This window comes from Actinomycetota bacterium (genome assembly GCA_019347575.1).
Lineage (GTDB): Bacteria > Actinomycetota > Nitriliruptoria > Nitriliruptorales > Nitriliruptoraceae > JAHWKY01.
Genome location: JAHWKY010000033.1, coordinates 1 through 48716, shown reverse-complemented (window position 1 = coordinate 48716; position 48716 = coordinate 1). Strand labels below are relative to the sequence as shown.

At 71.0% G+C, this 48716-nt stretch carries 43 protein-coding genes and 1 pseudogene; 21 read left to right on the top strand and 23 right to left on the bottom strand.

Annotation, left to right across the window (positions count from 1 at the left end; translation table 11 throughout):
- From KY469_18235 to KY469_18205, 7 genes are all read left to right on the top strand, one after another.
- A partial coding sequence (locus KY469_18235; protein ID MBW3665038.1) for an SDR family NAD(P)-dependent oxidoreductase occupies positions 1–1637 on the top strand: 1637 nt, incomplete at its 5' end.
- Between the two features lie 124 nt (positions 1638–1761).
- On the top strand, positions 1762–2715 hold the full coding sequence (locus KY469_18230) for a LysM peptidoglycan-binding domain-containing M23 family metallopeptidase (GenBank protein MBW3665037.1): 954 nt from the start codon (positions 1762–1764) through the stop codon (positions 2713–2715).
- Positions 2716–2838: 123 nt separating this feature from the next.
- On the top strand, positions 2839–3264 hold the full coding sequence (locus KY469_18225) for a YccF domain-containing protein (GenBank protein MBW3665036.1): 426 nt from the start codon (positions 2839–2841) through the stop codon (positions 3262–3264).
- A 123-nt stretch (positions 3265–3387) separates the two neighbouring features.
- On the top strand, positions 3388–3777 hold the full coding sequence (locus KY469_18220) for a nuclear transport factor 2 family protein (GenBank protein MBW3665035.1): 390 nt from the start codon (positions 3388–3390) through the stop codon (positions 3775–3777).
- A 79-nt stretch (positions 3778–3856) separates the two neighbouring features.
- Complete coding sequence (locus tag KY469_18215) at positions 3857–4066, top strand: hypothetical protein (GenBank protein MBW3665034.1); 210 nt, start codon at positions 3857–3859, stop codon at positions 4064–4066.
- On the top strand, positions 4063–4962 hold the full coding sequence (locus KY469_18210; protein MBW3665033.1) for a hypothetical protein: 900 nt from the start codon (positions 4063–4065) through the stop codon (positions 4960–4962). The genes KY469_18215 and KY469_18210 overlap by 4 nt, the downstream gene beginning before the upstream one ends.
- 297 nt (positions 4963–5259) lie before the next feature.
- Positions 5260–6444, top strand: a complete 1185-nt coding sequence (locus tag KY469_18205) for a peptidoglycan DD-metalloendopeptidase family protein (protein MBW3665032.1) — start codon at positions 5260–5262, stop codon at positions 6442–6444.
- A gap of 76 nt (positions 6445–6520) precedes the next feature.
- Here the strand turns inward: KY469_18205 and KY469_18200 are convergent, their stop codons facing one another.
- Entirely contained in the window at positions 6521–6925 is a 405-nt protein-coding gene (locus KY469_18200; protein ID MBW3665031.1) for a DUF3052 domain-containing protein, read from the bottom strand.
- Between the two features lie 150 nt (positions 6926–7075).
- Between KY469_18200 and KY469_18195 the strand changes: the two genes are divergently transcribed.
- Together KY469_18195 and KY469_18190 are read left to right on the top strand one after the other, a co-directional pair.
- Positions 7076–7873, top strand: coding sequence for a hypothetical protein (locus KY469_18195; GenBank protein MBW3665030.1), 798 nt, complete (start codon positions 7076–7078; stop codon positions 7871–7873).
- Positions 7874–7988: 115 nt separating this feature from the next.
- Positions 7989–10814 carry a penicillin acylase family protein gene (locus KY469_18190; GenBank protein MBW3665029.1) on the top strand — a complete coding sequence of 942 codons (2826 nt, stop codon included), beginning with the start codon at positions 7989–7991 and terminating at the stop codon, positions 10812–10814.
- Here the strand turns inward: KY469_18190 and KY469_18185 are convergent.
- The gene (locus KY469_18185; protein ID MBW3665028.1) at positions 10799–11449 is read right to left on the bottom strand and encodes an adenylate kinase; all 651 of its coding nucleotides are present in this window, start codon (positions 11447–11449) and stop codon (positions 10799–10801) included. The two genes, KY469_18190 and KY469_18185, sit on opposite strands and share 16 nt — an antisense overlap.
- Positions 11450–11530: 81 nt before the next feature.
- On the bottom strand, positions 11531–12301 hold the full coding sequence (locus KY469_18180; protein ID MBW3665027.1) for a DUF72 domain-containing protein: 771 nt from the start codon (positions 12299–12301) through the stop codon (positions 11531–11533).
- Positions 12302–12421: 120 nt separating this feature from the next.
- Here KY469_18180 and KY469_18175 point away from each other — a divergent pair, with 120 nt between their 5' ends.
- Together KY469_18175 and KY469_18170 are read left to right on the top strand one after the other, a co-directional pair.
- The gene (locus tag KY469_18175) at positions 12422–14848 is read left to right on the top strand and encodes a PQQ-binding-like beta-propeller repeat protein (protein MBW3665026.1); all 2427 of its coding nucleotides are present in this window, start codon (positions 12422–12424) and stop codon (positions 14846–14848) included.
- Between the two features lie 57 nt (positions 14849–14905).
- Positions 14906–16009 carry a DUF2207 domain-containing protein gene (locus KY469_18170; GenBank protein ID MBW3665025.1) on the top strand — a complete coding sequence of 368 codons (1104 nt, stop codon included), beginning with the start codon at positions 14906–14908 and terminating at the stop codon, positions 16007–16009.
- Between the two features lie 58 nt (positions 16010–16067).
- On the opposite strand, the gene KY469_18165 is transcribed toward KY469_18170, so the two are convergent.
- Together KY469_18165 and KY469_18160 are read right to left on the bottom strand one after the other, a co-directional pair.
- On the bottom strand, positions 16068–16529 hold the full coding sequence (locus tag KY469_18165) for a hypothetical protein (GenBank protein ID MBW3665024.1): 462 nt from the start codon (positions 16527–16529) through the stop codon (positions 16068–16070).
- Between the two features lie 105 nt (positions 16530–16634).
- Positions 16635–16850 carry an Rdx family protein gene (locus KY469_18160; protein ID MBW3665023.1) on the bottom strand — a complete coding sequence of 72 codons (216 nt, stop codon included), beginning with the start codon at positions 16848–16850 and terminating at the stop codon, positions 16635–16637.
- Between the two features lie 174 nt (positions 16851–17024).
- Between KY469_18160 and KY469_18155 the strand changes: the two genes are divergently transcribed.
- From KY469_18155 to KY469_18140, 4 genes are all read left to right on the top strand, one after another.
- Positions 17025–17966 (top strand): ADP-ribosylglycohydrolase family protein, encoded by a 942-nt coding sequence (locus KY469_18155; GenBank protein ID MBW3665022.1) that lies wholly within the window; start codon positions 17025–17027, stop codon positions 17964–17966.
- 15 nt (positions 17967–17981) lie between these two features.
- Positions 17982–18308 carry a hypothetical protein gene (locus KY469_18150; protein ID MBW3665021.1) on the top strand — a complete coding sequence of 109 codons (327 nt, stop codon included), beginning with the start codon at positions 17982–17984 and terminating at the stop codon, positions 18306–18308.
- An 83-nt stretch (positions 18309–18391) separates the two neighbouring features.
- Positions 18392–20350 carry a hypothetical protein gene (locus KY469_18145; GenBank protein ID MBW3665020.1) on the top strand — a complete coding sequence of 653 codons (1959 nt, stop codon included), beginning with the start codon at positions 18392–18394 and terminating at the stop codon, positions 20348–20350.
- Positions 20351–20370: 20 nt separating this feature from the next.
- Positions 20371–21921 carry an esterase family protein gene (locus KY469_18140; GenBank protein ID MBW3665019.1) on the top strand — a complete coding sequence of 517 codons (1551 nt, stop codon included), beginning with the start codon at positions 20371–20373 and terminating at the stop codon, positions 21919–21921.
- Here KY469_18140 and KY469_18135 read toward each other — a convergent pair.
- From KY469_18135 to KY469_18115, 5 genes are all read right to left on the bottom strand, one after another.
- Complete coding sequence (locus tag KY469_18135) at positions 21911–23071, bottom strand: hypothetical protein (protein MBW3665018.1); 1161 nt, start codon at positions 23069–23071, stop codon at positions 21911–21913. The genes KY469_18140 and KY469_18135 overlap by 11 nt on opposite strands.
- An 82-nt stretch (positions 23072–23153) precedes the next feature.
- Positions 23154–24050 carry a carbohydrate ABC transporter permease gene (locus KY469_18130; GenBank protein MBW3665017.1) on the bottom strand — a complete coding sequence of 299 codons (897 nt, stop codon included), beginning with the start codon at positions 24048–24050 and terminating at the stop codon, positions 23154–23156.
- Position 24051: 1 nt separating this feature from the next.
- Complete coding sequence (locus tag KY469_18125; protein ID MBW3665016.1) at positions 24052–24894, bottom strand: sugar ABC transporter permease; 843 nt, start codon at positions 24892–24894, stop codon at positions 24052–24054.
- 116 nt (positions 24895–25010) lie between these two features.
- Positions 25011–26063, bottom strand: coding sequence for an ABC transporter ATP-binding protein (locus KY469_18120; GenBank protein ID MBW3665015.1), 1053 nt, complete (start codon positions 26061–26063; stop codon positions 25011–25013).
- Positions 26064–27512 (bottom strand): extracellular solute-binding protein, encoded by a 1449-nt coding sequence (locus KY469_18115; protein MBW3665014.1) that lies wholly within the window; start codon positions 27510–27512, stop codon positions 26064–26066.
- Between the two features lie 135 nt (positions 27513–27647).
- Here KY469_18115 and KY469_18110 point away from each other — a divergent pair, with 135 nt between their 5' ends.
- A complete protein-coding gene (locus tag KY469_18110) occupies positions 27648–28616 on the top strand; it encodes a quinone oxidoreductase (protein ID MBW3665013.1) in 969 nt (322 codons plus the stop codon).
- A 264-nt stretch (positions 28617–28880) separates the two neighbouring features.
- On the opposite strand, the pseudogene KY469_18105 reads toward KY469_18110, so the two are convergent.
- The 5 genes and pseudogenes from KY469_18105 to KY469_18085 form a co-directional block, all read right to left on the bottom strand.
- Positions 28881–30197: pseudogene (locus KY469_18105) on the bottom strand (DUF839 domain-containing protein).
- Positions 30198–30353: 156 nt separating this feature from the next.
- Positions 30354–32150: an alkaline phosphatase D family protein gene (locus KY469_18100; protein MBW3665012.1), complete on the bottom strand. Its 1797-nt coding sequence runs from the start codon at positions 32148–32150 to the stop codon at positions 30354–30356.
- 88 nt (positions 32151–32238) lie between these two features.
- On the bottom strand, positions 32239–35757 hold the full coding sequence (locus tag KY469_18095; GenBank protein ID MBW3665011.1) for a DUF4157 domain-containing protein: 3519 nt from the start codon (positions 35755–35757) through the stop codon (positions 32239–32241).
- A gap of 211 nt (positions 35758–35968) precedes the next feature.
- Positions 35969–36385 carry a GNAT family N-acetyltransferase gene (locus KY469_18090; GenBank protein MBW3665010.1) on the bottom strand — a complete coding sequence of 139 codons (417 nt, stop codon included), beginning with the start codon at positions 36383–36385 and terminating at the stop codon, positions 35969–35971.
- 13 nt (positions 36386–36398) lie between these two features.
- Positions 36399–36977: a methyltransferase domain-containing protein gene (locus KY469_18085; GenBank protein MBW3665009.1), complete on the bottom strand. Its 579-nt coding sequence runs from the start codon at positions 36975–36977 to the stop codon at positions 36399–36401.
- 310 nt (positions 36978–37287) lie between these two features.
- Between KY469_18085 and KY469_18080 the strand changes: the two genes are divergently transcribed.
- Entirely contained in the window at positions 37288–37554 is a 267-nt protein-coding gene (locus KY469_18080; protein ID MBW3665008.1) for a hypothetical protein, read from the top strand.
- On the opposite strand, the gene KY469_18075 is transcribed toward KY469_18080, so the two are convergent.
- Positions 37523–40483 (bottom strand): AAA family ATPase, encoded by a 2961-nt coding sequence (locus tag KY469_18075; GenBank protein MBW3665007.1) that lies wholly within the window; start codon positions 40481–40483, stop codon positions 37523–37525. The two genes, KY469_18080 and KY469_18075, sit on opposite strands and share 32 nt — an antisense overlap.
- Positions 40484–40646: 163 nt before the next feature.
- Between KY469_18075 and KY469_18070 the strand changes: the two genes are divergently transcribed.
- Positions 40647–41132, top strand: coding sequence for a hypothetical protein (locus KY469_18070; protein MBW3665006.1), 486 nt, complete (start codon positions 40647–40649; stop codon positions 41130–41132).
- A gap of 53 nt (positions 41133–41185) precedes the next feature.
- Here the strand turns inward: KY469_18070 and KY469_18065 are convergent, their stop codons facing one another.
- On the bottom strand, positions 41186–41554 hold the full coding sequence (locus KY469_18065; GenBank protein ID MBW3665005.1) for an ACT domain-containing protein: 369 nt from the start codon (positions 41552–41554) through the stop codon (positions 41186–41188).
- Positions 41555–41586: 32 nt separating this feature from the next.
- A complete protein-coding gene (locus tag KY469_18060) occupies positions 41587–42330 on the bottom strand; it encodes a thermonuclease family protein (protein ID MBW3665004.1) in 744 nt (247 codons plus the stop codon).
- Between the two features lie 278 nt (positions 42331–42608).
- On the opposite strand from KY469_18060, the gene KY469_18055 reads away from it, so the two are divergent.
- A complete protein-coding gene (locus tag KY469_18055; protein ID MBW3665003.1) occupies positions 42609–43970 on the top strand; it encodes a DUF3604 domain-containing protein in 1362 nt (453 codons plus the stop codon).
- A gap of 5 nt (positions 43971–43975) precedes the next feature.
- On the opposite strand, the gene KY469_18050 is transcribed toward KY469_18055, so the two are convergent.
- Entirely contained in the window at positions 43976–45319 is a 1344-nt protein-coding gene (locus tag KY469_18050; protein ID MBW3665002.1) for a hypothetical protein, read from the bottom strand.
- 108 nt (positions 45320–45427) lie between these two features.
- Between KY469_18050 and KY469_18045 the strand changes: the two genes are divergently transcribed.
- Both KY469_18045 and KY469_18040 read left to right on the top strand, forming a co-directional pair.
- Positions 45428–45841, top strand: a complete 414-nt coding sequence (locus KY469_18045; protein ID MBW3665001.1) for a hypothetical protein — start codon at positions 45428–45430, stop codon at positions 45839–45841.
- A 72-nt stretch (positions 45842–45913) separates the two neighbouring features.
- Positions 45914–46129 carry a hypothetical protein gene (locus tag KY469_18040; protein ID MBW3665000.1) on the top strand — a complete coding sequence of 72 codons (216 nt, stop codon included), beginning with the start codon at positions 45914–45916 and terminating at the stop codon, positions 46127–46129.
- Positions 46130–46263: 134 nt separating this feature from the next.
- On the opposite strand, the gene KY469_18035 is transcribed toward KY469_18040, so the two are convergent.
- From KY469_18035 to KY469_18020, 4 genes are all read right to left on the bottom strand, one after another.
- Positions 46264–46794, bottom strand: coding sequence for a GNAT family N-acetyltransferase (locus tag KY469_18035; GenBank protein ID MBW3664999.1), 531 nt, complete (start codon positions 46792–46794; stop codon positions 46264–46266).
- A gap of 163 nt (positions 46795–46957) precedes the next feature.
- Positions 46958–47611, bottom strand: coding sequence for a DUF4287 domain-containing protein (locus tag KY469_18030; protein ID MBW3664998.1), 654 nt, complete (start codon positions 47609–47611; stop codon positions 46958–46960).
- A 287-nt stretch (positions 47612–47898) separates the two neighbouring features.
- On the bottom strand, positions 47899–48468 hold the full coding sequence (locus tag KY469_18025; GenBank protein MBW3664997.1) for a GNAT family N-acetyltransferase: 570 nt from the start codon (positions 48466–48468) through the stop codon (positions 47899–47901).
- 14 nt (positions 48469–48482) lie between these two features.
- Positions 48483–48716: aspartate aminotransferase family protein (locus KY469_18020; GenBank protein MBW3664996.1), on the bottom strand; the 234-nt coding region annotated here is incomplete at its 5' end.

Genomic DNA, 48716 nt, shown 5'->3' with positions numbered 1-48716 from the left:
CGTGCGACCCGCGGCTCAACACCAGCCAGTCGCTCGAGCTCGCGTTCCTCGTCGCCGCGCGGCGCGGTGCGCTCGGCAGATCGGTCGCAGCCGGTGTCGCGGTCGCGACGATCGGGCTCGCCGGGGCGTGGGCGTGGTCGCACGTGTGGGGCTGGCACCCGTGGCAGGCCGAGCTGCTGCCGATGGTGCTCGCCGCCGGCGCGCTCGCGGCGGTCGGGGCGGCGCTGCTGGGCTACGGCTTCGGCCGGGTCGTCTCCCACCACGCCAGCGGGCTGCGCGCCCGGCACGTGATCGCCGGGTTCGCCATGGTGCTGGTCGCGCTCGCGCTGCCGTTCCCGCGCAACGTCCCCGACGGCTCGGCGGTCGTGCGCACCGCCCCGGCGGGCGACGGGCTCGTCGAGGTCACGGTCGAGGTGAGCCCCCCCAACCTCGTCGCCGGCGCCAGCCGCTGGGAGGTCATGGCGTGGCAGAACGACGGCCACGTCAACGCCCCGCTGGTCGAGGTCGCCCCGGGTCGCTACACGACCGCGGAGCCGGTCCCCGTCGGGGCGTCGTGGAAGACGGTCGCGCGCCTCGCGGCGGAAGACCAGCTCGGCGGCATCCCGATCTACATGCCCGAGGACCCCGCGATCGACGCCAGCGAGGTGCCCGTCGCCCCGACGCGCGACCAGGCCTTCACCAGCGAGGCCGAGTACCTGCTGCGTGAGGCGCACGGCGGGCCGGCCTGGCCCGGCATCGTCGCCTACACCGCGGTGTTCACCGGCATCATCGCCATCCTCGGCCTGATCGTGGCCGGGGCGGTGCGGCTCGAACGGCGTCGGCGCGCACTCGGCTGGACGCGTGACGACGCCCCGCTCGCGGGCAAGCGCGTGGTGATCAGCGGCGCCAGCGGCGGCATCGGCGTCGCGACGCGCACCGCGCTCGAAGCCCAGGGCGCCCGCGTGATCGGACTCGACCTGATCGTCGACCGCCCCGACACCCTCGTGGTCGACGTGACCGACACCGAGGCGGTCGTCGCCGCGGTCGACGAGGCCGCAGCGCGGCTGGGCGGCATCGACGCGGTCATCGCGAACGCCGGCATCGGTGATGCCGACGACAGCACCCGACCGCCGTCGGAGCGAGCGCGCGACGTGCTCGAGGTGAACCTGCTCGGGGCGTGGAACACGATCGCCGCCGCGCTGCCCCACCTCGGTGACGGCGGGGTCGTGGTCGGCATCACGTCGGGCCTGGCATCCGCGGCCGTGCCCTACGCCGCGGCCTACACCGCGAGCAAGCGCGGTCTGTCGGGCTACCTCGACGTGCTCCGGCTCGAGCTCGAAGGCCGCATCGACGTCGTCGAGGTGCAGCCCGCCTACATCCGCACGGCGATCCACGACGGTCCGGCGCAGCGGGGCGCGAGCCTCGACGGTCTCGTCCGCGCCGAGGACGTCACCGACGCCGCGGCCGCCGTCGTGACCGCCCTGGAGGCGCCCCGGCGCCGTCTCGGCAGCTCGCCACTCGCGACGTTCGAGCTCGCCCTCGCCCGCCGCGCCCCGCGGCTCGTCGAGCGTCTCGTCCGCCGCCAGCTCCGCCGCGTCGAGGCCGCACACGGCCGCCCCGAGTTCACCTCCCCCGAAGTCCGCACTCCGGCGCGCTGACCACCCCGCTGCGGGTCGGGTTGTGGCCACGGACGGCCAGACGTCGACCCAGAGCGGGGTGGCGTGTTGCAGATGTTACCGTTGAGGTTTACCGTTACTCGTGTTGTAACGGGAGGTGACCGTGGTGACCGATCCGCGCGTGCTGCGGGGCGTGCTCGCGCTGCTGGCGTTGAGCTTGATCACGTCGGCGTCCCGCTCGTACACGATCCAGCCGGGCGACACGCTGTGGGAGCTGGCGCGCCACCTCGGGGTCGGCGTGACCGAGCTCGCCGCGCTCAACGGCATCACCGAGCCCGACCGCATCATCGTCGGTGACGTCCTCGAGGTGCCCGGCGCGACGACCGGCCCCGGCGCCCCACCGAACTCGACCCACGTCATCGCCCCCGGCGAGACCTTGAGCCAGATCGCGGCGCGCGCGGGAGTGTCCGTTGCCGAGCTGGCCGAGGCCAACGGGATCACCGACCCCAACCGGATCCTGGCGGGCACCGAGCTGCGCGTCGGCGACCTCCCCGCCGTGCCCGAGACCGACCACCTCGTCGCGAGCGCCGGCAGCACCCACACCGTCGCTGCGGGCGAGACGCTCAGCCAGATCGCCTCAAGGTACGACACGACGGTCGCCGATCTGGTGGTCGCCAACGACCTCGCCGACGCCAACCGCATCTGGGTCGGGCAGGTCCTCACTGTCACGGGCGGAGGCTGGCGCTGCCCGGTCAGCGAGCTCGCCACCTTCATCAACGACTACGGCGTGATCAAGCCCGACGGCCGGGTCCACGAAGGTGTCGATGTGTTCGCGCCCCGCGGCACCCCGGTCGTCGCACCCATCGCCGGCGTCGCCGAGCAGGTGGACGGCACGCTGGGCGGCCTGCAGGTGTGGCTGCACGGCGACGACGGGTCGCTGTACATCGCCACCCACCTGGACAGCTTCGGGGCGGCGGGGCGCGTGGCTGCAGGGGAGGTCATCGGCGCCGTGGGCACCAGCGGCAACGCCGCCCACACCTCACCGCACGTGCACTTCGAGGTCCTCCTGGACGGCACCAACGTCAACCCCTACCCGCTCCTCGAAGCCGCCTGCGTCTGAGCCCTACGGGGACCGTGATCGGCTGACCGAACTGCCGCCGAGTCCGACCGGTCGAGCGTCGCACCGGGCGCCGTGTCGTGCTACCGCTTCGCTACTTGAGCACTCGCAGGTACCGTCGGCGCGATGCTGCGACTGATCCTCAACATCCTCTGGTTCGTCCTCGCCGGGGTCGAACTGGCCCTCGCGTACGCACTCGCAGGGCTGGTGTCGATCGTGTTCATCATCACGATCCCCCTCGCGCTTCCCGCCTTCCGTCTGGCGTGGTACTCGCTGTGGCCCTTCGGCCGCGTCGTCGTCGAGAAGCCGGACGCCGGGGCCGGGTCGCTGCTCGCGAACATCGTGTGGTTGGTGGTCGTCGGTTGGTGGCTGGCAGTGGCGCACCTCGCCGTCGCGTTGCTGTTGGCGATCACGATCATCGGGATCCCGTTCGCGGTCGCCGTGCTCAAGCTCGCCGGCCTCGCCCTCGCCCCGTACGGCAAGGAAGTCGTCACCGTGGAAGAGGCGCATCATCGTGACCTCACCGTCGTGCACCGGACCGAGCGCGCCTGAACCGGCCGCTGCTGCCGGGACCGAACGCGCCTGAGCCGGTCGTATCCGAGAGGACGGTGGACACCCGCGCTCGCCCCCGGCACGTTGTGCGCGTACCGATCCGGCGACCGACAGGGAGCGCACATGGCACACCCCAACGAGGACATCATCCGTCAGGCGTACGCGGCCTTCAGCTCCGGTGATATGGACGCCCTGAGCGGTTCCATGGCGGACGACGTGACCTGGCACGTACCGGGCGACAGCCCGATCGCCGGTGACTACGAGGGCAAGGAGGCGGTCTTCGGGTTCTTCGGCAAGCTCGCGGAGCTGTCCGGCGGCACGCTCAACCTCGGCGTCCACGACATCCTCGCCAACGACGAGCACGCGGTCGCACTCGTGCGCACGACCGCCTCACGGGAGGGTCGCGAGCTGGACCAGAACGCCGTCCACGTCATGCACGTCCGCGACGGCCAGGTGACCGAGTTCTGGTCCACGCAGGACGACCAGGCTGAGGCCGACGCGTTCTGGTCGTAGCCGACGTACGGCCCTTCGAACGGGCGCGGCGTCCCACCTATGACGTACGGTGGAGAACGCGCCACCTGAGGAGGTCGCCGTGAGACTGGGTCAGTTCGTCCGTTCGGGCGTCGCTCATCCCCTGCGGGGCGAGGCGAGGGCCGACATCACGACCGAACCGATCGATGCCATCGCCGACGAGGCCGACGATGTCGCGACCGACGAGGCCGACGGCGTCGGGACCGACGAGGCCGACGCGGGAACGCCTGCGGCGGTCCGACAGGACCTGTTGGGCGAGCACGCGGGGTGAACCGCGATGGGGCCTTCGACGACCACGTCGACGGCGAGCTGACCGGCTTCAAGGTCGCACGGCTGGGAAGCGACGGGTTGCTCCACGGCGTGACCACCGGTTCGTACGCCGTCATCGACCGCGCCACGTGCCGCCGCCTGACGGCGCACCGCGCCCCGCACTTGCACTGCCGCTGCGGGTTCCACGCCTACAAGTCGCGGCGCGACGCCGCGACGCTCCTTCGGGGTGTCGCCGACTTCCTGCTGCTCGAGGTGGGCCTGTCCGGGCGCTTCCTTGAGTTCGAGCTGGGCTACCGCGCCGAGTACCAGCGCGTCCGCCGCATCGAGATCGACAACGTCTGCGGGACGTGCGGGGCGGCGGCCTCCGGCGTCGGCGTACTCGGCGCCCCACCCTCCGATCTGATCGCGGCTGCGCGGCTACTGCTCTGGGGCAACCCCGCCCGTCTTCGCACACTCGTTCCCGCCTGCCAAGAACACGCCGCGGCCTGGATCGATATGGCCGAACTCGCGCAGCTGCTGCGCCTGTCGGTGGACGCCCTTGTCCTGACGAAGCCGATCGCCGCGCCGAGCGTCACCCTCGAGGCCGTGCTCGACCCGGCCGTGAGCACGGCCACCCTCTTCGAGCTGGCACGGTCGACGGGTGACCTGCGACGGGCGTGTCGCGAGCTCCCCCTCACCGAGCTACACCGCACCCTGTTCAAGGCCTGCGACATCGACCCATCGGGGTGGCGCGCCCTGCTCGTGCGCCAACTCGCGGACGGCAACGCCCCGACCGCTCTGGACCTACCGCGCCGCTGGTGGCGTCAGCCGGTCGATGCGCACCAGCTCGTCCCGGCCGCGCAGCGCGACGCGTCCCCTCCCCCACCGGCGACCTGGCCCGTCGACGAGCCACGTTGAGCCACGTCGATCCCGGCCACGGGCGCGGGGGCGACCGGGCTTGCCCGACGGCCTCCTGTCAGCGGCCTGCATCCTGAGGGAGAACCGGGGGCGAGCACGCCGGGACACGGAACGCGGGAGACACCGCCACGCGGAGGACCGCGAACCCGCCGCGAACGGCACGGTGGAGAAACTCAAGCGCATGGCCGGACCGCCCACCGACTAGGGCGCAGCACGTCACGGCCGGCGGCCACTTCGTTACCATCCGTCTCTCCTGTGCCAGACCACCCGACCGCGACGCGAGGGGTGAGAGGGTCCGTGCATGCACCGACGCGATCGCTCATCGCCGCCGTCGTGGTGGCGGCGCTCGTCGGCGGTGCGCTGCCGCTCGGGGCACAGCAGGCGGAGCAGAGCCGTCTGAAGCAAGCCCAGGCCAAGCTCGAGCAGGTCGAGGCGGCGCTGGCCGAGGCGGGCGGGGCGCGTGACGCGGCGAGGATGCAGCTCGCCGAGGCCGACGAGCAGCTGCGCACCCTCGAGGACGCGGTCAACCTGGCCGCGATCGCGGTGGAGCAGCAGGTGGCCGTGGTCGCCGGGGCGCAGGCGCGGCTCGACCGGGCGCAAGCCGATGCTGACGCCGTCGGCGACCTCATCGCGGTGCGCGTTTCGGAGATGTACAAGCGCGGGTCGGTCGACGTGATCGAGTTGCTTGCGACCGCCTCGTCCCCGTCGGATGCGCTCGACCGCGCGAGCTTCGTCTCGGCGCTGGTCGGCAACGACCGTGCCCGACTCGAACAGCTCGACTCGCTGCAGATCGCGGTCACGGCGGAGCGCGAACGCCTGGAGGCGGAGCTCGGACGCCTCAGCACGATCGAGGCGGAGCAGCGCCAGCTGGCGGCGCGTGCGCAGGAGCTACGCGACCACCGTGCCCTGCAAGCGGCGGCGGCCGAGGAGGAGGTCCGCGAGCTCGCGCAGCACAAGGAGGTCCTCGCCGAGGAGTCCGCCGAGCTCGAGCGGGTCATCCGCGAGAAGCAGCGTCGGGCTGCCGAAGCCGCCGCCGCCGCAGCCCGCGCCGCAGCTGCCCGCGCCGCCGCCGCACAGGCACCCGCCCCGCCCACGTCCGTGTCGGGGGGCGGCTACATCTGGCCGCTGTGCGGGGCCGTGACCTCGGGGTACGGGCGCCGCTGGGGGCGGATGCACGCCGGCCTCGACATCGACGGCGACACCGGTGACCCGATCGTGGCATCCCGGCCCGGCCTGGTGATCCTCGCTGGCTGGCAGAACGGCTACGGCCAGCTCGTCGTCGTCGACCACGGCGACGGCGTCAGCACCGCGTACGCGCACCAGAGCCGCATCCGCGTGAGTGAGGGCCAGGCCGTCGACCGCGGCCAGCGGCTCGGCGACGTGGGGAGCACGGGGCGCTCCACCGGCCCGCACCTGCACTTCGAGGTCCGCGTCAACGGCAGCCCCATCGACCCCCGCCGCGTCCTCCCCGCCTCGTGCTGAGAACCCACCTGAGCGTGTGCATCCGGACCCGGTAGGCGGGTCTGGTTGCACCCGCTCGGAGGTCCGGGGGCCGGTGTCAGCGGTGCTCGCGGCGCCAGACCAGCTTCAGCCCCGACCAGGTATCGTCGATCGCGGCGACCTTGACGTCGACGAGACCACGGGGCAGCGCGACCTCGCGGACCACGTCCTCGGTGAGGTCGGTCTCGACCCCGCTCGACCGCTTCGGCCACGACACCCACAGCGTCCCGGCCGGGTGGATGGCGCGTCCGAGGGCGTCGATGCGGCGCGCCAGCTCCGCCCGAGATGTCGTGAACAGGTGGATCAGCTCGACCCGGCCACGGATGTCGGTGCGCACGGTGACGTCCACTGGGTGCACGACCGTGGCCCGCAGGTAGCCGGGCGGGGCGTTGAGCACGGCGATGGTCGCGCCCTCGGCGATGCCGAGTTTCCGCGCCAGCGGCGTCCCCGAGTAGCCCGCCACGTCCGCTCCCGTCGACACGCGCGAGCCTACGCCTCGCGGTCGGCCGATGACACCGAGCAGGAGTCGTTAACGGCCGCGTCGAAGCATCCACTTCCCAGTACCGATCCGAACGTCCCGAGGGGGGTCAACCCGATGCGACCGAACATCCGCTTGAGCGCAGCGATCACCGCGCTCCTCCTGGCGAGCGCGCCGGCCGGCGCGCTCGTGCACTCCGCCAGCTCGTCCAGTGCGAGCGGCGCCAGCTCCACCGCAGCCGCGAGCGCCGAGCCGATCACCGCCAGCGTCGCGAGCGCGGCGGTCACCGACTCCGCGGTTGCTTCCACCGCCGTCGCCGCTGCCGAGGCCGTCTCCGCCGACACCGTCGTCGCGGACCAGAGCGCCGACAGCAACGCGGCAGCGGACCCCATCAAGGACGCCGACCAGGCGGGCTCCACGGAGGTCAAGACCGAAGCGCGAAGCTGTGGCGCCGAGCACGACACCCACTACGAGCCGCCGAGCGGTCAGGGTCTCCAGGAGTGCAAGGACCCGGAGACGGGCGAGCACGACGACAGCCGGACCTACACCGCCAAGCACTTCACCAACGAGCTGACCTGCGGGACTCAGAACGAGATCCCACCCATGAGCACCCCGCTGCTGACGATCAGCGGTGACGGGACTGGTGGCGCTGGTGGCGGTGGTGGCTACATCCAGGTCTGCTCCGACGACGAGCTGCCGGTCCACGGTCGTATCACCCTCGCTGGTGACGTGAGCACCGGCGGTAGCGGCCAGGGATCGCTCACTGCTGACGGCGACAACACGAACAGCCCCGACCAGGCGAGAGGCTGGGCGCAGGTCAACTTCGGCAGCGGCGGGACCCCGAGCGTTCGCTGCGGCAAGGCGTACGCGGATGGCGGCCGTGCGGACTCGACGAACCCGACCACCGAGGACAACCAGGAACAGTGCGGGTGACGTTGCGGTAGCCACATCACCCCACCACGGAGGGGCCCCGACCGGGGCCCCTCTGCCCGTTCGGTCGCGCCGCGCGGCGCCACTAGCGTGCGCCTCACCGAGGGGAAGGGAGCCGATGCGTTGGCTGTTCACCCGCGTCTGCACCCTGGGCGCGGTCGCGCTGCTCACGCTCACCCTGGCGCCGGCGGCGTCCGCGCAGTCCGGGGTCGAGGTCCGCATCGTCCGCGACGGCTTCGGCGTGCCGCACGTCTACAGCGACACCCTCGAAGGCGTGTCGTACGGGGCGGGCTACGCCATCGCGCAGGACCGGCTGTGGCAGCTGGAGGTGCTGCGCGCACTGGGCAAGGGCGAGTTCCAGCGCGTGTTCGGACCCATCCCGGGCTTCGACGAAATGGATCGCAGCGCGCGGCTGCTGTTCTACACCGACGAGGAGCGGCGGGCCAAGTTCGAGCGCCTGCCGGCGGAGCTGCGCGGCATGTACCTCGCCTTCGTCGACGGCATCAACGCGTGGATGGACGAGGCGCGCACCGACCCGAGCAAGCTCCCGATGGAGTTCACCGAGTTCGGGCTCGGGCCGCCGGAACCGTGGGACATCACCGACTCCATCGCGATCGCGGACACGCTCGTCGAGACCTTCGGGGCCGGAGGAGGCAGCGAGCTCGACCAGGCCGAACTGCTCGACTACCTCACCGACACGTTCGGCGAGGCCGAGGGCGAGGCGGCGTTCGACGACGTCCGCTGGCTCAACGACCCGGCCGCACCGGTGTCGATCCCACGGGATTACGAGTGGGAGAGCCAGCGGAGCGCCGCACACGACCTTCCCGCGAAGGACTGGCGCCGGGACGCCCGTCTCGGACTGTCGGAGGGAGAGCGAGCCCCGCTGGGACCGGCCGCCGCAGCCCGTCCGTCGGCGGTCGGAACCCGTGCGCAGGCCTCGCTGCTCCCCGAGGACCCCTCGTCCGAGAGCGTCGCGGCCTACGAGGCGTTCCAGCGCGGGAAGGAGCAGCTGCTGACGTTCCTGCACTTCGGATCCAACGCCTACATCGGCGGGCCCCAGGTCACCGAGGCCAGCGGCACGCTGCAGCTCGGCGGCCCCCAGGTCGGCCAGTTCGCCCCCCAGATCATCGCCGAGTTCGGCCTGCACTCCCCCGAGAACGGCCTCGACATGGTCGGGCTCACCTTCGCCGGAGCCGGCCCGATCGTGCTCATCGGCCGCGGCCCTGACTTCGCCTTCACGACGACGACCGGCAACTCCGACGGCGCCGACATCTACGTCGAGCAGCTCGGCGACCCCGCCGACGACGGCACGCCCACCTACGTCTACGACGGTCAGCTCGAGCGGATGGACTGCCGCGAGGAGACCATCCCGCAGAAGTCGGGACTGCCCGGCGAGACCATCGAGGTGTGCCGCACCCGTCACGGGCCGGTCATCTCGACGGACGAGGACAACGGCGTCGCCTACAGCATCCGCCGCTCGTGGTTCGACATGGAGACGGGGACCTTCAACGGCTTCACGGGCTACAACTTCGTCGACTCGGTCGAGGACTTCGCCACCGCCGCGAACCTGCTGCAGTCGAACCACAACATGTTCTACGTCGACGCGAGCGGCGATTACGGCTACTGGCACCCGGGAGCGCTGCCGATCCGCGCGCCCGGCACCGACGTGCGGTTGCCGCAGGACGGCACCACAACCGACACCGAGTGGGTGCGGCTGCGTAGCGCCGAGGAGGTGCCGCACGCGGTCAACTTCCCCCGCGGCTGGCTCACGAACTGGAACAACAAGCCGGCGGTGAGCTGGGACAACGGCGACGGGGCGAACTACGGGGCGGTGTTCCGCAGCCAGCTCTGGAACGATCTCTCCGCGTCGGACCTCGAGATGACCATCCCCGACCTCGAGGGCTTCAACCGCATCAACGGCACCACCGAACTCGAGTTCCGCTTCTTCCGCGACCACATCGTGCGGGCGGGGCGCGCCTCGGACGACGAGCAGGTGCGCGCGGCCGCCGAGATCCTCGCGGACTGGGGCGCTCGTCGCGAGGACACGGACGGGGACGGTCTGGTCGACAGCGAGCCGGGCTACACGATCTGGGACGACTGGCGCTCGGTGGCTCGTGATCTCGCGTTCGACGACGACCTCGGCGAGTTCAGCGGCCGCTCGAGCGACTCGATGTTGCTGCACGTCATCGAGGGCGATGACGCCTCTCTGGTCAAGAGCCGCGACTGGCTCAACGGCGAGGACGTCGACACCTTCCTGAACCGGGTCATGCGCGCCAACCTCGATGCCATCGCCGCCGACCAGGAGACCGACGACATGAGCCAGTGGGCGTCGGCCATGCGGACGCAGCACTATACCCGGCTCAACGTGGCCTTCTACACCTGCGAGGTCGCCCGCGCCGTGGCGTCGGACGCGGGGTGCGACGACTCGCTGCCCGGCAACGTGCGCACGCTGGACTACATGAACCGGGGCACCTACAACCACATCGTCGAGTTCCGCCCCGACGCCCCGACCACCCCGACCGTCGTCGACGACCCCGCCCCGCCCCCCGCACCCGCCCCCGCGCCCCTGCCGACTACCGGCGGAGGCGCGATCGCGATCGGCGCGATCCTGCTCGGAGCGGCGGTGGCGGTCGCGGGGCGCCGACGCCGTCGGACGATCACGCTCATCGGCACGACGATCGCGCTCGGGACGCTGGTCACCTCGATCGGGGTCGGGGCGGAGACGTTCGTCGAGGACCGTGACGGCTACACCGTCGAGGCCGAGTCGATCATCTCCCCCGGTCAGTCCGGGTTCATCGACCACACCGGCCAGCAGTCACCGCACTACGAGGACCAGCACGAGCTGTACGCCAACTGGGTCTACAAGCCGATGCCGCTGCGCCAGGCCGACGTCGAGCAGCTCGGGGACGGCACCGTGACCACCCTCACCTACGCCCCGTCCTGAGCGGGCGGGGCGGCGGCGCGCACGCGCGGGTAGACCTCGTCCGGTTCCCCTGAGCCGTCGACGCGGCGCAGCAGGCCCCGCGCCTCGTAGCGCTCGATCAAGGGAGCGGTCTCGCGCTCGTAGACCTCGAGGCGGTCGCGCACGACCGTGGGCGTGTCGTCGGGGCGGGTACGCAGCTCCAACCCGTCATGGTCGCAGATCCCCGGCTGCCGGGGTGGATCGAACTCCACGTGGTAGACGTGGCCCTCGGGGCACACGCGGCGGCCCAGGATCCGCGCGATGACCTCACCCTCGTCGACCTCGAGCAGCAGCACGGCGTCAGGTACGAACCCCAGCTCCGACTCGAGGCGCTCCGCCTGCGGCGGGGTCCTCGGCGCGCCGTCGAGGACGATGCCGCGGTTGTCGTCGAACGACCCGAGCTGACGCCGTAGCACCTCGACGACCAGAGCGTCCGGGACCAGCCCTCCAGCATCCATCGCGCCCCGGACGCGCTGGCCGAGCTCGTCGCCTCTGGCGATGTGCTCCCGAAGGACGTCGCCGATCGCGATGTGCTCGAGGTCGAGGTCGTCCGCGAGCCGTGACGCGTGCGTGCCCTTGCCCGAGGCGGGCGGCCCCATGATGATGATGCGGTCCACGCTGCTCCTGCGACGACGCCGCAGCCTAGGAGCAGTCCGCATCGACGTAGGCGGTTCTGTACCCCACAGGTCAAGGACGACCTACCTCGATGTGGCATCGCCCCAGGGCTCGGCGGCGTCTCCGAGCAGTTCGATGAGGGTGAGCGCGTTGCGCGGGGCGTTGGCCTGGTAGTCGTTGTTGAAGAACACCCAGCCGTCCCGGCCGTCGCGTGCCTGCCCGACGAGCCGCTCGGCGAGGGGCTCGAGCTCGTCCCGAGCGTAGTCGTAGTGGTAGCGCTCGTCGGGGTCACCGCTGAGGCCGTGGAGGCGGACGTAGACGAAGTCGGCGGTCAGCGGGAACACATCCGGCATCTGCTTGTCCGAGATCCAGACGCACGCGGCATCGTGACGCTTCAGGACGTCGTAGACGTCGTCGTCGAACCAGGACCGGTGGCGGAACTCGACCGCGTGATAGCCGCTCGGCAACGCCGTCAGGAAATCGTCGAGGCGGTCCACGTCGCGGTGCAGGTTCGGTGGCAGCTGCCACAACCACACCCCGAGGTAGCTCTTGAGTGCGGCCATCCGTCGCTCGGCGTTGCCGATGGCCTCAGGGGTGCCCTCGCCGAGCTTGAGGTTGTGGGTGATGTACCGGCTGCCCTTGACGGCGTAGCGGAAGCCCGGCGGGGCCGCGTCGTGCCACTTCTCGACGGTGGTCTCCTTGGGGAGCCGGTAGAAGGTGGCGTTGACCTCGACGGTGGAGAAGACCGTGCGGTAGTGCTCGAACCAGCGCTTCTTCGCCACGTCCTCGGGGTAGAACGCGCCCTTCCAGTCGTCGTACTGCCACCCTGAGGTCCCGACGCGGATCGTGCCCACAGGTCAGCTCCGGCGGTTGGGTCCGACGTCGACCGTACGGGACAGCTCGCAGGTGCAGCGGGACAGGAGGACAGGGACACGCCGTCGAACACCTCCACGGGCGAACCGAGGGGAGCGGACATGCAGCGGACGCTGACGATCGTGGCGACGATGGCGCTGGCGGCCCTGCCGGCCGCGACCTACGAGACCGGGACGACGCCGCCCGCCGCCGTCGGTTCCATCACGCCAGCCGATGCGCCGGTCTCCGTGGCGTGGGCGGTGCGTGGGAGCACCGGCCCCTTCGAGCTCGAGACCTTCGACGATCCCGTACTCGGCACGGGGGTCGCTGCCGCGGGGTACACCGGCGGCGTCTCGCTCGTGACCGCCAGCGGCGAGCGTTGGCGTTCCCACGACGGGTACCAGCTCACGGCGCTGGCTCCCGTCGCTGACCTGACGGGGGACGGGATCGTCGACGTCGCAGCGGGGTTCTACCCGCACCGCGTCGTCGTCATCGACGGTGCCACGGGGTCCGCGGCCGCCGAGCTCAGCGTGCCGGCGCCCCCTGAGGGCCTCGCGGTGGGCGATGCGACCGGCGACGGCGTCGCTGATCTCTACGTGGTCACGCGGGGGGGATGGTTCGACGCGGCCGTGAAGCAGCACACCGTCCGACTCCTCGAGGGTGGTTCGTTGGAGGAGGTGTGGGCCGTGACGATGGCGGTGGATGAGGGCATCGTCATGGCCGCGGACGCCGGGGACCTCGACGGAGACGGCCGCGCCGATCTCGTGTTCGGGACGCGCTCGAACGGGCCCCGTGTCCACGCATGGGATGCCGACGGCGAGGGGATCTGGTCGACCGCTCTGGGCGGCACCATCTCGGGCCTCGTCGTGGCCGACGACGGCGCCACGGTGTTCGCCTCCGTGACGGGTACGAAGCTCTCGGCCCTCGACGCCACGGACGGATCCGTGCGGTGGGACGCCGCCGGAACGTCCGGCTTCGCGCGGCTGACGGCCGCCGATCTGGACGGGGACGGCGCGGACGACGCTGTCTGGTCGATCTACGGAGCCGCCGGCTACAGCCCGACCAACCAGGTACAGGCAGTCGCCGGCGAGGACGGCACGCTGCTGTGGACCGTCCCGACCACCACCCCCCCGAAAGGTCTCGCCGTCGGGGACCTCACCGGAGACGGCACCCCGGACGTGGCGGTCACGACCCAGGACCCGTTCGGGGTCGTGGGCACCGGGCGCCAGGCGAACCACGTCAGCGCCATCGAAGGCAGGACGGGCGCGCCGCTGTGGACGCACGTCGTCGCCGGCGAGCAGATGACGATCTTCGCCGATGTCGCGATCGTCGACGTCACCGAGGACGGGACACCGGAGGTCGTCGCGGCGCCCTACACGGACGTGCTGCTCGGACTCGCCGCCGAGGATGGCTCGTCGGTGTGGGAGGCAGCGCTCGGCGCGCCGATCCAGGCCGCCACCGCCGCCGATCTCGACCACGATGGTCAGGACGAGATCATCACCGCCAGCGATGACCTGCGCATCGTCGCTCGGGACGCGGCGACCGGAACGGCGCGCTGGGTCACCGACGTCGGTGTGGAGGTGGTCTTCCTCGCGACCACCCCGGGCCCGGCTCCCGATGTCATCGCGGTGGGTCGGTCACAGGCGTTCGGTCTCGACGGGGACACCGGCGCCGTCGCGTGGACGACGAGCCTGCCAGGCTGGATCGACTCGGCGACGGTGTTCACCGACGGTCGCCCGCTGCTGGCGATCGGCTCACGCGTCTCCGGCGGTATCCGCACCAACCCCTGGGACGGGGCCACGGGCACGGTCACCCTCGTCGATGTCGACACCGGCGCGGTGCGGTGGACCATCCCGACACCAGGAGGCCGCGTCGCCGATCTGGCTGCGGGCGATGCGACCGGTGATGGCGTCGCCGACGTGGCCGTGGCGACGGCGGGTTACGCAGCGAGCATCACCCTCCTCGACGGGACGGATCTGGAGATGGCTCCCACACCGGCCTGGACCGTGCCCGCCGACTCCTCCGTGATCGGCGTCCACGTCACCGGGGGATCAGTGCTGGCGGTGCAGCCGTCGGCGGACGCGGTCGCGGCCTACAGCGGCGACGACGGCACCGAGTCGTGGCGCACGACGGTCGAGTCCGCGACGCCCCTGGGTTGGGCCGACACCGACGGTGACGGGATCGATGAGGCGATCGTCGGCTCTGACCTGTTCAGGCCCCGCGTCGCTGTCGTCGACGGTGCGGAGGGGACGGTCGTCGTCGACCTCGACACGGGGTTGCGCTTCCTGTCCGCGGCGGCGTGGACCGACGCTGACGCCGACGGTGACGCCGACCTTCTGCTGGCATCCGACGGGGGCGTGTTCGGCGAGGGGGCGGTGTTCGCCCTCGATGGGACGGCCGCCACGAGCGGCACGTTGGTCGAGCTCTGGCGTTACGCCGCGATCAACGCCTGGGGGCTCGAGCCCGTCGCCACGGGCGACGCGTCGAACTGGTTCGCGTACGGCTTCACCGCCCTGCCAGCCGCCGGCGTGATGCTGACCATCGGCTGATCCCGCTCCTGTAGTGTTGCTGCGGCGGCCACGAGGGGTTCGGCGAGCGGGGTCGGAGTGCGGGGCGACAAGGGGCCGGCGGGGACCATCTTCGTGGTGTTCGCGCTCGTCAGCGCGCTGGGCATCGCCGGAGCGGTGCTGGTCAACCGACTGATCACCGAGAACATCGGGTCGATCCCCGGCGAGCACCGACTCGATGAGGTCTTCGGTCAGGTGCCGGGTCTGGCGGACACCGACGCCATCCTGGTGACGACCACCCCGCGGCTCGAGATCGCACTCGCCGTCGGGGCGGTTCTGGTGCTGGTCATCTTCCTCCAGGTGCTGCGCCAGGGCCTCGACCGGGCGCTCGCCCGGCGCGACGACGGCGAGGTCCGCTACCGACCACCCGAAGGGGTACGCCCCGCCCACCTCGGCCTGCTCCTCGACGGCGAGGTCCACCAGTCCGACCTGGTCGCATCGATCATCGACCTCGCCGCCCGCGGCCACCTCCGCATCGTCGCGATCGAGGCCGGCTCGCGGTACGTGCTCGTCCGCCAGGAGGGATCGGACCCGCTGCACCAGTTCGAGCGCGTGCTGCTCGATCGACTCTTCATGACCGCAGGTGCGCAGTGGGTGGGCGAGGGCGACCAGCGGAGACCGGCGGTCGAGCTGTCGAGCCTGCGTGGGAGGTTCGCCTCGGGCTTCGAGGACGTCCGCGACGTACTGCTGCACGAAGCGGTCGCCCGCGGGTGGTTCCGGCGTCACCCCGATGACGTGCGCTGGTACTGGTGGGCGCTGGGTTTCACCGGGCTGGTGGGAGCGATCGTCGCGGGGGTGATCCTGGCCGTCGTGTCCGACTGGGCCATCGTCGCCATCCCGGTCGCGAGCGCGTCGGTCGTGCTGCTCCTGGTGTCGCGGTGGCTGCCGACTCGGACGCGCGCGGGGCGCCGGATGCTGCGCGAGTCGGCCGGGTTCCGCCGGTTCGTCGAGACCGCTGAGGCTGGACGAGCGGAGTTCGCCGAGGAGAGCGACCAGATGATCGACTACCTCGGCTACGCCGTCGCGATGGGACTGGTCAGCGGCTGGGTCGGCCGCTTCCGCGGGCTCGAGGACACCGGCAGACGGCGACGCATCGATCCCACGCCGCTGGACGCCTACCTCGAGGTCGCCCGCCTCAGCTGAGTGCTCAAGTAGCGAAGCGGTAGCACAACCTGAGTGCTCACAACCTGAGCAGGCGAGGTCAGAAGGTGGAGGTGACCACGAGCTGCTCGGGGTCGTCGGGCGAGACGAGCACCGGCACGGAGGAGCCAGGCGTGAGCATCCCGCTGTGCTTGACCTCCTCGACGCGGTAGACGGGGCGGTCGGCGAGCTGAACCTCGAAGCCCACGCGTGTGGACGGCACCCCGTTGACGGTCACGCCGGTGGGCTCGCAGTACAGCACCTTCGCGGTGCCCGGCAGGCCCGTGCTCATGAGCGCGCTGGCCTGACCGAGCCGGCGTGAGTAACGGAACGCGAACAGGATGAAGACGACCCCGAGCCCCATCAGGCCGTAGCCGACGACGGTCCAGTACGGGCCGACCTCGGGGATGAAGCGACCACCCACGACCCAGAACGCCCCGAACACGATCTCGCCGAGGCCGGTGAAGAGCATGCCGTTGCGCTGGCGGCGTAGCTGTCTGGAGTTGTGCACGGCAACGGCCACGGTCTTCCCCCTGCGATCCCCCCGGGCGCCCCGCCCGGTCCGTCGCGGTGAACCGTAGCGGCCCAGGAACGCTTCGCGCCACACCGTGATGGTCCGCCGTGAGCCTCAGTCGTCGCATACCTCGGGACCGATGCGCTCCCGCACCATCGCTGCCACCTCATCCGGTTCGGCGTGCCGGCCCAGCTCCGCCTTCGAGAAGATCAGCTCCTCATCGAGGGTCACCTCGAAGCGACCCTTGGAGCTCGAGACGAGCGTCACGTCCTCGATGACGTTCGCCCAACCGCTCAGGAGCTCGTCCGCCAGACCGACGGCACGGGGGATGTAGTTTCAGGGGACGCAGAACTCGATGCGGATGCGGTGCCGCGGTTCGAGCATGACGCGCCTCCTGCCACGTGGGGTTCGGGGAGCCTACGCCCACTGGGTTCGACGTCCGCGCAGCCGAGCCCTGCCGACCTCGGCTCGCCCGCCGCTCCCATCCGCGCCATCCTGGGTGGTATGTCCACCGTGCAGGAAGTGAAGCGCGACCGCTTCCGGGGTGCCCTCGTCGGCACCGCGGTCGGAGACGCTCTCGGCGCCCCGTTCGAAGGAGCTCCGCCACTCGCCCCCGGTGAGCTCGAGACGGTCACCGCCGACGACCGGCAACTGTCCTACACCGACGACACGGCCATGACCATCGGGGTCGCGACGTCGCTGCTCGCCCGTGGCGGCTTCGATGGCGCCCATCTCGCCGAGACCTTCGTCGAGGCGTACCGCCAGGAACCGTGGCGCGGCTACGGCGCGGGACCGCCCCGCATCTTCGCCCGTATCGAGCGCGGCGAGCCGTGGGACCGACCGGCCACGGAGCTGTTCGGCGGGAGCGGTTCGTACGGCAACGGGGCGGCGATGCGCGTCGCCCCAGCAGCGCTGGCGGCGCACCCGGACCTCGACGCCGTGGCCAGGTTGGCGGCTCAGACGGCGTCGGTGACGCACACGCACCCGATCGGCATCGACGGGGCGGTCGCGCAGGCGTGCGCGGTGAGTGCGCTGATCGGCTGGGAGATCGATGTGCCCGTCGAGGCAGCCGCGCTCACCGAGCGTGTGCGTCCGTTCGTCGCCACCGCCGAGTTCGAACATGCCCTCGACGCGGTCGTCGGTCTGCCCCGTGGTGCGACGCCTCAGAACCTCATCGCCACGCTCGGCAACGGCATCGAGGCACTGCGGTCCGTTCCCACGGCGTTGTACGTCCTGCTGCGTCATGTCGACTCGTTCGAGACCGCCGTCCGGTTCGCCATCAGCCTCGGCGGCGATGCCGACACGATCGGGGCGATGACCGGGGCGCTCGGGGGCGCGCTGCTGGGCGAGTCCGCCATCCCCTCTCCGTGGCGGGAGCGGGTCGAAGGCACGGCCCAGCTCCGCGAGCTGGCGGAGCGGCTGTGGGACCGCGCCAGCGACGACTGACGTTACGGTGGGGCCATGCCGGTGATCGTGTGCCCTCGCTGTGGCGAGGACGAGGAACTGAGCGGGCGTCGTGAGGACGGCCGCATCCTGCTCTCGTGCCAGCACTGTGGCGCCGAGTGGGACCGGGATGTCACGCCGCGCTGCAACGTGTGCGGCTCCGACGATCTGCACCCCGTGCACACCTCGACGATCGAGGAGGCGGGGCGCGGAGCTCAACGCACGCCGTCGGGCATCCGCATCGCGTACGTGTGCTGGTCCTGCGGGGCGCGTGACGCGACCTCGTCGGAACCGCTGCCACCGGCGCCAGGGTGGGAGAGCGCCGAGCCGGAACCGGAGTCGTAGACCGCGGGCAGGACCGCTCCGGGCGCGCGTCGAAGTCTCCGGTGTCGCGATCACTCCTGCGATCACTGCTGGGGGAGGCTCACGTGCTCGACCATCGCTCGTCCCCACTGCCCACGCGCGCGACCAGCGCGGGACTCGTTCTCGCTGTGCTCGGGGCGCTGCTGATCGCCTCGACGCACGACGCCGGCGGGCTGCTAGCGGGTTTCGGAGCCCGGACGATCACGCCGGTCGGCGATCCGCCCGCGGAGTGGGCCGACTACTTCACCCCCCACCCCGAGACGGGCGTGTGGGGCGAGCCCTACGAGGACCTGAACGAAGACGGCTGCTACAGCGGACTGACCAACGAGGACCTCGGCCCGCTCCTCGACGGCGAGCCGCCCAGCGGTGCCGCGCCGGAGCCGCACGTCGACCAGCCGTGGAACTCCACCGGTGACGCCTACGAGACCGGCGCCTTCAGCGTGCGGGGCGTGACGATCGTCGGCGACCCCGACTCGACCGGGAAGTGGGACGGCGTCTGGGGCAACGCGGGGTTCGGGGCGAAGTGCGCCACCGGGATGCACGACGACACGTGGGCCCGCGCGGTCGTACTCGACGCCGGGGGCACGACCGTCGCGATGGTCTCCCTCGACGTCGTGGGTCTGTTCAACATCGAGGTCCAGCGGGCACGGCAGGAGCTGACGGCCCGCTACCCGCAGATGCAGATCGACGAGCTGGTGGTGTCGTCGACGCACACTCACGAGGGCGTGGACACGATGGGCTACTGGGGCCAGCTCTTCCTCAACACCGACGGCAAGTTCCCGGCCTACCAGGCCTACTTGCGTTCACGGATGATCGACGCGATCCACGACGCCTGGACCGCGCGCGAGGAGGCGAGGGTCAAGTTCGCCGTCGGTGAGCAGCCGGTCCCCATCCGCGACTCGCGCCCACCCGTCGTGACCGACCCGGAGGTGCTCGCGGCCCAGTTCATCCGCGAGGATGGCTCGACCATCGGCACGGTCGTGAACTGGTCCAACCACCCCGAGGCGCAGGGCTCCAGGAACAGCTTGGTCTCCTCCGACTTTCCGCACGGCACTCGCGAGAAACTCGAAGCCACGCTGGGCGGGACGGCGGTCTACTTCTCCGGTGCGGTGGGCGGTCTGCAGACCCCCCTGGGGGTCGACATCCCCGGGTTCGGCAGCGACGTCTCGTGGGAGCGCACCTACGCCATCGGCGAGCGCGTCGCCGACTCGGCCATCGCCGCGCTCGCCGACGCCGAGGCGGTCGAGATCGACACGCTGGAGGCCTCGCGCCGCCAGTTCTACCTCGACTCCGACAACAACGCGCTGCGGGCCCTGAACGCACGCGGCATCTTCGACCTACCCACGTACGTCGGCGGGGCGTCGTGGGGGCCACCCGAACAGCATCAGGAGGGCGTCCGCGTCGAGGAGGTGGGGCCGCAGGGCAAGACCGAGATGGTGTTGGTCGACCTCGGACCCGCGATGTTCCTGACCGTCCCCGGCGAGCTATCGCCCGAGATCGAGCTCGGCGGCTTCGGCCGCCCGGACTGCCCCGAGGCGGACACGGGGCGTCCGTTCGAGCCCGCGTTCTCGGACCAGTACGAGCAGGAGTACCGCTTCGTGCTCGGGCTCGGCCAGGACGAGCTCGGCTACATCATCCCCGGCTACGACTTCCACATCCTGAAGGCTCCCGGCGACGTCGTCGGTGTCGGACCGGGCGTCGTCCCCGTCGGCGGTGTGGAGGTCGTGAGATGCGGCGAGAAGCACTACGAGGAGACCGTCTCGATCTCGAGCGTGTTCGCCCCGTGGGTCGCGTGCATCGGCAAGGAGCTGTCGGGCGCCGACCCGTGGGACATGACCGATCCCGAGAACGCGGCGTGCTCGCGGGACAACATGCACCTCGACCCCTACGGCGTCGAGGTGTCGGTGCCGCCGTTCCCCGGCGTCCCACTGCACCCCGAGGCCTACGACCAGCTGCACCCCGAGTACCGCACGCAGCTCGAGGCCGCGCTCAGCCACGGACACGGTCACGGACACGACCATTGAGCGAGGTGGCGCGTCGGGGCGTGGCCACGGTTGCGCGGTGGCGGCTGGCCGGCACCGTACTGCTCGCCGGCACCGTGCTGTTGGCGGTCGCCGGAGGCGGCGCGGCGCCGGCGGATGCCGGAGCTCCTCCGTCAGATCCTGCCGACGGCCTCACCGTCACGGGTTCGGACTCGGTCAGCGAGCGTCTCACCGAGTACACCGTCGCGAGTCCGGCGCTGGGGCGCGAAGCGGTCGTCCGGGTCCAGTTGCCGACCGGCTACCACGACGATCCCGACCGGCGCTGGCCGATGGCCCTGCTGCTCCATGGCCGCAGCGAGGACGGCACCACCTGGTCCGAGCGCACCGACCTCGAGCAGTTCGACGGGATGGTGATCGTGACGCCCGACGGTGGGCGCGTCGGCTGGTACACCGACTGGTACGACGACTCCTGCTGCGAGGTGCAGCGGTGGGAGACCTTCCACATCCGCGAGCTGCTGCCGTGGGCCGAGGCGACGTTCCGGCTCGCGTCGGGCAGGTCCCAGCACTTCGTCGCTGGCGTCTCGATGGGGGGCTTCGGGGCGATGAGCTACGCCGCCCGTCACCCCGACCTGTTCGGTGGCGCCGCGGAGCTGTCGGGGTTCGTGGACCTGATGCTGCTGGAGTCGTCGGGCGTCATCGGCGTCGACGGACAGACCTACCAGGTGGCGGGGGTCCCACCGGGCTCGATCTTCGGGCCCAAGGAGACCGAGGAGGTGCGCTGGCGCGGTCACAACCCGGTCGACCTCGCCGCGAACCTCGCCTGGACCGATCTGGTGCTGCGGCACGGCAACGGACTGCCCGGTCGCTTCGGTGGGAACCCCGACCCCGGAGAGGCGGGGATCCGCCTCACCGGCGTGAGCTTCCACGAGCGCCTCGACGAACTCGGTATCGAGCACCTCTGGGATGACTACGGCGATGGGGTGCACACCTGGCCGTACTGGGAGTGGGGCCTGCAGGTGACCTGGCCGCGGTGGCAGGCGATCGCGGCCGCCGCCTCATCCGACGTCGACGCTCCGTCCCCGTTCTCGTACCGGTCGATGGAGCCGGCGTGGTCGGTCCACGGCTGGGAGGTCGTGTTCGAGCGCGACGTCCTCGAGTTCGCCGAGCTCATCGAGGTGACGACGGACGGGTTCTCGCTGACCGGTTCGGGCCTCGCCAGGGTCACGAGCCCTCCCCGTTACCCGCCGGGGCTGCTGCACGACGTCGTGGTGAGCCGTGGCTCGGAGGAGCAGATCACGACGGTCGTCGCCGACGCGGCGGGGCAGCTGAGCTTCGAGGTCGACCTCGGGCCGTCGAACACCGTGCAGCAGTACACGCCGCCCGCCGACGCGCAGCAGGCGGTGCTCGGCGACGACTACTTCACGACTGCCGAGGTCACGATCACGCCCCGCCACGATCCGGGGATCACTCCGAGCGAGCCCGGGGACCGCGCGGCGCCGGAGCCACGCCGGGACGCGCCGGATCTGCCGACCACCGGCGGCGGCGCGATCCTCGTGGGGTTCGGGGCGCTGGCGGCGTTCGCGGCGCTCGCGGGGCGTGTGCTCAGCCGCTGAAGCGGCGGAAGCCGACGAAGTCGTAGCGGTCCCACGCCGACGGGTCGATGTGGCGCTTGATGGAGAGCACCCCGATCCCTTCGGTCGCGTTCATGGCACTGATGAACAGGTCGTGGCCGAGGTTCAGGCCGGTGTGACCCGATTCGCCCTCCTCGGCGCTGTGGAACGACACGAGGTCGCCGAGCTGGGCCATCTTGCCGGGCTCGAGCTCCTCGGGGCGCTTGGTCTCCTTGGTCTTGGCGAAGCCACCCTTGCCGTCGGGGACGTGCTTCTCGAACACGCCGCCGTTGAGGATGTAGCGGGCGACGTGGCGTCCCTTGGCATCGAACTCGTCGATCTCGACGACAGCGGTGCCGTCGGCGCTGAGATGCGCGAGCTCGGAGTAGGGGAAGTGCTTGAGCTGGCCGCCCGACTTGAGCTGCGGCTTGCCCCTGTGCACGGTGGCAGCAAGGTCGTTGGCCTGGTAACCCCACTGGCGATCGGAGCCGTAGAACGGGTACTTGGACTTGCCGATCGCCCCGCCCGACTTCGCCAGGTAGGCGTCCGCGACGAGCTTGTTGCACTTCCACCGGGTCTCGCCGAACGCCCCGGTGCTCCCCGCGACCTTGGGGTTACGCGCCCCGGCTGCGCCACCGCCAGTCTTCATCCACTGCTGGTTCTCGGGGGCGACCGAACCGGATTTCAAGGGCGACAGGTTCAGCTTCTCCGCGCTGTACACGATCGCCTTGAGCCGGGCAGGCATCTTCGCGAACGAGGGGGCCGTCACCATCTGCTGAGCGAGCTCGGCCGCGGCCTTGCGGAGACGGCCGTCGAAGCCCTTGTCGGTGCCGTCGGGGCCCTTGTCGCCGTGCAGCGCCGCGTAGGCGGTCAGGTTGTTCACCGCCGTGACCTCGCGAGTGCGACCCGCTTTCTGCAGCCTCACCAGCGCAGCCGCCCCGAACAGTTGCGAGAGGCCGAGGAACCGCTGCACGGTGGGGGCGGCCACGGATGGCGAGGTCTGGGCGACGGCCGACGTCGGGGCGCGCTGGAGCCCCACGAGCTCCGCGACGGCTGCGTTGCCGACCGTCCGCTGCAGCGAGGCGAGCCCGGCAGCATCGAAAGGGGCGAGCTGCGCAAGGTGCGTCGCCACCGACGACGACCGCAGGGGCATGCTGCGTATCCCGGTCATCCCCCTCCGGGAGGAGCTGGGCGCGTGCGTGACCGTCACGACGCTGATCTCTCCACCCCCCGGTTCAGCCCTTGACGGCTCCCATCGTGAACCCCGTGATGAACCGCTCGAGCATCAGGTTGAACGCGAACGCGATCGGCACGGCGACGAACACGGCGGCAGCCTGCAGCGACTGCCAGAAGAAGACGTCTCCGCGCACGAGCTCAGTGGGGACGCCGATCGAGATGGTCTTGTCGCTCGTCGCCGATACGAACGCGAGCGCGTAGATGAACTCATGGGCCGCGAGCGTGAACGCGAACACGACCACGGCAACGATGCCGGGGAAGGCCAGCGGTAGCGCCGTACGTAGGAACGCCCCGACGCGGCTGTAGCCGTCGACCATCGCCTGCTCCTCGATGTCGCGCGGTACGGTCCTGAAGAACCCGATGAGGAGCCAGACCGAGACCGGCACGGTGATTGTCGGGTAGACGATGACCAGCGACCAGATCGAGTCCTGCAGGCCCAGGAACACGACCATCCGCGACAGCGACAGGAACAGCAGCGACGGCGGGATGAGGTAGACGAAGAAGATCGCGATAGCGAGCGCTCCACCCCACTTCATGTCGAGCCGCGCCAGGCTGTAGGCGGCCGGCAGACCGATCGCCAAAGTGATCGCTACGACCAGCGCCCCGACGAGGAACGTGTTCCACACGAACGTCAGGAAGGCGGTGTCGAACAGCAGCAAGTCGACGTGCTGCAGCGTCGGCGCGTCGTTGAAGATGAACGGGTTGCTGTCGCGCGTGTACAGGTCGCTGTTGGCCTTGAACGCGGTGATGGAGCCGTAGAGGAACGGGAACGCGGCGAGCAACGCTGCCACGATCGCCGCCACGTACAGGCCCGCCCGGGTCAACACGCCACGACGTTCGGCACGACGACGGATGCGCGCGACGTAGACGGGGTCGGTGACGCTGGCCGAGCTCACGTCACATCACCTCCATGCGCTTCACTGCGCGCAGGATCGCGATCGCCGCCGCCAGCAGCAGCGGGAAGAGGAACAGCGCGATGGCGGCGCCCTCGGCGAGTTGGCCACCCTCGATCCCACGGAAGAAGGCCCAGCTCGTGAGCACCTGCGTCGCGTTGTTGGGCCCGCCCCGCGTGAGGACGAACACGATGCCCATGTCGGTGAAGGTGAGGATCGCCCCGAACAGCGTGGCCACCGCGATGACCGGCAGCGTCAGCGGGATGGTGATTTCCCACAGCTTGCGCCAGAACCCGGCGCCGTCGATGGCGGCCGCGTCGTTGATCTCGTCGGGGATCGCGATGAGGCCCGCCAGGATGATGATCGCGGCGACGGGCACGAGGCGCCAGACGTGCACGACGATGATCGACGACATCGCGAGGCCCGGGCGGCCCAGGTACAGCAGGTTGCCGTCGAGCAATCCGAGCTGGCGGAGGATCCAGTCGATGGGGCTGAAGATGGAGTCGAGCGTCCACAGCCACGTGATCGCGGCCACCGCGACGGGCGTGGTCCACGGCAGCAGGATCAGGAAGCGCACGATCCACTTGCCCCGGAAGTCGGCGATGAGGATGAGCGCCAGCACCTTCGCGAGGACCACGGTGAGGGTCATCGACACACCGGTGAAGATCAACGTGTTCCACAGCGACTGCCAGAACACGGGGTCGGCGAAGATGCGGCGGAAGTTGCGCAGGCCGACCAGGTCGATACTGGGATCTCCGACGGTGACATCGCTGAAAGCGAAGACGATGGCGAGGAAGAACGGGACCGCGACCAGCGCGATGATGTAGACGATCGCGGGCAGCAGCATCAGACGTGCCAGGACAGGTTCGTTGTCGGCCAGGCGCCGCCGCGGCGCCTGGGGCAGACGCGGTAGTGCGATGACGTCGACGCCGCCCGGGCGGTCGCTCTCGGGACCCGGGGCGCTCATCGGGAGTGGTCCCCGGAGCGCAGCGGCCGCGGCGCGGTGCGCTCGCCGGTCTCGTGGTCGAAGAAGCGCAGGTCCGAAGCGTGCACAGCGAACTCGTGCCCACGGTGGGCGTCGACCTCGGTGGTGATCGTCGACGGCAGGTTCGCGATGACCTTCGTCCGCTCGTCGAGGCCCGGGACCGTGCCGTAGACGTGCCGCTCGGAGCCGAGGTGCTCGACGCGTCCGACCTCGAAGGTGAAGCTCACCCGATCGTCGCCAACGACGTTCTCGGCCGGGAGGAAGGCCTCGGGCCGGAACCCGAGGATGTGGTCACGGCGGTCGACGAGGTTCATCGGGGGGGAGCCGATGAACGTGGCGACGAAGGTGTCCGCCGGGTCGGAGTAAACGTCCCGCGGAGGCCCGAGCTGACGCACACGACCGTCCGACATGACCGCGATGCGCTCGCCCATCCCCATGGCCTCGACCTGGTCGTGGGTGACGTAGATCGTGGTCGTGCCGATGCGTTCCTGGAACTCCTTGAGGTCGTCGCGCGCGGTGGCGCGCAGCTTGGCGTCGAGGTTGGACAGCGGCTCGTCGAGGAGGAAGACGCTGGGCTCGCGCACGAGCGCCCGGGCGAGCGCGACGCGCTGGCGCTCCCCGCCCGACAGCGCCCGGGGCTTGCGGTCGAGCAGGTGGGCGATGCCGAGCAGCGCGGCCGCCCAGGTGACCTTGCGCTGCCGCTCGTCCGCGGCGAGCTGCTCGGCCTTCAAGGGGAACTCGATGTTCGCAGCGACCGTCTTGTGCGGGTACAGCGCGTAGCTCTGGAACACCATGGCGACCTGGCGGGCACGTGGCGGGAGCACGTTGACGACGTTGCCTCCGATGAGCACCTCGCCGCTGGTAGGGCGCTCGAGCCCCGCGATCATGCGCAGCAGCGTGGTCTTGCCGCAGCCGGACGGGCCGAGGAGAACGAGGAACTCGCCCTCCTCGGTCGCGAGGTCGACCCCGTCGACGGCGCGGACGTCCCCGTCGAACGTCTTGGTCAGGTCGCGGACCTCGACGACGGCCATCTACGTCCCGCCGCCGACCAGGCCCTCCGCCCGCCACTTCTCGAACACGGCCTCGACCTGACCGGCCGCGGCCTCGACCGCCTCCTGGGGTGTCTGCTCGCCTCGCGCGGCCGAAGCCATCATGTTGGGGACGATGAAGGTCCCGAAGACCTCCCCGATGGCCGCACTCGCGGGACCGCGGTGACCGACGTTCGCGGTCCAGTCGAGAGAATCCTGCAGCACCACCAGCTTGTCCGTGGCCTCGCCCTCGAGCGCGAACGGATCCTCGGCGAGCCAGTCGTTGAGCTCCGGGACGAGGTCAGCGAACGCGGGGAAGTCGTACAGCTCCGACTCGAAGGTGGCCGACTCGAAGTTCGCGGTGTAGTGGAGGAGGAACTCCTTGGCGTTGTCCACGTTCGCCGAGAACTCGGGCACGATCCAGTTGTACATCACGTGCTGGGCCGCGAGCGCCGCGGCCGGCCCCTCAAGAGCTGGCACGAAGTGCACGTCCTGAGCGGTCTCCGGCACGTCCTTCTGCGCCGTCCGGTAGGCCGAGATCGAGTTGAGGATGTAGCTGAGCTGACCGGCGATCAGGCCCTGGTTGTTGGACGCCGCGGTCCAGGCGAACACCTCCTCGGTCATCGCCCCCTCGAACAGTCGCCTCATGTAGTCGACCGCGTCGATGGTCTCCGGCGAGTTGAGGACGACGTTCTCCTCCTCGTCCTGGATCGCGCCGCCGAACGACCAGATCATCGCGCGGGCGGCCATGTTGGAGTCGATCTCCTGGGACATCCCGATGCCCATCTGCACGCCCTGGTCCGCCCGGATGCTGCTGCCGCCCTCGAGCAACTCGTCCCACGTCGACGGCCCGTCGGGGAAGCCGGCAGTCTCCCACAGGCTCTTGCGGTAGTCGCCCGGATCGGGCACCCAGCCCGGGGCGTAGGCGTAGAACTTGCCGGTCGTCGGGTTGAAGCTGGAGTTGCGGCAGACATCGTTCTGCGCCCCGAAGCGGCTCTCCGCCTCCTCGGTGACGTCGGCGAGGTCGACCACCGACTGCTCGAACTGCGGCAGCGGGGCGATGTACTGCATGAGGTCGTGTCCCGATCCGGACTGGATCTCGGCGGCGATGCGCGCCGGCACGTCGGCGACGGCGATGTGATCGACCGTGACGTTGACCCCCACCGAGTCGCCCCACTCCTGCGCGAAGCCGTCGAACCACTCGTCGTGGCGGGGCACGAAGTGGCTCCACAGCAGGATGCGCAGCTCACCCGACAGCTGCGTGCTCGGTTCGGTGAACGTCGTCGTCGGGCTCGGCGCGCTCGTGCCGGTGGGCTCGACGGCGACATCGTCGTCACCGCCGCACGCCGCTGCGAGAGCGGCGAACGCGGCGCTCTTGAGGAACGTACGGCGGGTGAGGTAGAGGCGGCTACGTGGATCGAAGGTGAAATGCGGGACGTCGTGGCGTGACACGGGCGGCTCCTTCCCCTCTAGGGGGCAGCCACCCTCGCGGGCGCCGCCCGAGGATGGAACGGACCTTAAGCGCGAACCCGGCACCCGTGTCAAGGGGTCGAACGGTAGGGTGATGCCGCCCGAGGGGAGGTCCCGATGCGAGCCGTCCAGGTGCGCGATCACGGCGGTCCCGAGGTGCTCGGCATCGAGGAGGTAGACGTCCCCGAGCCCGGCCCGGGCGAGGTCCGGATCGAGGTCGCCGCGGCCGGGGTCAACTTCATCGACGTGTACTTCCGCACCGGCGCCTACCCCGCGCAGCTCCCGCTCGTGCCGGGTGTGGAGGCTGCCGGCACCGTGAACGCGGTCGGCCCCGACGTCACCGCGCTGTCGGTCGGCGATCGTGTCGCTCATGCGTTGGTGCCGGGTGCCTACGCCGAGCAGCAGGTCGTCGCAGCGGACCGGCTCGTTGCGGTCCCTGACGAGATCGAGCTCGAGACCGCGGCGGCCGTGATGCTGCAGGGGATGACGGCCCACTACCTCAGCAACGACGCCTTCCCGCTCGGCGAGGGCCACACCGCGCTCGTGTACGCGGCGGCCGGCGGGGTCGGGCACCTGCTCGTGCAGCTCGCGGCGCGACGAGGCGCGCGGGTCATCGGCACCGCCTCCACAGACGAGAAGCTGGACCTGGCTCGAGGGTTCGGTGCTGACGATGTCGTTGCCTACACCGACGTGGACATCGTCGACGCCGTGGACGAGCTGACCGGCGGGGAAGGTGTGGATGTGGTCTACGACTCGGTCGGCGCGACGACCTTCGACGCCAGTCTGGAGTGTCTGAGGCCCCGCGGCTGTCTGGTCCTCTACGGCCAGTCGTCGGGTCCGGTCCAGCCGTTCGATCCCCAGACCCTCAACCGCAAGGGGTCGCTGTTCCTCACGAGGCCATCGCTGGCGCACTACACCTCCGACCGCGGCGAGCTCGAGCAGCGTGCCGCCGATGTGTTCGGCTGGATCGCAGCGGGCGAGCTCGACGTCCGCATCGACCGCTCGCTGCCGCTCGCCGAGGCGGCCGAGGCGCACCGTTACCTCGAGGGCCGCAGCACCCGGGGCAAGCTCCTGCTCGTGCCGTGAGCAGCCACGCCGAGCGCGGAGTAGGGGAAGTGCTCGAGCTTGCCGCCAGCCTCGAGCTGGGGCTTGCAGCACCGGAGCCGGCTGCTAGCCGTCCGTGCGTCGGCCGCGTCGGCGGAGGGCGGCAGCGGCAGCGACCACCCCAGCCGCGAGGGCGAGACCTCCGCCTGTGGTCGGCAGGGACGGTCCGCCGGTCCCCCCGCCATCGGGCGCGGGCGGTGACGTCGGCGGTGATGCCGGTGGCGCGACCGCCTCGCGGCCCTCGACGAACGGTCCGGTGACCTCGTAGGTGATGCCCCACACCGCGCCCCGCTGGCTGTTGAAGTAGAGGCGTGATCCGTCGGGGTTGAACGCGAGGCCGGTGATCTCGGACTCCGTCGGGATGTCGCCCACGGGGATCGGCCCCACGTCGGTGCCAGGTGCGGGGTTGTCTCTCCCGTGCTCCGGACCGGTGGCGCGCGCGAGGGGCGCGACGACACCGTCCGGGGTGATCAGTACCACCTCCATGTTGCCGCCGTCCTCCGCGACGAGGATGTCGCCGGTGAAGCTCGACACGATGATGTTGTCGACGCCCTGCAGCACCGGCTCGTCGAAGTCGTCATCGTCGTAGAGGATGCCCAGACGCTCCGCGGCGATGTCGAGGTCCCACACGCGGTTGTCGCCCTTGGTCGTGATGTAGACGTGGCCGCTGTCGTACCAGCAGCCCTCGCCGCCGTCGAAGTGGGCGGCGTCGACCTGCTCGCGGGTCTCGACGGGATCGCCGCCCGGGTCGGGGATCTCGATCCAGCTCACTCGCCCGTCGGCGGCGACGACCGCGGCCTCGAGCAGCCCGGCCGACAGGTCCGGCCACGCGCTCGGGGTGTAGCGATAGAGCAGGCCGCCGATGTCGCCCTCGTCCTCGTCGTGGCCCTGGTCCTCGGTGAGGTAGAGGTGGCGGCGCTCGGGGTCGATGGCGACCATCTCGTGCTTGTACGAGCCCATGGCGTCGTGGACCTTGACCTCCTGGTCGGCGTAGGGCACGAGCGGATCGACCTCCCACACCCGCCCCGCGTCGCCGGGCTCGATCTGGAACTCCTCGCACGACAGCCACGTGCCCCAGGGGGTCGGGCCGCCGGCGCAGTTGGAGCGGGTATCCCCGAGCACGCGGAACGCGTCCACGATGTTGCCCTCCGGGTCGAAGCGGATCGAGCTCGCCCCGCCGATGTGAGGGTCGTTGAGGCCCGGCTGGTCGCTGGGAACCGGGTTCTCGGAGTTGCAGCAGTAGACCCAACCGCCGTCGTCGGTGGGGAAGCAGTGCCCGCCGTCGGGCCAGATGTGCCACAAGTAGCCGCTGAGCCCGACCGGCAGGTTGCTGCGCGCGACGACACGCGAGGTGAAGCCCTCAGGGAGCATGAGCCCGTTCGCATCAGGCGGCTGGAGCGAGCCGTACGGGCCGTCGCCGATGGTGAGCTGGGACTGCTGCGCGTACGCGCGCCTCCAGAAGGTTGGCCCGAGCGCGAGCGTGCCCGACGCGGCGACCCCGGCCTTGAGGAAGCCGCGGCGCGACACCAGCGCGCGCTGGACGACGAGCGGCGTGCCCGACATCGGTGATCCTCCCTCCGCGGTGCCACGACCGTAGCGCCCCCTCTGCGGCGACCCCGTCCCGACCCGCGCCCCGCCGTCCACCCACCCCGCTCCGTGGAGACCTGGCCTCACCTATGAGCACAACTCCACACGCAGTGAGGGCCCGGACGGGCGGGGTCAGCGCTCGGGGGGGCGCCGGTCCCGGAGGCGGACGGCGCCGGCGGCGGCGATGCCCAGACCGAGCGCGGCGAGGCCCGCGCCGGTCGTGGGCAGCGGGGACGGGGCGGGAGGCGGCGGCGGGGAGCCGGGGTCGGGCCCGGTCGGCGCGGGGTCCGGGGTGGCGTCGGGGGCTGGCGGGGCGGTGGCGGTGTCGTCGAGCGGACCGGTAGCGGGGCTGAGGTGGTTGTCGCCCCGCAGCGCCTGCCACGCCCCGCCGAACTCCTGCGCGAGGCTGGGTTCCTGCACGGTCTCGAGCAGCCACCAGTCGGCGTGCGCACGCTCCGGCGTGACGTCGAGCACCACGTAGCCGCGGCGGCGGAAGTTGGTGTCGCGGACGTGCGGGTTGTCGGCGCGGGTACCGCCCTCGATCGCCAGCACGGAGTCCGGTGGCACGCCGTCGGGGACGGGGCCGCTCGAGGTCACCGACGAGGTGACGAACTCGACCCCGATCGCGCCCTCGCCGGTGACCGGATTGTAGCTCGTGGGGTCGAAGGGGCGGTCGGTGAGGTCGATGGCCCAGAACGAGTGGACGTCACCGGTGAGCACGACGATGTCCTCGACGCCGTTGTCGCGGATGTGCGTGAACAGTCGGTCGCGCTCGGCGGTGTAGCCGTCCCACTGGTCGGGGTTGGCGGCGTTACCGTCGTCGCGCAGCACCGGCACGGGAGCGTCCGGCGCGCCCGGCACGGACGGGAACGACAGGGCGTTCCACGGCGCCATGATGGTCTGCTGGGCGATGACCTTCCACGCCGCGTCGGTCTCCGAGAGGCGGGAGTAGAGGAAGTCGCGCTGCGCCTCCCCGATCATGATCCGGTCGGGATCGTCGATCTCATCGCTGAGGACGGTGACCCCGATGCTGCCGATGATCTCATCCCGCTCGAGGCGCGTGTCGAGCACCAGCACCTCGAGCAGATCTCCCCAGGTGAGGCTGCGCCAGAGCCGGTCGGGGCGCTCGACTCGGGTCGGCATCCACTCGTCGTAGACCCGCCGCGAGGTGTCCTTGCGGACCTCCCAGTCGCCCTCGGTCTCGGGGTCGTGGTTCTCGGCGCCGTCCCGGTAGGAGTTGTTGGTCGACTCGTGGTCGTCCCAGGTGGTGATCCAGGGGTAGAGCTGGTGCAGCCGCCGCAGGTCGGGGTCGAGCTTGTACTGCGCGTGGCGCGTCCGGTAGTCGGCGAGCGCGATCATCTCGCTCGGGGGCTCGTGACGGCGGGGCGCGGCGAGGTTCGCCTCGTCCTCGCCGTAGCCTCCCTCAGCGACGAGCTGGTACTCGTAGAGGTAGTCGCCGCAGTGGATGATGGCGTCGAGGTCGCCCCGCTCGGCGAGCAGCGCGTAGGCGTTGAAGAAGCCGTGCTGGTAGTTCGCGCATGACACGACACCGAAGCGGGCCCCATCGACCGCGCCGTCGGGCGCGGTGCGGGTCCGGCCTGTCAGCGAACGCTTCCCGAGCGCGGTGAAGCGGTAGTAGTACCAGCGCCCCGACGCGAGCCCGTCGGCATCGATCTTCACGGTGAAGTCGCGCGCAGCCGTGGCCGTCGCGATCCCGCTGCGGACGAGGTCCGTGAACGTGAGGTCGGTCGCTACCTCCCAGGTCACCTCGACCGGCGCGTCGCCGTCGACCGTGACGCGGGTCCACAGGATCACGCGGTCGGATGCCGGGTCGCCAGACGCTACGCCGTGGAGGAAGGGCGCGAGCGAGGCGTCAGCGCGGGCGGCGGGGCGCGGGGCGGCAAGCGCCGCAGCGGCGCCGGCAGACACGAGGCCAGCTCGGCGTAGGAAGGCACGCCGGTCGTAGGTCGCGATCGCCCGTCCCGTCGTAGCCGATCGAGGGGGACACTACCGCCGGTCAGTGTGCGTGGGAACCCGCGCGGCCCTCGTTGCGGGCGATGACGTACTGGGCCAGGACCTGTCGGTTGCGGTTGCTCCATCCGATCAGCGTCTCCCGCCACCACGTGGTGTCGTAGGGGTGCCCGAACACGGTCCGGATCTGCTCCAGCAGCGCCCGCTCGGCGCCCTGCGCAGCCTCGAGCCGCTTGCGCCGGTCGGCACGCTCGGAGAGGTGACCCGCGGGGAGCTGTCCGACCTCCGGCGGCTTGAGGGGGGACGCACCCCGGAAGCGGTCGAGCGTGTCGATCTGACGGCCGTAGTGGACCTCGGTGTCGGGGTTGTGCCGAGCGTGCTCCGCGGGCGTCTCGCCCTCGTGGCCCGGAGGTCGCTTGAGGTGAGGGGCGTGCTGCTGGGGCGTCTCCGTCTCGTGCCCGGGCGGCCGCGATGCGTGGGCCGCGTGTTGCTCAGGGGACTCCTGAGCGTGCTCGTCGGGCCGGCCCGCGTGCTGCGCATGCTCGTCGAGTGTCTCGTCGCGGTGACCCTCCGGCAGACCCTGGTGCGCGGCGTGGTCAGCGTGTGACTCGTCGGGGCGGCAGTAGGCGCTCAGTAGCTGCACGACCGACCGGACGCGTGCCATCAGTTGTTCGATGCGCCGGTACCACCTCTGCCGCTCGGTCCACGTCGTGCGTTCCTCGAGCTCGTAGTCGGCCTGCTCGCGCAGCCAGCGCTGGCCACGGTCGAGCTCGGCGATGATGACCTCACCCGTCGCGGTCCGACGCAGCGCCTCCAGTAGGCCGCGGAACGCCACCCGCGCGCCGGGTACCTGCTCCTCGAGAGTCACGATGTAGGTCTCGAGCTGGTCCCCGATGGCCGCGAGTTCGCGGCCCGGCAGCGCGATGTCGCCGTGACCGCGCTCGAGGACCTCCTGAGCGCTGCGTCGGGTCTCGAGGAAGCGGCGCCGGCGTTCCTGTTCCAGGGTGGACAGGCCAGTCCCGTACTGGTCGTCACTCGCCTCCTCGCCCTCTGGCGGGAGTTCGCCGAAGTCCTGTCCCTCCGGGCCGGTCGGGCTCTGGTAGCCGGCATCCACCCACGCGCGGCGCACCGCACGGACCACGAGCCGGTCCGCCGCGTTGGCCATCGCGAAGGCGGCGCCGAAGAACGGAGAGGTGGCGTGGTCTTTGGCGATCTGCGAGTGTGACGGGCCCGCGCGTGCCCACTCCGGGAGGGCTTCGATCTGGCGACGACGCTCGTCGGTCTCGGCGAACTCGCGGCCCGCCTTGGCGAGTTCCTGCTGGCGCTCTGCATCCAGCGATCCCAGCGCCTGCTGGAAGGCTGGGGAGCTCAGGAACCCGACGACCTTGGGGAGGGGTAGGGCCTTGAGCGTCTGCCGCAAGTCCGCCTTGCGGTCATCCGGGGCCAGCCGGTCGATGGCGTCGAGGAGGTTGTCCCTCAGCTCCGGAAGAGCCTTCTGGAACCGTTCGAGCTTCACCTGCAACGACGTCTCCGCGACGTTCGTCGTCTGAGTCTGGTCGCTGATCATCGAGAGCACGGTTCCGACGGCGCGGTTCCACGCTGCTTCGCCGGCGCGACGGACCTGCTCCTTGAACTTGCGCTCCGCCTCGGCGAGCTTGGGCAGGATCAGCGCACGCACGGCCGCGGGAAGGCCGCGGACCGCTTCCTTGAGGGCCTCCCAGGCACCGGCGACGACGCCCTCGCCCTTCTGGTAGTACACGAGCAGCTTGGCCCAGGTGACATCCGAGAAGGCGGTGTTGACCACCCTCGCGACGACGTCACGGAGGGGTTGGCGCCAGTCGCTGGCTACGGCCGTGGCGGCGCCGTGTACCTGTCGCGCGCCCCAGGCCGCCACGTCACCCAGGACCCCCTGCCCGAGCTGGCCACGGGCCTGTCCCTCCAGTCCCCCCGTGACACCGGTCACGCCTTGCAGGAGCGAGTCCACGCGACGTCCCAGGCTCGTGTTCGCGAGCACCTCCTCAACCGAGCCGACGAAGATCTCTCCGAGGGCGCCTGCGTCGGCCGACTCCTCGGCGCTGTCGAGCAGCTCGATGGCCAGATCCCACCAGGCGTCACCTGGCGTCCCGCCCTCCTTGAACGGGCTGTGGCTGGCCAGGACGTGCTCGAGCTCGTGCTTGAGCGAGATGAGGGTGTCGTGGCCGGGTTCACCGAGCGAGCCCGAGAACGTCCCCGTCATCAGGATGGGGCGGACCTCCTCGGCGCCGGTTCGGATCTCCGCGGCGTAGTTCTCGATGAGTGGCTGGTTGGCGGCCTGGCGTTCGCGCATGTTGTCGACCGCCGCCTGCTCCTGGTCGTTCGCCGGCGTGAACTCGTCGCTGAGGTTGAGCTGGATGTCTTCGTCCTGGATGAGCTTGCCGATCGCCGCCTCGACCCAGTTGGAGTGCGCGAACAGGTCCTGGATCGTGTGCGAGAGGTTGCCGAGGTTCCCCAGCGCCTGCCCGCGCTCCCCGCTGCGGATGTGCTCGATGGACTGCTGCGCCTGCTCCTCGATGTAGTCACGGGACTCGTAGATGTAGGCCGGTACGCCGGACGCGTCGACCTGGTAGAGGGCGGCCATCCGTTCCGGACTGAGATCGTCCTCCGGGGACTCGATGTCCCCGCGACCCGGCAGGTTCTCGCGGACCTCGGGTAGATCCCCGCCGAACTCCATCCCAGCCGGTCCACCTGCCGTGATCTGGCCCGCCGGGGCATCGATGTGCTCGCGCCGGCTGTAGGAGCCCATCTCCTTCGCGCTGACCGAGCGACCGAACTTCAGCTGCGACATGGCGTTGAGGATCGTCATCACGTTGCTGTGGCCGATCCTCTCGCTGGCGGGGACGAACGCCTGCGACACATCACGGCACCAGTTGGCGAAGTACGCCTCCTCCTGCTCCTGGTCGCTGAAGCCCGCCTCTTCCATCGCGTTCGTCAACGTCGCCTGGTGCCAGCGAGCCTCGAAGAAGTGCGGCCCCTGAGCCTGCGGCAGGTCCGGGATCGGACGTCCGCTGACGGCGGCGAGCATGGCGGCGTCAGCGGACTCCTCGGCCTGCTGCCGGCTGACCGTGACGCCGGCACGGGTCTGCTGGACCACGTGGGCGGCTTCGTGGGCCAGCAGGGCCCGACCCTCGGGCGAGGTCGGGGCGGGGGCGCCGGCGCCGAGGTGGATGTCGTAGCCGTCTGTCATCGCGAGGGCATCACCGGCCGCCGCAGCGGCGTCGGTCCCGGTGTGGATCCTCACCTCGGACGCGGAGGAGCCGAGGATCCGCCTCGCTGCGTCGGAGTCCCCGGGCAGCGAGAGGCCGCTGCTGGGAGCGCGCCTGCCTGCGACCTGCGCGGCGGCACGGTTGCCCGCCGTCCGCTGCATCGCCAGCAACGTGCGTCGATCCAGCGGCGCGCCCGCCGTGCGCGCAACGACGCTGGCACCCTCCGTGCCCTCCGTCGGACCCTCCGCGGTGGACTCTCGGCTGCTCGAGGGTCCGGAGGCACGGTCGGGCTGCTCCGTCTGCACGTGTTCGGAGCTCGCCATCGTCCCTCCCCAAACGTGGGAGAAGCCTGCCAGGCGGGACCCCTCCACGAGGCGTACCTGAGCGCAGGCTCCGCTTCCCTTTCGGGAAACCGAGCTCGCAGGTGAGGCTCGGGCTCCCCGGACACGGACCCGCGGCTCGGGACGCGACCGAACCGTCGAGGTAGCTGGTTCGTTGCCGTCCCGCACCGGATCACCTACACCGACCTGCGGATCAGGCCACAGCGCGACGGGTCAGCGTTTGCTCGAGGTGGTCGGCGGCGGCGGTCGCCCCGCCCGCCCCGGTCGCCTGGGGGTCCGTCTCCACCACGATGGCCTGCGACCGCACCGCCCCGACGTCCCGCAGCCGTCGCTCGGCATCGGCGAGCAGCCGCAGTCCGAGGCCCCGTCGTCGGTGCGGTGGCGCCACCACGAGCCGGTAGATGGATCCGCGCCAGCCGTCCCAACCGGCGATCACCGTGCCGACGATCCGCCCGTCGATCTCCGCGACGATCAGTGCGTCGGGGTCGCGGTGGATCAGTCGGATGAGGCTGGCGACATCGTCGGTGTGGGTCGGCTCTGCCGCGGACTCGGCCCACAGCGACAGGATCGTCTCGACGTCTTCCGGTCGTGCAGGACGCAGCTGCGGCATCGGACCGGACCGGTCAGCGTTCGAAGACCGTGAGGCTCTGACGCGGCAGGAAGTCGTGCTCCGCGACCACCTGGTAGCCAGCCTCGGTCAGGGTCCTCCGGATCGTCTCCGGCTCGGTGGCGTGCCCGAAGAGGAACCACCGCGGTTGCGCCTCGACGATCGCGATCCGCGCACCCGGTGCCAGGGCGTCGGCCAGCTGAGCGAAGTAGGGAGCGCGGTCCTCAGGAAGGTGGTGGAACGCGTTGACCGTCAGGATCCGGTCGACCGGTTCGGGCAGCTCGAGCTCACCATCGTGCGGTTGGATGGTCGCGATCTGGGGGTAGCCCTGGCGGTCCGATCGCGCGGCGATCCACGCGAGCATGTCCCGGTCGGGATCGACGGCGAACACCCGGCCATCCTGCCCGACGGCACGGGCCAGGCGGAACGTGAAGTAGCCGCCGCCTGCACCGAGGTCGACGACGCGCTGCCCCGGCTCGAGGTCGAGGATCGCGAGCACCTCGTCGGGGCGCTGCCACCGGTCCCGCATCGGCCCCGAGTACGCCGCGCGCTTCAGCGCCGCACGCAACCGGACCATGAGCGGCAGCTTGTTCACCGGACCATCCTCGTTCGGTCGACCGGATCCAGCCTAAGCGCCCCATCCGCGCTGGCACATCGCCCCGACCCCGATCGCCACGTCGTTCCACGGGCGAGCCCTCCGTTCCAGCCGGAGGAGCGCCCCGGTGGCGACAACCGGCCATCCGCGCCAACGGTGGCGGGGACCGGCGTGCAGCGCCAGGAGTAGACGCCGGCCGCGACTCGCGACGCGAGTCGCCACGCGAAAGGGAGACGGATGGGTGGGAGCGGGAACGGTAGGAGCGAGACCTCGCCGGTAGTGCACACCCATCGAAGCGCCCGAAGGGACCGTGCTCGAGGTGCGGACGATCCACGTGGGAGGCGAATCGTTCAACGTCGAGGCGATCAGCCTCGAGTGGCAGTTGGCCCCCACCGGTCAGGTCGATGAGATCCCGCTCGACAGCCGGAAGAACGGCAGGTGGGAGGTGCCCTTCTTCGTGACCGACACCGACCACTTCGGGTCGCCGCACGAGGTCAGCATCTGCACGCTCAAGTCCAACGAGTCCGTCGCCGTGCTCCACCTCGTCATCTCGGGCTTCGTGCACCCGGTGTCGTAGGCGCCTGCTCGGGTCGTCTCCGCGCGTCCTCGACCACCATTCGGAGGCGGGCCAGTTCCTGCTCGAGGACCTCGGCGGGGCGCAGTTCGCTCGCCACGGCGACCACCGCCTCGAGCTGACCATCGCTCACCGCTGCGCGGATGCGGGGCGCGTAGTGGCGGTACAGGACGCGCGAAGCGGGCGAACGCCAGCGTCCCTCGGCCACGGTGGTGAGGTGCAGCGCGTGGACGGCATCGCCGCCGGCGTGGTGGGTGGCGACGGCGCACGCCATCAGCAGGTCACGGTCCAGCAGGCTCACCGGACTCGTGGCGATGATCTCCCCGGCGCGCACCAGCGCCGCAGCGGCGGCGGCGTGGCGGCCGCGCGCGGCCGCCACGAGTCCCTCCGTCAGCGGCCACCGGTAGCTCCACAGCGCCACATGCTCGGCCTCCGCTGCTTCGGGGATAGCGACCGTCTCGACGCGGTCGTCGTCATCGACCACGTGCAGCAGCACGCGCAGCTCTCCCGCGGCGAACACGTCACCCGCGCGGGCGTGCGCCTCGAGTCGCTCGACTGCCTCAACGAGGTGGCCCTTCATGACCAGATGCAGCGTCTGTTGCCCGCGGAGCAGCAACCGCGCGTGGTGTGCCTCGGGCGACAGATCCCGCAGCGCCGTCTCCGCCAACTCGGGGACCCGGTCGAGGTCGAAGGCGAGGCAAGCCTGGGTCGTGAGCGCGGCTGCCACGGCGGACATCTGCGGGTCACTCGTGGACGCCATCGCCGCCTCGCCGAAGCGCAGCTCCTCGGCCCAGCTGCCGAAGTACGGCGCCTGGAGCGCCGAGGCGACGAGGTACAAGGCGCGCTCCTCGGGGTTCGCCAGCGCGTCGGCGACGTCGGCGCGCCGCAGGTAGCGCCGGTCGGGGTCGAGGAAGCCGCGCTGATCGAGCACGGTGGCCATCCGCGCGGCGAGCCTGCCGCAGCCGACGAGGTCGCCGCAACGGTCGAGCCACGCGAGGGCCTCGAGCTGGTTGGCGAGGTCCGGGTCGTCACCCTCCACCATGGGCTGGAGCCGGATGCGACACATCGTCCGCTCGCCCCCGCCCGCAGGCAGGTCTGCCAGCCGCGGTGGGACCGCTACCGCGCGTCCCAGGTAGTGCTCGGCGTGCCGCTGCCGCAGCGACGCGAGGTCGCCGCGGTCGCGGACGCGCTCGAGGCCGTAGAGGCGCACGGTCTCGGACAGGCGGTAACGGGCGTGCTCGCGACCCACGGTCGCTTCCACGAGGGACTTGGCCACCAGCGAGGCGAGCACGTCGACAGCGGCATGGTCGCTGACCTGCGCGACAGCCGCGAGCGCCGCGACGTCGAAACCGCCCACGAAGACGGAGGCGGCACGGAACAGCCGCTGTTCGTCGGCGTCGAGCAGGTCGTAGCTCCAGTCGATGGTGGCGGCGATGGTCTGTTGCCGTGGGAGTGCGCGACGACCACCAGTCAGCAGCCAGAAGCGCTCGTCGAGCCGGTCGGCGATCTCCGCCACCGACAGGTGCCCGGTCCGGACCGCGGCGAGTTCGATGGCGAGGGGGATGCCATCGAGCCGACGGCAGATGAGCTCCATGACGGCGTCGTCCGCGGGGTCGTCGGTCGCGAGCGAAGCCACCGAAGTGGCGCGTTCACGGAACAGCGCGACGCTGTCAGCCACCTCGAGCGAAGGCAGCCGGTAGACCCGCTCGCCCTCGATCCCCAGGGGCTCCCGGCTCGTCGTCAGCAGCGTGAGCTCGGGACAGTCCCGCAGGAGACGCTCCACCAGCTCGCACACGGACGCGAGGACGTGCTCGCAGTTGTCGAGGACGACGAGCCCGGGGCGCGCCCTCAGGACACGCACCAGCCCGGCGACCGCGTCGGTGCGGCCGGCGGCCGGGAGCCGCAGCGCCGAGAAGACCGCATCGGCGACGTCATCGCTGGCGGTGACCGTCGCCAGCTCGACGAACAGCACCGAGGTCCCGGTGTCGCGGTCGACATGGGCGATCTCGAGCGCCAGTCGGGTCTTACCCACCCCGCCGGTGCCGGTGACGGTGACGAGGCCCGCTCGACCGATGAGGTCCCGGACGGCCCGCAGTTCGCGGTCGCGCCCCACGAGGGGACTCGTCGTCGGAGGTAGCTCGTTCCAGACACCCGCAGCGGCGGCGCCGAACACCTCCGCGTCGCTGTGACCCAGCAGGCGGTCGTGCAGCCGTGCGAGATCCGCGGAAGGGTCCAGGCCAGTCTCGTCGGCCAAGCGCCGCCGGAAGCTTCGGAACACCTCGAGCGCGTCCGCGGTCCTGCCGGCACGGTCGAGCGCCAGCATCAGCAGCCCGTGAGGGCGCTCGCGCAGCGGGTGCTCGCGGACGTGACGTTCGAGCGCCCCCAGCGTCTCGAGGTGGGCGCCCGTATCGAGGAGGCACTGGAAGCGTTCCTCGATCGCGTGCAGTCGCAGCTCTTCGAGTCGAACCGCCTCCGGAAGGGCCCAGTGCTCGTCGGCGACCTCCATCAGCGCCGGTCCGCGCCACCGCATCAGGGCGCGGTCCAGGAAGCGCAGCGCCTCCGCCGGATCGCGCGGCCGCGCGTCGTGACCCCGGGCCAGGTCCTCCTCGAAGCGCGTCGCGTCGAGATCGTGTCCGTCGAGCTCGAGCCGGTAGTGGTCGCCCGCCCCGACCAGGAAGTGCGCCTGGCCGCCGACGTGATCGGGGTCGAGGACGGTCCGCAGGCGGGTCACGTACGTGCGCAGAGTCGCGACCGGATCGCGCGGGAGTTCGGCGCCCGACCACACGATGTCGACCAGCCGGTCGATCGAGACCGGCTCGCCGCGCCAGACCAGCAGCGCCAGCAGCAAGCGGCGCTGGCGGGCCGCGGACGGGTCACGTCTGGTGCCGTCGCCGCCGACGACCTCCAGGGGTCCCAGGATCCCGATCCGCATGCCACTCCCCCGCGCCACCGAAGAGCCAACCACCGCGCGTCCGTAGAGCCAAGCGTGCGCGGTTTCGTCCCGGTTTCGCCGCTGCGGAACCGCTGCGAAGCGACCGTCCCGACGATGCGAACGAGCATCCGCTCGAGACGACGCCGACGTGGAAGGAGCGATCGTGGACAGCTTCCGATGGGCAACTCTGGTGGTGGCGCTGGGGGTCGTGGCCGTGGCGGTGGTCGCCGCCGTGACGCCAACTCCCGAGACGGTGACGGTCCCGCACCTCACGGTCGAGTGCGACGTGGACATCTGCTTCGCGGAGGCGTCCTACCGCCTCCCGGTCCCCCGCGACGGACACCCCGTGGTCTGGCGCTGGGAGACCGCACCCGCGGCTGGGTTCGACGGCAACGCCGCCGATGTCGTCGAGCGGCGGACCATCGCCGGAGCCGCCCAGACGCCGAGCGGACCCACCACCTACCACTACACCGTGCGGGAACTGATCTGGCACAGCGACATCCGCTGCGACGATGTCGTGACCGTCACGCTCTGGGCCGCAGGCTCCGAGCCGGTGTCGGCGACCACGATGAAGCCGCTGCCCGACACCGAGCCGCCCTACTGCTCCGATCATGGGATGGACGACGAGCGTGTGGACCTCGCCGGCTAACCACCCCGACGGCGTCTCCCCCGGCCCGCTCGGGGCGGGGGGATGCGCCTAGGTCAGATGGCGGCCTGGATGGCCTCGACGTCGCCGCCACCGAGCACGACGCGGGTGTTGGTGGCGAGGTAGATGAGGTCGACGTTGACCCCCTCGTCGGCGATACGCCGTGTGAGCTCGCCGAGCGCCCCGGGGCGGTCCTCGACGTCGACGACCACGACCTCTCGCTCGTCGCGCGTCTCGAACCCCGCCCCCTCCGCCGCGCTGCGGGCCGCATCGACATCGTCCACGAGGACGTGGAAGATCCCCTCCCCCTCGCAGGGGATGCCGCACACCCCGAGCATGTTGATGCCGGCGTTGCCGAGCGCCTCGCTCGCGTCGGCGAGCGTGCCGGGGCGGTTCTGCAGGACGATGGTCAGGTCGTGTGGCATCGGTGCTCCTGGGGTCGGGTTACCGAGCCACTCTAGAGGTGTTGACGGGGCGCCGCGCGCCCACCCGGAGGAGATGCCGCAACCGGCTCGTGAGGGCCGCCGCATGCGCCCCAGAGACCGACGCGCGACGCGCGAGCCTGTTCCTCGGCGAAGCGCAGCCGCGCGGCGAGGTCGGCGTCCTCGTCGGCGAAGCGCGCATCGAACCCGGCGTCCCCGCCGCCGACCAGCTCGACGCTGATCGACGTGCCGTCGTCGCGGAGTAGCTCACCAAGCGTCCGCCCGTACGTGTCGGTGAAGGGTGGGCCGGGCCGGCGCACCGTGACGGCGGTGCCGGGCGGGGCGAGTTCGTGCAGGCCGGCCGTCGACTCGTTGGCCCAGCACTCACCCACCTCGGGCGCGTCCACCTGCGCCAGGCGCACGGTGATCGCGCCATCGGGTCCCAGGAGGTCCACCGTGTCGCCGTCGGTTATCGCCACGACCACGTAAGGCGCCGCCGGTGACTCCGAGACGACCGGCTGCGTCGGCGACTCGGTCGGGGCGGTCGCGGGCGCGGAAGGGACGTCGAGGTCGCCGTCCTGTGCAACTGACCCCGCGAGCACCGCCCCGACCCCCGCGAGCACCGGGACGGTGACCATCCAGGCCAGGGTGCGGGGCGAAGCGCCCCGCAGCCGCGACCACACCGAACGCCGCGGCTCGTCCGCCGTGACATCGTCCCCCGCTGCCAGTTCCTGCCCCCGTCCGTGGTCAGTCGCGACGGTACCCTCGGCGGGTGGCACGTGACCGTCACCTCCTCGGACGGCGAGCTGCTCGCGCACGCTGCGGTGGTATCGCGGCTGCTGGAGGTCGGAGGGCGCAGCCTCCGTGGGGGCTACGTCGAAGCGGTCGCGACCGCCCCGTCGGCACAGCGTCAACGTCTCGGGTCGCGCGCCTTTCGACGGATCACCTCGTTCAGGCTGGCCATTGGTAGCTGCACCGAGAGGCGGCGAGCTGGAGCAGGAGTCCGGGAGTTCGCTGCGGAAGTCTCTCGCATCGCGACGCGACGCGGAGGACCGGCATGGCGGCCAGGATCGGGCGGCGGGATCTGCTGAAGGCCGCAGGGGCGGCGGGGGCGCTGCTGTTGGCGGGCTCCGCACGCTCGCTCGGGGCGCAGAGCCCCATGGCGCAGTTCGGCACGTCACGGGTGTCGCGGCTGTTCCCTGACGACGGGACCTTCCTCGTCCACACCGACCTGCACAACCACTCCCTGCTGTCCGACGGCTCCGGCGACCCCTCGGGGTTCTACCCACAGATGCGCGACGCGGGCCTCGACGTCGCCGCCCTCACCGACCACGCGATCCAGGGCAAGGACAACGGCGAGACCCTGTGCCACTCCGGTCAGTGCTCCTACGCGTTCGGCATCCACGACGAGAAGTGGCAGGAGATCGGCGCCTACGCCGACGCCGCCGACGAGCCCGGAGCCTTCACCGCGATCCGTGGCTTCGAGTGGACCACCGGCCACCTCGGCCACATCAACGTCTGGCTCACCCAGAACTGGACCGACCCGAAGGAGACCGAGTCGCTGATGAGCCCGCGCGGGCTGACCGGCTACCTCTCCGACTACGCCCCGGCGCAGCTGCCGATCCGCGACATCCACGAGGCGACCTACGGCATCCCCGAACCGCTGGCGTCGATCGACGGCTTCTACGAGTGGCTGCGGACACCGGTCGACGAGGGCGGCGGCATGGACGGGCTCGCCGGGTTCAACCACCCGAGGTCGTACGACTTCGACCGGTTCGCGCTGTTCCCGGAGGCGATCGACCGGCTCGTGTCGTGCGAGATCTTCACCATGACCACCGACTTCCTCTTCGTGGGTCGCGACGAGGACCGCCCCTCCCCCATCAACGCCTGCCTCAACGCCGGCTGGCGTGTCGGGCTGATCGGCGTGAGCGACGAGCACGGCGAGAACTGGGGCCTGGCGGGCAAGGGTCGGGGCGGGATGTACGTCACGGAGTTGTCCCGCGACGGTGTCCACGAGGCGCTGCGTAGCCGCCGGGTGTTCGCCACCAAGCACGCCGGTCTGCGGATCGACGCCAGCGCCAACGGGGCGCGCATGGGGTCACCGATCGCAGCCGGTCCGGTCACGTTCGCGGTCGACATCGACCGCGGCCCCGACTGGTTCGGCAAGCCCTTGAGCGTCCAGGTCCTGCGTCCCGGGACGGACGAGCCCACGCTGCTGCACGCCCAGGACATCGTCGTGCCGGCCGATACCGAGCCGGTCGTCGAGCTGTCCGCCCCGCCGCTGAGCATCGATGACGGCGACTGGGTGTTCCTGCGCATCAGCGACCCCGAGACGCCGATCGAGTCCCGCGCCCCAGAGGCGTGGCAGGGCCTCGGCGCCGCCGTCGCCTACACCAGTCCCTGGTTCCTCACGGCCTGACCGGGTCAGTCGCAGCCAGGTGGGTCCTCGGGGCTCGGCCGGTAGACGATCGTGTGGTCCCCGGCGGTCGCGGTGAGGGTCGCCGGATCGGTCTCGATGAGCACCTCGACGACCAGCTCCTCGGAGTCGTGCATCCGCTCGCGCCACTCCGGCGGTATCTGCGTCACGTCGCTGCGCCACATCACGTCGTTGAGTGGCCCCAGCCACTCCGGCCCGCAGTGGAGCCAGAAGCGGTAGAGCGCGGGGTACCCGGTCTCGATGATCTCCCCCGGTCCCACGGTCGTCGGCTGTGGCTCCGCGGCCGCGGGGTCCGGCCCGATCTCGTCGGGAGCCGGGGCGCTGCCCCGCTCGGTGAGGTCCACCTCGATGAGGGTGCGCTCCTCGAACGCGCCACCGGGCGGATCTTCGGGGCCGAGCTGGATCGCGAACGGTCCTGAGGGCAGCACCGACCGCTCGACCGCGACGACGTAGGCGCGAGGGTTGGCGTCGTCGGTACAGGCGGGCTCGGCGCCGAGCTCAACGATCTCGGCGTGCACGAGCGCACGATCGTGGTCGATGACGACATCGTCGAGGCGGATGCGCGGACAGCTGCCGCTGTAGACCGCCCCGAACCAGATCACCACCTCGCCGTCGAAGGCCACCTCCGGTGGCTCACCGCTGAGCCCGATCTCCGACCACAGGCGCGCGTACGCATCCTGGTCGGCCGCGATCCAGGTCCGGTAGGGCTCGCCGACCGGCTCGTCCGCGAGCAGACGCCACCCCTCCCCCGCCTGCGGCTGCGGTCCCTCCTCCGGCACGCTCGCTGGGTCGCTGCCGGAGACGCAGACGCGCTCGCCCGCGAAGCGATCGGCGACCGCAGCGATGTTCGCGTCCGTCAGCGCCCCGACCCCGACCTCGACCACGCCGCGCGTGATGTCCACCCCGCTCGTGTACGACTCGAGGTCGACCCCCTCGTGCACCCGCTGCTGGAGGACCTCGAGCTCCGCCATGGTCCAGTCGACGGCGACGACCACCGCTCCGACGTCAGGAAAGCGCTCAGCCAGCTCCGCTTGTCGAGCCTCGGCGTCCTCGCTGAAGGCGAGCACGACCCAACCCAGGTGGTTGCGATCGATCCACAGCTCCTCGAAGCCGGGCCGGCTCTGTGCCCAGGCCGATAGCTCCTCCACCGGCTGCTCGTTGCCGACGTAGACCGGCTCGTCGCGCAGGTGCTCCGACGGCAACTCGATCGGCTCCAGGTCCTCGCAGCGAGGGACCTCGCCGGACCCTTCGACGACCGATGGCGCTGGTTCCCCACCCCCACCGCAGGCGACGGCGGTGAGTGCGACGACGATCACGAGGCTCCAGCGCATCCGTGTCCCTCCACAGGGTCGGACGTCGCGCGCCAGCCTAAGGTTGCGGGCGGCGTGGACGGCTGAGGCGTGCCACCTCGCGCGCCGGATCCGAGAGGAGGTCCGCCGATGGAACTGTCCGACGGTGCACGCACGCTCGCGGCGATCCTGGTACTCAGCCTGGTCACGGTCGAGACCGGGGGCCTGTACCTCGTGCGGCTCGTGCGGGGCGCTGCACCCGCGACCCCGTTCCAGCTGAGGTTCGCCCGAGCGGGGCACGCGCACGCGGGGGTGTTGCTGATCCTGTCGCTGGTCGCGCTGCTCTACGCCGAGACGGTGGGGCTCGAGACCGACGCACTTGGACTGCTCGCGCGCTCCGGCGTTCCCATCGCCGCGATCCTCATGCCGGCCGGGTTCTTCTTCTCCAGCCTCGGCAAGGACGTGGACGAGCCCAACCGCGCCATCGTGCTGGTCTACGCCGGCGGGCTCATCCTCGCGGCAGGTCTGATCGCGCTCGGCGTGGGTCTGCTCACGGCGAGCTGAGCCGTTCTCCCGAGATGGCCACCGCGCTCGTTCGGGAGACGTACGATGATGGATCTGGCACGAGGAGCCATCATGGGTGCGGTCGTCTACTGGCTGATAGTGGGCGCAGGCGCGGTGATCACGGGTTGGCTCGTCGTCATCGTGGTCCGCGAGGCGCGGAGCCAGCATGGCCACGCCCCGGGCGTCGAGACGCCGTGGTTCATCCCCGGCAACGGCGGCCACGGCGCCACCGGTGGACAGGTCCCACCGTTCGTTCCGCCGCTCGAGAAGCGCGATCGGATCCGCTGAGGCCGAGGACTGCGGAGCCTCACCGTCCAGCGCATCGATGCTGCTACATCGCACGTTCCTGGGTTGCGATACCAGCGCGGATGGGGCGCAGCCGCCTGACGCGTTACGCCGACTTCGGCGCACGAGGTCGCTCGCTACGACTCGGGCAGCGCCTCGTCGCGGAGCAGGGCGTACATGACCTGATCGTGCCAACCTCCCGCCCGGAAGACAGCCTGCCGTTGCACCCCTTCGCGCTGGAAGCCGATCCGCTCCAGTGCGTGCTGCTCGGCGATGTTCTCTATGTCGGTGGTCGCCTGGAGACGGTTGGCCAGGGTGCTGTCGAACAGGTACTCGACGAGCGCGCGCTGCGCCTCGGTCGCGTACCCCTGGCCGCGGTGTTCGGGGAAGATCGCGACGCCGATCTCGAGGCAGCCATCCGCCGGTCCGTTCTGCGGCACCTGCATCCAGCTGACGATCCCGACCAAGGTGACGTCATCGAGGGCCACCGCGAGCATCGTCGAGTCGGGCCGGATGAACCCGTCCTCCTCCCAACGCGCTCGGCGCCGCCCTGGTGGCTGGTAGCCGAACCAGCCGAAGGGTCGCAGCGCATCGGGGTCCACCGCGAGGCGGTCGAGCTGCTCGAGGTCGGTCTCCCGAAGAGGTCGGAGGCTCAGGCGGTCGCTCACACCCACATCATGCCGTACGCCGCTGGTGGAGGCGGGTGCTCCACGCCCCCCGGGTTCGCGCGTCGCGATAGGAGACCAGCCGGTGCCGCACTCGGCGATGTCGGTGTAGGTGATCCGGTGCGATACGGCACCGGATCACGTACCTCGATGGCTCGACGCCCGTTCAGCCCCCGTCGAGAGCAGCCAACCAGTCGCCCCAGAACTCCTTCCAGAGCGTGACCTCGTCCGCGGTCGGCAGCTTCTCGTGGGCGACATGGACCGTCGCGCGGTCATCGTCCCGGGGCACGATGGCGATCTGCACGATCCCGTCGCCGAGCCCGAGCCGGACGTTCTTGGAGGTCGGACGCGATCGCAGCTCGACGTCGATGCCCGGGAAGAGCAGCTCACGGCCGTCCGCGTCGAGGAGGAGCTCGCGCAGCGAGTCCACCTCGACCGTGATGGTCGCGGAGCGGTTGGCGGTGAACGTCCCGTCTACCATCTGGTGCCGCAGGCGTCGGCCGGTGATGCGCTCCCAGCCGAGGGTCACGGCCTGGGCCCACCAGCCGTCGACGTCGTGTTCGGCCTGCAGCCAAGCCGCCACCGCACCGTGGCCCTCGTCGTGCCCGGGCCACGCATCGATGAGCTCGCGCCACTCGTCCCACCCGCGCCCCGTCCGGTCGCGGATGACCTCGTCGGTCTGCTCGGGTTCCGCGACCCATCCCGCCGAGCTGCGGCGGGTCGCCTGCTCGATGAGGACGCGCCGGGCGGCGCCGTACTTCTCTCCGGTCTTGGCCATGCGCGCGCGGATGCGGCGCTTGAAGGACTCGTTGCGGGTCATGTCTGCTGCCTCACGTGTCAGGCGTCCACGTCCGACGACCCGCGCTCGCCGACGTGCACGCAGGACACGACAGCGACCAACCCGTGTCGAGCACTCGAGGTCCCCTTCGCCTCCCAGGCTCGGTCGCGCGGGAACCGAGGTGGAGGTCCGGCGTGACACACCGCCGCCGCAAGCGTAGCTCGACGACCTCCCGCCGTCACAGGAGCGCGTGGGGCGGGGCGAGCAGGTGCGGATCGATCCGACGGATCCGACTGGCAACCGGGGACGGATGCACACGGTCGGGGTGCTCAGCCGGCGGCGCGGTCGGCGTCCCACTGCTGCCTCGTGATGGCGTACTCCACGTCGCCGTGCTCGTCCCCGGGGATCGGTTCGGGCCATCCGCCGTGGGAGAGGCGCACGAAGCGCATCCCGGCCTTCTCCATGACGCGACGCGACCCGAGGTTGATCGCCATCGTCGTGGCGTAGATGCGGCGCGCCCCGAACTCCTCGAACGCCTGGTCGATCAGCGCCCGCGAGCCCTCCGTCGCGAGGCCGCGGCCCCAGACCTCCCGGCGCAGGCGATAGCCCAGCTCGGGCTCGTCATCGGGGTCGTCGGCGCCGGGGCGGAGGTGGAACCAACCCAGGAACGCCCCGGTCTCCCCGTCGATAGCCGCCCAGAAGCCCCACGCCTCACCGCGCTCGTACCACCGCAGCCACGCGGGGAGGTGCTCGTCGCGGAGCACCTCTCGGGGCGTGGGTCGGCCTCCGTTGATGTAGCGCATCACCTCGGGGTCGGAGTCGAGGGCTTCGAGTTCGTCGAGGTCGTCGGAGGTCAGCCGACGAAGGGTCAGCCGCTCGGTACGCAGGTGGACCTCCACGACGCCCTCTCCGGTCAGGCGACGGCTGCGAGGACCGCGGCGACGGAGCGGTCCACGTCGGCCTCGGTGGTGGAGAAGTTCGAGACCGACACACGCAGCAGCCGTCTGCCCCGCCACGTGGTTCCGCCGAGCCAGCACGTCCCTTGGTCCTGGATGGTGGCGATCGCACGGTCGGTCTCGGTCTCGTCGCCGATCTCCACCAGGACCTGGTTGAGCACGACCTCGTTGACGACCGTGAGGCCGCCTGC

Excerpts from the sequence above, each read along its gene's own strand:
- KY469_18190 (MBW3665029.1), top strand. The coding sequence starts at position 7,989 with ATGCGTTGGCTGTTCACCCGCGTCTGCACCCTGGGCGCGGTCGCGCTG.
- KY469_18090 (MBW3665010.1), bottom strand. The coding sequence starts at position 36,385 with ATGCCGCAGCTGCGTCCTGCACGACCGGAAGACGTCGAGACGATCCTG.
- KY469_18155 (MBW3665022.1), top strand. The coding sequence starts at position 17,025 with ATGTCCACCGTGCAGGAAGTGAAGCGCGACCGCTTCCGGGGTGCCCTC.
- KY469_18135 (MBW3665018.1), bottom strand. The coding sequence starts at position 23,071 with ATGCCCCTGCGGTCGTCGTCGGTGGCGACGCACCTTGCGCAGCTCGCC.
- KY469_18125 (MBW3665016.1), bottom strand. The coding sequence starts at position 24,894 with ATGCTGCTGCCCGCGATCGTCTACATCATCGCGCTGGTCGCGGTCCCG.
- KY469_18050 (MBW3665002.1), bottom strand. The coding sequence starts at position 45,319 with ATGCGCTGGAGCCTCGTGATCGTCGTCGCACTCACCGCCGTCGCCTGC.
- KY469_18065 (MBW3665005.1), bottom strand. The coding sequence starts at position 41,554 with ATGCCACACGACCTGACCATCGTCCTGCAGAACCGCCCCGGCACGCTC.
- KY469_18055 (MBW3665003.1), top strand. The coding sequence starts at position 42,609 with ATGGCGGCCAGGATCGGGCGGCGGGATCTGCTGAAGGCCGCAGGGGCG.
- KY469_18045 (MBW3665001.1), top strand. The coding sequence starts at position 45,428 with ATGGAACTGTCCGACGGTGCACGCACGCTCGCGGCGATCCTGGTACTC.
- KY469_18040 (MBW3665000.1), top strand. The coding sequence starts at position 45,914 with ATGGGTGCGGTCGTCTACTGGCTGATAGTGGGCGCAGGCGCGGTGATC.
- KY469_18175 (MBW3665026.1), top strand. The coding sequence starts at position 12,422 with ATGCAGCGGACGCTGACGATCGTGGCGACGATGGCGCTGGCGGCCCTG.
- KY469_18030 (MBW3664998.1), bottom strand. The coding sequence starts at position 47,611 with ATGACCCGCAACGAGTCCTTCAAGCGCCGCATCCGCGCGCGCATGGCC.
- KY469_18075 (MBW3665007.1), bottom strand. The coding sequence starts at position 40,483 with ATGCGGATCGGGATCCTGGGACCCCTGGAGGTCGTCGGCGGCGACGGC.
- KY469_18120 (MBW3665015.1), bottom strand. The coding sequence starts at position 26,063 with ATGGCCGTCGTCGAGGTCCGCGACCTGACCAAGACGTTCGACGGGGAC.
- KY469_18110 (MBW3665013.1), top strand. The coding sequence starts at position 27,648 with ATGCGAGCCGTCCAGGTGCGCGATCACGGCGGTCCCGAGGTGCTCGGC.
- KY469_18220 (MBW3665035.1), top strand. The coding sequence starts at position 3,388 with ATGGCACACCCCAACGAGGACATCATCCGTCAGGCGTACGCGGCCTTC.
- KY469_18150 (MBW3665021.1), top strand. The coding sequence starts at position 17,982 with ATGCCGGTGATCGTGTGCCCTCGCTGTGGCGAGGACGAGGAACTGAGC.
- KY469_18225 (MBW3665036.1), top strand. The coding sequence starts at position 2,839 with ATGCTGCGACTGATCCTCAACATCCTCTGGTTCGTCCTCGCCGGGGTC.
- KY469_18095 (MBW3665011.1), bottom strand. The coding sequence starts at position 35,757 with ATGGCGAGCTCCGAACACGTGCAGACGGAGCAGCCCGACCGTGCCTCC.